Source organism: Abyssibacter sp. (assembly GCF_964229365.1).
Classification (GTDB): domain Bacteria; phylum Pseudomonadota; class Gammaproteobacteria; order Nevskiales; family OUC007; genus Abyssibacter.
This window is the reverse complement of the sequence record NZ_CAXRDQ010000050.1, coordinates 56,824-112,752: the sequence shown is the minus strand read 5'-3', so window position 1 is coordinate 112,752 and position 55,929 is coordinate 56,824. Positions and strand designations below refer to the sequence as shown.

Below are 55,929 nucleotides of genomic sequence, written 5' to 3'. Positions count from 1 at the left end.
AATCGTCGATATGGTCGCTGGTGTGTTTGAGGATTTCGACCACCTCGGTGGGCGTGAGCGAGGGGTTGGCCTCCAGCATCAGCGCGATGATGCCGGCCACACCGGGCGTGGCCATGGATGTGCCGCCCAGGGACTTGTATTGCAGGCCGTCCGTGGTGAGGCTGCCATCGGCTGACAGAATGCCCGACCCCGGGGCCGCCACCAGCGGCTTCATCTGGCCGACCGGGTCACCCGTGCCGTCATCGGCACGCGGGCCTTCGTTGGAGAAGTCCGAGATCAGGTCATCGGCGCGCGCGATGGTGTTCTGGTCGTTGTAGGAACCGATGGCCAATGCCTTGGTCGCGGCGGCGGGCGAGGAGACGTAATTCGTTTCGCCATCATTGCCCATTGCGATCACCGGCAGCAGGCCGGCATCGAAGGCCGCATTCATCATCTGCGAACCGGCATCGGTACCGTCGGAGGCATCCAACCCGCCCAGGCTGAGGTTCAGCACGCGGATGTTGTACTGCTCCTTGTTGATGACCGCCCATTCCACGCCGTCGGCCGAACCGAAGCCGAGGCCGGCGTCGGACAACACTTTCTGATCGATCAGCGTCGCGCCTGGCGCCATGCCCTGAAACAGGCCATCGGGTCGGCCGATGCCGATGGCGGTACCTGCGACATGGGTGCCGTGGTTGCTCGAAGCGGCCTCGCCACGATCAATTGGATTCGTGCTGGCATCGCTGGCGGTGTTCAGCGCGGGTTGGCCTGCGAAGAACTCGCCGCCGGCGATGAACTTCCCGATGACCGATTCGTGGCCGGGGAAACCGGTTGCGACATCGGCGTCGTCATTGACCCCGGTGTCCAGCACGCTGACGACCACGCCTTGGCCGGTCAGGCCGAGGTGTTCGTGCACGCTCGGGAAGATGGTGTTGCTTCGATCGAATACCCCGCCCGTGGCGGCGGCGATGTCATTCACCGCATAGACCATCGGAATCGCTTCGACACGTGACACATTCGGCAGCGTGGCGACCGTCTGGATTTCCCCTAGCGTCAGCTCCATCCGTACATAGTCGATGTACAGGTATGGGTGCATGATCGCGGTGCTGACACCAGAGTCGCGCAGGGCTTGCAGGTCGGCCTCTGTCGGCCGCTGTTCGTAGCCCACGTACACGCCAAAGCGCAGCGGTGTGGCGCTTAGATCACGAATTGCGATGCGCTGGCGGGCGAGCAGGGAGTCGCCTGTCTCGAACGCGGCCGAAATGCCTTGCAGGCCCACCTGCTCGATCCGGTCGTCGATCTTGTCGCCGTCCTGATCCCAGAGCCAGCCGGTGGCCTGAGCGTTTCCGCAGAGTGCCGCGCCCAGCAGCATGCCGATGCCGGCAGCAGCCGTTCGCCAGCCGCGCTTAGGAAGATGTCTTGTTTGTGTCACGTCAGATTCCTGGATCAATGCCGACGCGCGCTCTCATCCAGGTTGGCGCGCATCCGTCTTGGGAGTCATTCCCGGCGTGAACCATCCGTTGGTTACGCGTTGCGACATCCGGGCTTGTGGCGGCGCACTGCACCGCGTTGCCCTGGCGTATCGCGTGGGAATTACAGGCCACGTTAGCATTAACCGTGCCGAATTTGGTCGTAAAATCCCATACTCTGGGCGAATCGAGGACCGCCCAGAGGTCGCCAGCGACCGCTGATCCGGCAGAGGCTGACCGCGTCGCAGCCGAGCCGGCCTCCTGGGCACGGCCTGCACCACAATGGCCCGCAGTCCGTTACCATCGCCGGCTGGGCGCGTCCGCCTGCACGGGAGCCAGCTTGAGCCTTTCCACCAAGATCGTTCTTACCTTGTCGGTGCTGGTGGTCCTGACAGCGGCCACGTCTGCCGGGTTGATCTTCAACCGGCTGAATGAACAGCTCATCGACGCCAAGATGGATGAGCTGGAACGGGAAACCCAGCTTCAGGCGGCCTTGTTCAGCAACCGTATCGACGAGTTGCTCCGCGATGTGCTGTTGCTGGCCGGCACGCCACCAATCCAGGGAATTGCCCGTGCGACGGCGGCAGGCGGTGTCGATCCGGTCGATGGATCTTCCACGGAAGCCTGGCGTGGCCGACTCAATGTCATCTTCCGACAAACACTGCACAGCAAGTCTGCGTATCTACAGGTCCGCTATATCGGCGCCGCTGACCGTGGCCGCGAGCTGGTGCGTGTGCACCGGGACCGACCCGGCAGCTCGATCCAGATTGTCGAGCCGGCCAACTTGCAGCCCAAGGCGGATCGCGACTACTTCAGGGAGACGGCTGCCCGCGCACCGGGGCAGGTCTATTTGTCCGATATCAATCTCAATCGGGAATTGGGCGTGGTCGAGAAACCGAAGCTGCCGGTCATTCGTGCCAGCGTACCCGTGCACTTTGAGGGTGCGTTCTACGGCATGGTGGTCATCAATCTCGCGATCGCACCGACCTTTGAATATCTCGCGACAATCGGCAACCGGGCGCATGTGCTGTACCTGACCAATGCCAAGGGCGAGTACCTGCGGCATCCGGATTCGAGCCTGTCGTTTGCCTTCGAGACCGGCGGCACGCATACCGTCTTCAGCGATTTTCCGACGGTTGCCCATGTGCTGGACGGGTCGGTGGAGTCGGTGTCTCTGTTGTCCGACACCGGCGAAACGCTGCTCAGCAGCCGGGTGATACCTTTCGGACCGGACGATCTTGGCCATCAGCTGGGCCTGTTTGTCAGCGATGGCATCGCCGATGCCACGGACGTTGCTGCCCAAGTGGCACGGCAAGTTGGCCTGTTGCTGCTGATTCTCGTTGCGCTGGCGATCGTGCTCGGTATCTGGCTATCGCGTCTGGCGGTCGGGCCGATTGTCCGGCTTTCCGACGCCGTCGAGAACCTGGACCAGAACAACCCGGAACTGGTCCTGCCCAGCAGCTTGTCTGGTGAGGCCAAGCAGCTCGGGCAGGCGCTCGCCGACACGTTGGAGATGCTGCGGCAGCGGAATCAGGAACTGGAGGCCAGCAACCGCGAGCTCAAGCAGTTCTCATACATCGCCTCGCACGACCTGCAGGAGCCGATTCGGACGGTGACCAGCTTCGCGACGAACATCGAGCGTGACTACGCGCAACTCATGGATGACACGGGGCGCAGGAGCCTGCAGTTCATCCTCGAGTCCTGCTATCGCATGCAGGCCTTGATTCATGGCTTGCTCGAGTTCAGCCGCCTGGGTGTCGAGGCCAGGCCAGAGCGCGTCGAACTCGAGAGCCTGGTCCGCGGAGCCGAGGCTGATCTCGCCGATGCGATCAGCAGCGCCGCCGGCAAGGTGCATGTGGGGTCGTTGCCGACGCTGACCGTGTATGCGGTTGAGCTAAGAATGTTGTTCCAGAACCTCATCGCCAACGCCATCAAGTTCCGGCGCGATGAGGTGCCGCCGATCGTCTGGGTTGCCGCGCGCCGAGAGGGCGATGGGTGGCTGATCACGGTCGCGGACAATGGTATCGGCGTACCAGAAAAACATCGTGAGAAAGTGTTTCTGATCTTCCAGCGGCTGCACAATCGCTCAGAGTACGAGGGCACAGGCATTGGTCTGGCACATTGTCGTAAGGTCGTTGACATGCATCATGGGCGTATCTGGGTGGAGACCAGTGATGCCGGTGGTGCACGGTTTTGCGTTTTTCTGAAAGAGGTACGGGCGTGATCGATAAGCTGAACGAGATACTGCTCGTTGACGACAACGAAGCGGACAATTTTCTCCATCGGGTCGTCCTGGAGCGGGCAGGCGTGGCCAAGGCCGTTACCGAAAAGTTGAACGGGCAGGAGGCGCTGGATTACCTGACCACGGCTGACGTCGACGGGCGCTATCCGCAGCCGGAGCTGATCTGCCTGGATATCAACATGCCGATCATGAACGGTTGGGAGTTTATTGAGGCCTATGAACAACTCGACCCCAAGTTCCAGAGCGGTGTGGTCATCATGATGCTGACAACCTCGCTCAATCCCGAGGACGCGGCCTGTGCGGAGCGCCATGAGACGGTGAGGGCGTTTTCGAATAAGCCGCTAACATCCGAATCGTTTGCCGCAATGCTGGAGGAGAATTTCCCGGGTCGATTCAGCGACTGAACCGGCCACGACGCATAGAAAAACGCCGCTCCCGAGAGCGGCGTTTTTGATGAGACAGGGCGCTTCTACGCGGCCGCCTTCTTTTTCAGCCGGTAGCTGTGCAGCAACGGTTCGGTGTATCCGCTGGGTTGCGTCGTGCCTTCGAAGATCAGCGCGGAGGCGGCGCGGAACGCGATGTCATCGAAACCCGGCGCCATGGGTGCGTAGGTCGGGTCACCGCTGTTCTGGCGGTCGACGACCTGCGCCATGCGTTCCAGCGTTTCGATGACCTGTTCCTTGGTGCACAAGCCATGGTGCAACCAGTTGGCGACGTGCTGGCTCGAGATACGCAAGGTGGCACGGTCTTCCATCAGGCCGATGTCGTGGATATCTGGCACTTTGGAGCAACCCACACCCGCGTCGATCCAGCGGACGACGTAACCCAGAATACCCTGGCAGTTGTTATCCAGCTCGTGCTGGATGGCCTGGGCGTCGGGCCGCTCATCGCCCAGCAGCGGGATGGTGAGGATGTCATCCAGGCTGGCATGTTCGCGGGCCTTCAGCTCCTCGATGCGCGCGAACACGTCGACGTGGTGGTAGTGGGTGCTGTGCAGTGTCGCGCCCGTGGGCGAGGGCACCCAGGCTGTGGTGGCACCGGCCTTGGGATGGCCGATCTTCTGCTCGAGCATGGCCGCCATCTCGTCAGGCATGGGCCACATGCCCTTGCCGATCTGCGCCTTGCCGGACAGTCCGCAACGGATGCCGACATCCACGTTCCAGTCTTCGTAGGCCTTGATCCACGGCTGGGCCTTCATCTTGGTCTTGGCGATGAACGGACCGGCCTCCATGGAGGTGTGGATCTCGTCGCCGGTGCGGTCGAGAAAGCCGGTATTGATGAACACGCAGCGTGCCTTCGCCTCGGCGATGCAGGCCGCGAGGTTCACCGTGGTCCGGCGCTCTTCGTCCATGATGCCGATTTTCAGCGTGTTGCGATCCAGTCCGAGCACGTCTTCGATGGCCGCGAACAGTTCGTTGGCGTAGGCCACTTCCTCCGGGCCGTGCATTTTCGGCTTGACGATATAGACCGAACCCGTGCGCGTGTTGCCCTTGTGTTCGGGGTCCGATTTGTCGCCTTTAAGGTCATGCATCGCGGCCAATGACGTGACCATGCCGTCCATGATGCCTTCGAAGATCTCATGGCCTTCGGCATCAAGAATCGCCGGATTGGTCATCAGGTGGCCGACATTGCGCACGAACAGCAGGCTGCGACCGTGCAGGCGTAGTTCACCACCGTCCGGTTTGGTGTAGAACCGGTCGGTGTTCAACGCACGGGTGATGGTCTTGCCGCCCTTTTCCAGGGAGGTGGACAGGTCGCCCTTCATCAGGCCCAACCAGTTGCCATACACCTCGATCTTGTCTTCGGCGTCGACAGCAGCGACCGAGTCCTCGCAATCCATGATGGTTGTCACGGCGGATTCGACCAGCAGATCCTTGACCCCGGCGGCGTCGGTCTTGCCGATTGGGCTGTCGGCGTCGATCTGGATTTCCACGTGCAGACCGTTGTTCTTCAGAAGGACCGCTTTGGGCGCAGCCGCATCGCCCTGATAGCCGACGAAGGCGGCCGGTGTGGCGAGCCCGGTGCTGGCGCCATCGGCCAGCGTGACCTGTAGGGCGCCATCAACCACCGCGTAGCCGGCGGAGCCGACATGGCTCCCGGTTTGCAGCGGGGCGACCACATCCAGGTGCTTGCGGCAGTAATCGATGACCTTGTCGCCGCGCACCGGGTTATAGGCACCGCCGCGTTCGGCTCCGCCTTCTTCGGAGATGGCATCCGAGCCATAGAGGGCGTCGTATAGGCTGCCCCAGCGCGCATTGGCGGCGTTGAGTGCGTAGCGGGCGTTCTTGACCGGAACCACCAGCTGCGGCCCGGCTTGAGCGGCGATTTCGGTGTCCACGTTTTGTGTCGTGACCGAGAACGCCTCCGGCTCGGGAAGCAGATAGCCGATCTCCTGCAGAAACGCCTTGTAGGCGGCTGCGTCGTGCGGCTGGCCCTTGTGCTGCAGGTGCCAGTCATTGATTTTTGCCTGCAATTCCTCACGCTTGGCCAGCAGTGCGCGATTGCGCGGCGCGAAGGTCTTGATGATGGATTCGAGCCCGCTCCAGAAGGCATCGGCATCGACGCCCGTGCCGGGGCAGATCTGTTCGTCAATCAGTGTTTTGAGGCCGGAATCGACCTGCAAGCCGCCAATCTGCGTGTAGTTGCTCATCAGTCCTTGTCCTTATGGATTAATCGTGTCCGGGCGCGGGCGACCATCTGGTGCTCGCGGGGTTCAAGCATCGAGTTCAAAGGCCTTCGCCGGCTGCGGCAGCATGAATGACCTGCGCGCCAGGGCGGTGTGCGGCCCGTGATTCGGGGCGGGGAGTGTCCCACCGCCGCCGTGGCGGGATCAAGCTGGGGCAATGCGCACGACGGGCGTTTGATGCGAGCGTGCCCGAGCAGTGGTCAGTCGATGCGCGAAGCGTTTATGCATCCCTGCTGGACGTGCGCGCATTGGCAACGCGGGTTGTCAGGGGTGAATCGTCGGGCCGATTCATGCTCGCGACCACCAGGAGTTGCGGGGGGCTCATCATGAGTTGCGACCAGTATTGCGAGCAACGGCGGCGGCATCGTTCCATTGTCGGTGACGCCGGCAGGCGGCTCGATCGGTAGGGTGCGCACGACCAGCACCAGGTGATATGGCTCGATTTGGTCGTTCCGGTCCCGGAATCTGCGGCTGGCGGGCGGTTGGCGCTTAGTCGCCGGTGATCGGCGCCGATGCGCTGAGCTAGCCGGTGACGACGCACCCGGTGCCTGCGGGCGTTTTTTGACCGACTCCCGCGCCCGCAGAACCACTCATGCTTCCGGCGCCATCTGGGGACGTGACGCGCCCCGAATCAACCCCGCTCACTGTTTGGCGAACTCGACCGTCGCCGTGATATCGGCGTCCAAAGTCAGGCTGCAGGTGCTGCTAGCGTTGCCGGCGCAGGTCGCAGGGCTGGTCCAGCCGACGAACACGTCGTCGGTGCTCAGCGGCGTGGCGCTAAGCGAGATCCGAGTGCCCGGACCGTACTGCGCTGAGCAGGGATTGCTGTCCTCGGAGCTACAGGTCAAGCGGAACTGATCGTCGCTGACCATGCCGCCACCCGCGCCGGCGAACGTCACGTTCAGGGTCGGGTCACCGTCAGGCGCCGGTGCGAAGAACTCAACGGACACGTTCAACGGGCTGGTGATGTTCTCGATGACGCAATTGCTGTTGTCCGGCGTGCCGCCACAGGATTCGCCCCAGCGATACCGATGCGAGCTGTCATCCGCCATGGCCCACAGCTCGATGCGGCTGCCCTGGGCGTAGTTGCGAGAGCAAGGCTGCGTACCGGTGTCGCAGAACAGCAGTTCTTCAGAGTCTCCCGCGGCTCCCGGGGCCCCGGACAAGTTCAGCGTCAAACGATGGTTGACGACCAAGGCGCGAAACTCGGCTGTGACACGCGCATCAGCCGCCACATCGACCCGGCATGTACTGGCGCCGCCGGCTGCTGCACAGGCTCCGCCCCAAGCAATGAACTCGTTGCCTTGCGCTGCATTTGCGAAGAACTCGACACTGCGACCATCTACGTAGCGTTCGGTACAGACCTCGCTACCGACGGTCTCACTCGTACATCCGGCGATGCGGCCGGTGCCGTCCACCGAACCATTGCCCGTGACCTCCACCTGCCAGTCAAACAGTTCGCCAAAGCGTGCGGCGATCCGCTGATCCTGCTGCACATCGAATCCGCACTCGGGGTTGCTCAGGAATTCGGAGCAGATCCCACCCCAGCCCTTGAACTGGAAATCCGCAGCGGCCAATGAGTTCAGAACTACCCTTGTGCCGAGGGGAAAGCGCTGCGCACAGGCCCCGGTATTCGCGTCGCAGTCGATGCCCTGAGGAGTGCTTTCGACCCGGCCCTGGCCCTCGATCGCCAGTTCCAGCAAGGCGCTATCAGTGAAGTTGACGGCGACTTCGGTGTCGTCGTTCAGGGTGAATGTGCAGATGCTGCCCTGCGTGCCCAGGCAGGGGCCCGTCCATGTGGATGCGCTCTGCTCGCTGTTGCCAATCGCTTCAAGTGTGATGGAGGTGCCCGGTGCAAACGCGGCGATACACCCCTGTGAACGATCCCCGTCGCCGTCACAGCCGATACCGGCTGGTGTGCTGACGAGTCGTCCGCCCGCACCCGGTATGACACTGAGCAACGGGAAGGGCGCAAAGCGCGCGTGCTGCCGTAGCCGCTGATCGGCGGCCACGACGAAGGAGCAAGCCGTGCCACTCTGCGTGCCCTCCAGACAAGCCTGGGGAGACCAGCCAATGAACCGGTGCTGCGCGGCGGGGGTAGCCTGCAGGGTGACCGTACTGCCGGGCCGGAATTTTGCTCTGCAGTCCTCTGCGACAGGGGGGGCGGCGGCGTCCCGTGCATCGCAGTTCAGGTTGTCCGCCTGGTCTTGCACCTGGCCTAGGCCGGTGATTGACACACTCACACGCGGGTTAAGTGCGAAGCTGGCGCTCACGACCACCTGGGGGCCTTGTCGGCCGAGGCTCACGACCGAGGTCTTACGCTGGTAGCTGCAGCTCGGTCCTCTGGCGCAGGCCTGCGCGTTGGAGCCGCGCTCGCTGATGCTCCAATCCACATCGGTGGGTGCACCATCGCGGGTGGCATTAAGCGTGACGGTCTCGTTCTCCAGCACGGCAATCTGGCAGTCATCACCATCGACGCAGGTCTGCGACTTTGCGCTGACCTGATCGCCGGCTTCGCCACTGACCGAGACGCCCAGTTCGAACAAGCAGCTATTCAGGTAGTCCTCGGTTTCTCCCAGTTCGAAGACCGTATCGAATCGCGGGTTATCTTCGCTGATCGGGGCCTGCGTCAATTGCAGACGCAGATAGCCATTGCGGTGGTTGAGCGCACCGCCGTTGGTGCCCAGTCCGACGTCATTGCCGCCGCCGATTCGCACGAACGCGCTCTGGATGATGCCCTGGCCGTCCCATCCATCGACACGCAGGTTACGGCCTACCCAATGGCTCTCCGTATACCTGACATCCGTTCCCACGTCGTTGCCGTCGGCGTCCGCGAGACTGCCACTGAGTTGAAACACCTGCAGATACGCCGGGCGTGCGCTGCCGCGATTCGGGTCCACCTTGTAGGAGGCCTGCACCCAGGTTTCGCTGCCGCAGGTCAACAGCCCATCGTCGGCCGGATCACCGGACAGCGGGGTCTCGCTGCTGCCCACGGCGCGACCCAACCAGAAATCCTCATAGGTATTGCCCACGTTGAACGGCACGACCGGGCGCAAGGTCTTGATCTCAGGCGCGGCGTTGGCATCGTTCCAGTCCGGTTCTCCGTTGCGGAAAAACAAGGCAGCGGCATAGGCGGAGAAATGCGATGCCGCGAACTGCAGCCGAACCTCACCAGCGAAATGCCCGCTATTGATGGATTCGATCTCCGCCTCGGTGATGACGGCGCCGTCTGCATCGACCAGCTCACCGCTGCTCTCGGCCTGCCAGCGACCCATTGCGTCGTTATACGACACGATCGCCACGTCGATCTGATCGTTGCCCGGATTGATGTCATCGACCAGCGCCAGCGCGTCCTCGCTCAATGGCACCACGACCTGGAGCGCGGGATTGAACAGCGTCACCGGCGCCGCCGCGGCATCGGTGGCCGCGAACCAGAAGTGCCCCAGAGGCACGAATCCGTCATCGGCCGTTTCCGGTTCACCCGGTAGCGTGGCCTCATCGCCGAATTCGTGGCTGCTCGCCCACAGGCCGGTCACCTGGGGCGGCAGACCGGAGATCGATATGCCACCGCCACTGGCTGCAGCGTCTATCAGCAGTAGATCCTGATCTCGCAGATCCGGCAGCACGATCTCGCGCACCGAAGCGGGCAGCGGCCCGCGCAAGTTGGCCACTACGCTGGCGCTAACGTGGGCTCCGCCGGAAAATCCATAGTCTGCCCGTATGCGGAAGCGTTCGCCGTCCACGTCGAAGCGGTAGCGACCATCTGTGTCGCTCGTGGCGGTCGCCACACTGCGACCAGTGCTGTCCAGCAGCGTGAGCGCCGCACCAGACAGCGCCATACCGCTATTCAGGCGCACGGTGCCGGACAGGGTCGTGGGCAGCATTTCGGCGCCAGCGTCCGCGGTGCGGTTAGCGTGATCGCCACACGCCGTCAGGACGGCTGCGAGCCCGATCGCAGCTAGCAGGAACGGCGTTCGCATCCGGTTATTTCTATTGCAAAAAGCGCTCATGGCAGCTCCTCCAGATCGATCTCGAATTCGATATCGACAGCACCGCTATGGGTCCCGACGGTGGGCTCAGGCGGCGGCTGCGGCGGAAACGTGGGCATGCTGAAGTCCGGCGGCCCGAACCCTTCCTTGGCGATGGCATCGGTGCCCGCCTGCACCAAACCCAAAATCGAGATCACGACCAGATCGGTGTCGCCGGCCTGCGGTGCGTCCAAGATGAATTCCTGATCGATGAACGTCAGTTCGTTGGGGTCGCTGCAGCTCACACTGAACAGTTGCGGCGAGCGGTAATCACCCTGCGCATCACGGACACCCGTCACCGGCGGCTCGGGCTGGTAGGGATCTTGCCCGTCGACGAAGCGCTGCACGGTGCCCACAAATGGAAACAGCGTGATGTTGCCCGCAAGCGCGGTACAACTCAGGCTGCCTTGCAGGCGGTAGCGTTGTTCCTTGTCGAGGCTGAGGTAGTAGTAACCGTTGGCACTGCCGATGCTCTGCACGTCGGCACAGACCACACTGTCATCATCGTGACGCTCGCAGCGTTGAGTCATCTGTGCGGCTATCGCCATGCTCAGCGCGCCGTCCGCGTCGGATGCATACAGCACGCTGCCGTCGACGCTGGAATCCAGCGTGACCGACGAACAACTCACGGTGTCGGTACTGCCCTGATGATGGCTGCTGTTATTCACCAGGGTTTGCGCGAAGCGATCACTGCGGCCAAACCAAAGATCAGCCGTATCCGGCACATCCGGTGGCTGGGTGTCCAGCAGGTATTGCGGGGTCTGGAGTTCCTCAACCTGCGGATCATCGTGACTGTCCAACGGGCACGGCGAGCTGCCGCTGGGATCACGATTCGTGGAGTACACGCCGTTGCCCGACACGCTGATCGATGCACTCGGGTACCAGGCCTTGCGCAAGCACGTCTCTGACACCGTGTAGGTCACGCTGTCAGCGACTTCGCTGTCCGCAAGCGAGGTCACGGTGAGCACGACCTCACCGAGCGCATCCGGTGCGGTGAAAACGGTTTCCAACGCCTCGGGGTCGGTAAAGCTGCCGCCGGTGGTGGTCCACTTCACATCCTGATTGTCGGGTAGGAAGCCCTTGATCTCTGCGCGCACATCCAGCGGCTGACTCGGCAGCAAGCAGGCGGTGTCCGGACTGATATCCAGGCTGCCATCCACATCGAGCTTGACCCGTAAGCGTCGTTTCTCGGCACCCAGCGGCAGCGTGAGGTTCTGCGCCTCGAACTCCACAAAGGTGGGGTAGCTCTCTCGATCGCTGGCACTACGAACGCGGATTTCATACAGGCCGCCACTGCGCTGCTCGGCGATGATCTCACCAACATCACCGCTGCTGCCGATTAGTCGGGAGGTGAAATCATCCTGCTCGGTGAACGCGTTTGTCACCAACGCCGACAACTCCACAATCTCGCCCGGTTCTGACACAAACACCTGGCTGCGCGACACCGACAGGTTCAGCGGCTCGACGACGACCGTGAACTGCTTCTCAAAGAAGCCATCGGCCGCAAATTTCTCGGTATTCAGAGTGACTTTCAGTACGCCGCTGCCCTGGTCTACGCCGCGATACTGGCGATGACTCACCCGTTCGACGGCCGCACCCTCGATGATCGCGGTCACCCAGGCTTCGTCGTTGGCGATGATCGGCCCGTACCGGGGGGGCGCGATCTGAAAGCAGGAATTCCCCGTCACTTCGTCCAGCGCGGCGCTGACGCCCTGCGAATCGACCAGACCGGCGACTGTGGCCGCCGTGCCGAACGCAGCGGCACCTCCACCCACCAGGCCTAAGCCGCCAAGCAGACCTTCCAGGGTCGCCTTGGACACGTTGAAGCGCTGGCCTTCGGCATGAATGGTGGCCCCCTCCCAGCGCAGCGGCTGCGCTTGCGGGCGATCTTCTACCCACAAGGTCTCGGCGCGTACATCAAAGTCGGTGATGGTCTGCGGCTGTAACGCCTGCTCGGCCTCTTGCAAGGACTTGAGTACGAACAGACCGGTGCTCGCGAAGGTGGCGTTGTTTTGGTAGTTCCCCAGCTCCGTCATCGAGTAACCACCCAGCAGCGCCAGGCCGTCATTTGGGCGCCCGGAAAGGGCGGACTGTCCGCCCGCCACAGCCAGCATTCGCTGGGACAATGCTTCGGGGGAGCTGATGTCGAGCTTCTGCGGGTCGATCTCGAAGTTGGTACAAGCGCCGCGCTTGGCTCGCCCCAGCGGTCGGCGCTGCCGATGTTTTTTCGTCGCTGGTTCGCGCTGCGCCGGCGGAATCATCTGATACGCATCCGCCAGGTTCTGCAAATGAGCCTCCAGGTCGGCGCCCATCAGCATGCGCTCCAGCAGCAGATCAGGATCTGCACCGGCGCCGGCCGCGACTCGTAGCAGTGAATCCTCGCGGTCCGCGCTGGTGAACTGCTTGGCCAGCCAGAACGCGCTGTTTCCCGGCAGGACGTCCTGCGGCTCGGCGCCTAGCAGTTCATCGGGGTCCAGCCCCGTTGAACGAATCACGTCGTCCACCAGGGCCTCGAGCTGCAGGCGGACGGATTCGGCGTAATCCGCCGGCGCGTCGGGCAAGGGCAGCACCTCGAAATCCAGGGGAGGGCAATGTTGAGCGCCGTCACCCAGCTCCAGCGCTACGAATCCACCATCGGCATCTTGACTGGGGTGGATTGGGGTCACGAATTGCAGGCTGTCGGGCGCGGCGCCAACAGCGACAAAAAGTGGGTCGACCAACGAGCCATCCGGCGTCTGGGCAATCACGCGGATCGCGGCGGGGCCGAAGGTGTCTGGTACGCCGAGAATCTGCACCGGCGCGCCCGGCATCGCCCGGTTTGTCGACAGGCTCAGATTGCACTGCACCGGCTCGCCCAGTGGCTGGGCCAATGCCTCGGCGAATACGCTGCTACGCACCGTCACCGGGGCATCGGGCCCGTCGACCTCCAGCGACACGACGCTGTCGGAACACGCCACCAAAAATAAGGCGCTGCTCGCCCAGCCCGCCACTACCCACCGTGCCCAATTTGTATCCACGCCCAAACTCCCGATGTTCGCTCATTGCGCTGAGCTCATCGGGTCTATGCGTAAGGCTGACGAAAGCCCGGACATTTTTCGGCGCAAGCCGCGATGTGACCGGTCGCCCGGTTTAGTTAATCGGCAACCGCCACTCTGTAGAATCTGCTGCGTCTGCAATGCCGTTTGGGATGCCTGTGACCGTCTCCGTCGATCAACTCATCGAGTTGTGCTACAGCCGCCTCAAGGTCTCCGCTCGCCGGGAACGCCGCCGCTGGCCGGGTCTGGATGACCCGCAAACCACGGCGCTGGTTAACAGCTCGTATCTGCGTCTGGCGCGATCACAGGACTGGCCATCGGAGGCTGCCTTCATGGCCGCAGCAGCCAACACCGTGCGCGAAGTACTGGTGGATGAAGCTCGTCGACGCCACGCACAGAAACGCGGGGGCAAGTCCAAGCCGCTTCCATTGGAGGCCGTCACCGAGCCGAGCTACAACGATTCCGATTCCGATGCCGAGTTGCTGGCGCTGGACGGCGCGCTGGCGAGCTTGCGCGAACTGGATCAACGCCTGGCGGCGGTGGTCGAGTGCCGATACTTTGCCGGCTATAGCAACGACGAGACGGCCGCGCTGCTGGGCGTGACCGAGAAAACCGTGCGCCGCGATTGGGTCAAAGCTCGGGCATGGTTGCGGCGACATTTGGGAGGCGGCGCGATTAGCTGATTCGCCGCCAATAAGCAGCCAGACGGACCGTGCCGGCGCGGGGAGCGCCCGAACGGTACACCGGTGACGACTTGCGGACGGGATGTCCGAATCCGCCGCTGTTTTGCGGGCTTATCATCTTTAGGGAAACACAGAACAGTCGCGGAGCAGACGGCGTGAACCGACAAGACGACAATATGGCGTGGCGCTGGCAACGCGTTTCTGATCTCTTTGACGGCGCATATGCCATGCCGACCGCCGACCGAGCGGCGTGGGTTCACGGTCGTGCCGCCGGGGATGCGGCACTCGCCGATGAAGTGCTGGCACTTCTGAAAGAAGCTGAGAATGTCGAACTCGCCGACAGCCGTTTTGCCACGGGCGGGGCTGACACCAGCGTTCCGGCCGAACCGTTGGCGAACGGCAGCCGTACCGGACCCTGGCAGATCAAGGCACTGATCGGCCGTGGCGGTATGGGCGAGGTCTACCTCGCTGAGCGAGCCGATGGGGCATACGAACAGCGCGTCGCGCTCAAGGTTGTCACGCTAGCCTCAGCGGCTGCGCGGGTGCGGTTTCATGCCGAGCGGCGCCTGCTCGCCGCACTGGAGCATCCCGGTATCGCCCGCATTCTGGACGGTGGTGAAACCGCCGATGGTCGACCTTACATGGTGATGGAGTACGTGGACGGCGAGCCGATCACCGGCTACTGCGCCAGCCACCGCTTGACCACGGACGCCCGCTTACGCTTGTTCCAGCAGGTGTGTGCGGCGGTGGCGCATGCGCACAGTCGGCTGGTTATTCATCGCGACATCAAACCCGGCAATGTGTTCGTCTCACATCAGGGCGAGGTCAAGCTGCTGGATTTCGGCATCGCCAAGCTGGTTGACCCGTCGCTTGACCACTCGACGATGACACAAAGCGCCTTGACCCCGGCCTATGCCTCGCCCGAGCAGCTTTCCAGTGCAGCCGTCACCACCGCTACGGATGTGTACTCGCTTGGAGTGGTGCTGTTTCAGATGCTGACCGGCAGGACTCCGGTCGACCCGACTGGCTCGATGGCCGAAATCATCGACCAAGTACGTACCGGCGAAGCGCCACTGGCATCCGCCATCGCTCTTCGCGCCGAATCAACGCCCGCCACTGCAGCCGAGCTGACCGGTGATCTGGACGCTATTCTGCAACGTACGATGCGACGCGATGCGCAGGCTCGCTACGCCACTCCGCAGGCGTTGTCGGACGACATCGACGCCTACCTCATGCGGCGACCAGTCAAGGCGAGGGAAGGCGGCCGCAGTTATCTCGCCAGCCGCTTCTTGCGGCGCCACGCGGTGCCAGTGGCATCTGTCGTCGCGCTAGTCGTGGCGCTGGCGACCGGCCTGGGGGCCAGCGTTTACTTTGCCGGGCAAACCAAAGCCGCACTGCGTGATCTGAGGGTCGCCAGCCAACTCCAGCAGGAACAGGCCGACCTGCAAAATGCACTGCGGACAGCAATGATCCGCATTCTGGGGCGCGCGCTGGAAGACGACGACAGCGCAGCCGTGTTGCGCGCGCATCTGGACTCGGAGATCGAACGCGCAGTCGGGGCGTTGGCCGACGACGCGTCCAGTTCTATCGCAAGCTTGAGCGCGCTGGGCGAGATGCTGTTGTTCCAGACCGACCCCAGCCGGGTCGTTGCCGCGCTGGCGCCCGTCGTGGAGTTCACCGAGGCACAAGGCCGGGTTGATGCCTACGCGCTTGAACTGCTGGGTCAGGGATACTGGTACATGGACGACAGCGAGCGCGCGGAAACGCTGTTGCGCCGTGCCGCAGCAGCCTACCGGCGGGATGACCGCGCTGACAGCCTTGGGCTGGTCCGTGTGATGAGTGCGTTAGGTCACGTCGTCGCTGATGAGGCCGCTCACCGGAGCGCGATTGACGCCATTGAGACGTTCATCCCGGTCGAACAGGCAAGCCGCCCACAAGGCGGGATCAACCTGGCGTTTCTCTACGGCGAGTTGGCCACCCATCGGCAGCGCTTGGACGATGTCGATGGCGCGATCGAGGCCAACCTTCACGCCGTCGACATATACCGGCGTGCCGAACCAGGCGATCCGCAATCGATGTCCGCCACCATCAACAATCTGGGCAGCCTGTACTACCGCCAGAAACAGTTCGACAAGGCGGCGGCAGCTTTTCGCGAGTCGATAGAGATCGAGAAAGTCACCAGTGGCCGGACACACGATCTGGCCGTTAGCCAACGGTTTCTGGCCGACGTGCTGATCAAGGCTGGCCGCGCTGCGGAGGCGTTGCCGCTGCTAGATGAGGTGGACGAGATCCTGATCGACCGCGACCTGTATCAGGTCGTCGTGGGCTACGTCGCTGCATTTACCCGCGCCGAGGCTTTGCTCGCGCTAGAGCGTACAGGTGAGGCCCTGGTAGCGGCGCAGGCGGCGATGGACCGGGTCACGACCCATTCGCCGGACGACGCCATCATGCTCGGCTGGTCGTACTACCTGCGCGCCAAGGTGCGCGGCGTGACAGGGCAGTTGGATGTCGCTCTGGCTGATCTGGACCGGGCGGAGGCGCTGCACGCGAGCGTCGAAGCGCCCATCACTTCGCTACGGCGGCGTAACGCCGCGTTGCGCGAGGCGCTCATGGGGCCGGGCGAACGCTCGGTTATGAGTGGTGGTAGAGGAGGGAGTTGATGGCCGGACCCGGTGCACTCACGAACCTGCCGGACGAGATGCCCGTGCCCACAGACCCGCCAAATGGTTCGGGACTGCGGTCACACAAAATAAAACCCCGGAGGCGTATCGTCTCCGGGGTTTTTTGATGTCCGCTTTTTGATGCGGAATCCGTTTATCTAGGAACGTGCAACTATTTTGGTCGTTCAGACGTCTTACCCAGTGTCTGAGCACCGAATGTCAGATCCAGCTTCCATGGAGTCCGTCTGACGGGCGCGAGCCCAACAGGCGACTTGTTGCCCCTGTAGCCATGTGGCGCGGGGGTTTTTTTTGCGCCGGATCCAAGCAAACCATGCTTACGATTCAATAGAGACATCATTTCCAACCCCTGAAGAATGCCACACTTTTCCCCAGGTGTGCCTACCCGCGATGAAGGGGCGGGCGTTGCCGCCCAACGCTTCGAGGACCCGGCTCTAAGCGGTGGGGTATAGCGGCGGCAGGGTCGAACTGGACGAGCGTGAGGGGCGCGAGCCGGGCAAGCGGCCGATGCAGGCGATGAGCGGATCAGGGTTCCATAACTTTGGCTTGTCGGCCGTGCCAAAGAGCAGAGCATCCAGCGCATCAAGCTGCAGTGAGAGTTCCGGGTCGCCTTCCAGGCGAGCGATGTCATCAAGCGAGACGATGGAGTGCGGCGCATGGCGTTGCCGGCCCCAGTTCAGCAACACTTGACGTGCCAATGCGGGGTCGCGTTGACCAAGCGCCCGCTGGACGTCGCGTCGCGATATGCGTGGCCGGGGTTTTTCGGCGGCGGGCGGACGCGGTTGCCGCCCTCGCGTCGACCAGGCCCACGCGCAAGCCGTCGCCGCCCAGCCGAATGCCAGCAATCCGCTGAGCCAGAACCAGCGTCGTGACCCTGTCGCTTCGGCGTCGGGTTCGCCAGCTGGGGCGGTGCCAGGCGTCTGCATCTCGGGTTCGGTGGTCTGCGGAGGCGGCATCTCCAGGCCAGCTCCGGGCTCGACCCGTATTGTGCGCGCCGGGATGACAGTCTCACGCGGGCTGTCGTCGTCGGTATCCCACCACCGAAACCGCAGTTCGGGCACCGTGAGCGACCCCGGCCGGTTGGCAATCAAGGCCCACTGCTGAGCGATACGGGCCTGGACGTTGAACGCGGATTCCCGGGTGGTTGCATCCGCGGGATCACCGTAGGCCTGTACGCCATCTGGCTGCTCCGGACGCAGCGGTTCGATTTGCGTGTGCAGCTGTCCGTCGATGAGCAACTCGATGACCCGGCTAAACGGTTCCCCGGTGACGAAAGGGCCCGTATCGGGCACGAGCGTCTGCACCAACTCCACGTTGGAGGCCGGTATCCAAGGCCCGCGCCAATCCGCTGGAGGTGCTTGCACGGTCAGTGTGATCGGGTCGGCTTCCGCGTAGATCTTCCGAGTCTGTCCGGCAAACTGGCCGAGGTTGAACATTGAGGATCGTCGCCGTCCTGTGGACAGTTCCCCAGTGAACTGCGGTGGCTCGATGGTCAACGTGCCCGCCTGTTCCGGAAACAGCGCGTAGCGACGCTCGAAGAGGTGATAGCGTTCGCCGTCGCGAACGGCTCGGGACTCGGTCTGCTCGCCGATCTGTTCGACGACGGCGCCATCGGCGACGGGTTCGCCGAGCTGCCCGGATACGAGGTCGCCGCTGACATACAGGCGGGTCGTCAGCAGCACCTTCTCCCGCAGGTAGGGGTCGCGCTGGTCCGCCTCGAACTCCACGAAGGCATCGCGCGGACCGTCACCGCTCGCCGACGCTAGGACCTGGATGTTGATCGGGTCACTGCTTTCGGCCCCCACAGCAATGGCCGGAATCCGGTATTCGCCCGGCTGTGTTGCGACCAGGGTGGTGGTCCAGTGTCGACTCCGCGAAGCCCGGCCGTTGACGAGGCGGTACTCCGAACCGCTTACCGTGTTCAGCAAGCGGAACTGCCGCTCCAATACCGAGAAATCTGGCGATACATCCGCGTCATGTGTCGTGCGCAGCGTGAGATTGAACGTCTCGCCGACCATGACCGGATTGCGGTCCACCGTGGCACTGGTGATCGCCCACGCCGGCGTCGCCAGCAACAACCCCAGTCCGAACAGGATTGCGTAAGCCCTAGCCATCACCGTCACCTTGTCGTTGCGCCTGGCGGCGCTGTTGCTCCAGCAGGAATTTGTTGCGCAGCAGGCCGCCCGGATCATCCGGCACGCGTCGCAGCCACTGCTGAACGGCAGCCTGTTTGGCCGGATCGGTTTCGTCTCCGCCTGGATCGCCAGCGGCGCTCCGGGCGGTCTGGTCCTGCGATGGTTCGGCGTCTTCGCTGGCCTGCTCGGGCGTCCGCTCTGCCTGTTCGCCGGCCTCTTCGCGCTGCGATTCTTCGCTTGCGTCCTCGGCGTCGGACGGCTCACCCGAGTCCTGGCGGTTCGGCTCGCCGCGGGATCGCGACTGAGCATCGTTCGCCGACTGCGATGAATCGGACGCCTGACTGCCGTCCTCCGAGTTGTTCTTTGGGTTTTGGTCGTCTTGCTCGCCGCGGTCGTCCCCGTCTTCCTGTTCACCGCCCTGATCGGCTTGCTGGTCCTGCTGCCGCTTCAACTGGTCGATTAGAGATTGATTGAACGCGGCGTCGTCATGTCGCGGATCCAGCTCCAGCGCTTTGGCGTAGGCGTCAGAGGCCCCGTCCAGATCACCGGCGCGGGCCAGGGCATTGCCCAGGTTGTATGCGTCGTCTGCGGTTTTCGGGTCAGTAAACGCTGCGATCGCGGCTTCGTAGTCACCCGCGCGATAGGCAGCGATACCGCGCCAGCGTGGATCGCTGAACGTCTCTTCGGCCTGTGCGGGTTCACCGGATTGCAGCAGATCGTGTCCGCGTTGATCCGCATTCTTCCACAGCGTGTGAATATCGAAGGCCTCGGCGCGCGGGAGCGGGGCGGCCAGCAGGACAACGATGGTCAGCCAGGGCGCCCCCCGTCGGAATGCCAGCAGCATCAGCGGAACCAGCGGAAACAGAAGCCAGGGACCGGCATCTTCCCATTGCTGCGTCTCCCGGTGATCCTCGCCACCGTCGGCAGTCTGGCGCGAGACCTCCGAAAGGCCCAGTTGCTGCGGCGTGATGGCCTGGGCCGGCATGCGCAGATAACGTCCTCCGCCATTTGCGGCAAGGCGGCGCAATCCGTCTTCGTCCAGTTTGGCGAGGCTCATGCGGCCATCGCGCCCGTGTATCCAGCCGCCCCGGGCACTGGGTATCGGTGCGCCGTCGGCGGTCCCAAAGCCAACCACCGCGAGTCGGAATCCCTGGCCCGACAGCTGTTGAGCAATCGTTCGCGCAGCCGCATCGGGTTCGGAGTCGGTCAGCAGCACGATGTCTCCGTTCCAGGCATCGCCCTGGGTTAACAGCGATTCCGCTTGTCGAAGTCCGGCCGCCACGTTGCTGCCGGGCACCGGCATGAGGTCGGGCGACAAAGTGCTGACCAGATGGCGTGCGGTGCGATGGTCAGCGGTCAGCGGGACAACCGAATGGGCTGTGCCGGCGAAGGCGACGACGCCGATGCGCCCGTCGGGTAGAGCGTCAATGAGGTCCAGCGCGGCAAACCGCGCCCGGGTCAGTCGATCGGGTGCAAGGTCCTGTGCGTTCATGGATTCCGACAAATCCATCACGATTACTCGCGATTGACTGGTCTGAAATACCGGGGTCGGCTGGTAGCGCCACGACGGGCCGGCCAGGGCGATAACGCCGATCAGGCCGCCCAGCAGCGCAGCCCAGACCGTCAGACGATCCAGCGGGGCGGGACGAACATCACTGCCGGATGGCGTGAGGGCTCGGAGCAAGGCCGGGTCGATCACACGCGTCCAGCGAGTGTCATCGCCGCCGTTGCGTCCGGCACGAACCACCAATGCCAGCCATGGCAGCAGCGCCAGCAGCCACAGCGGACGGATGAAGTGGAAACTGTCCAGCCAGGTCATGAGGCGGCCTCCGTTCGCGTCCGGCGCGGCGGGGGCAGGGCGACCAGCCCGGCGAATAGCCCGGCGAGTGCCAGCGGCCAGATAAACAGCTCGTCCTGCGGGCGCAGGCTGAGGGCATCGACCTCGACCGGTTCGATGTCATCCAGCAGTTGATAGATCGCCTCCAGCTCCTCGGTGTTGCGAGCCCGGAAGTAGCGGCCACCGGTTTGCTGCGCAATGCGCTGGAGCTGCGGCTCATCGATTTGCGATTGCTGAATCTGGAAAAAGCCGCCGAAGGCTTGCGCCCCGCTGCCGAATCCGATGGTGTGAATGCGAATGCCGAGCGTGCTCGCCAACTCCGCTGCCTTGTCCGGGTTCAACTCGCCGGCGGTATTGACGCCGTCGGTTAACAGCACCAGCACGCGATGATCTGAAGGGCTGTCTTGCAGACGCTTGGCCGCGAGCCCGATGGCATCGCCGATGGCGGTCTTCTGTCCAGCCAACCCGACCAGGGCGTCGGCGAGCAGTGTCGCCACTGTGTCGCGATCCAGGCTCAGCGGCGAATAGACGTAGGCGCGATCACCGAACAGAATCAGTCCCACGCGATCTCCGACCCGCCGTTCGATGAAGTCGGCAGCGACGGACTGCACCGCCTGGAGCCGGTTGACCCGGCGCCCCTCGACCACCATGTCGGATTCCTCCATGGATCCGGAGACATCGACGGCCAGCATCAGGTCGCGACCGCTGGCGGGGAGCCGGATCGGGTCGCCCAGCCACACCGGTCTGCTGGCGGCGACCACTAACAAGACCCAGGCCGCGATGCAGGCAGCAGCCCGCCATCCCGGCATGAACCGCTGAGACCGCGAGGCCGCAGCGGCGGCTTGCAACTCGACATAAATCGGCAGCCGCACCGCGCGGCCGGCGCGCACCGCTGGCGCGCGGCGATACGCCAGCCAGGGAAGGAGCAATGCGAACAGCATCCAGGGCCACAGCAGCTCGATCATCGCAGGGCCTCCCGACACCATTGGTGGCAGGTCGCCAGCAGGGTCTCGCGGTCCGTCAGCGGCCCATGCGCCGGCTGGTAACGTTGCACGAACAGCTGTTCCCACACGGGCTGGATCGGCGTGTCCGGGGCTGATCGTTCCAACTGGTTGAGCCAGGCGGCGCCGGTCAGTCCGGCCGTTTGCGGGCCGTCGCGGACGACCATGCATCGCCGGAACCAGGCGGCCAGCGCCGGCTCGAACCCGGCGTCGTCCACCTGGCTGGCGATCCGGTCCAGCTCGCGCCGAGCGTCGCGAAACAGTGTCGGGCGCCGAAGCCAACGGATGAGCAGTACTGCGCCAGCAATCACCATCAGGCAGGCCAGCGCTGCCAACCACCAGCCGATCGCGGGCGGCCACCAGCCGGGGTCAGGCGGCAGGTGCACGTCACGCAGCTGCGCAAGCGGATCATTGCCTGCAGGGTTCATGCGATCTGGCGCCGCCGACCCAGGGCCGCGGTGAGCGATTCGACCGGATCACGTTCGGTGCCCAGTTCCACCCAATGGGCCCGGCTGGCGCGTGCGGCGGACTCCGCCGCGCCGCGCCGGAGCCGATAGTGTTCGACCCAGCGGTCTCGGTGCGCGCGCTGACTGGTGTCGATCCACTGGATCTGCCCGGAATCATCTATTAATGGGTAGCGACCGGCGGGTGGAAGCTCGCGCTCGATCGGGTCGACCGCAAAGCCGAGTATCAGCTCCACTCGCTGGCCCAGCTTGCGCAATAGCGCCGATTCCATCGCGCCGAGCTGGCGGAAATCACTGAAGAGTCCAACCAGTGCGCCGGGGCGTGCCGTACGCAGCAGCCGGCGCAGAAGTTGGGCGAGGGCGTCGGAACGGGGCGAGGCTGTTCGGTCGCCGTGTTCGCTCAGGGCGTGCAGCCAGTGCAGCAGTTGTCGCCGGCCACCCGGGCGGATCTCGACATGGCGGCTGTCGTCAAAACTCAGGCCGCCAACGCGATCGCGGTTCTCCAGGGCTGCCCAGGCGCATAGCGCGGCGGCTTCGGCGGCACAAACCGCCTTGAACCGCCCTCGCGTGGCAAACCACATGGCGGGCCGTAAATCGACACAGAGAATGACCGGCCGTTCGCGCTCTTCATGGTAGAGGCGAATGTGAGGCGTGCCCGTCCGAGCGGTGACGCGCCAATCCATGGCGCGCAAATCATCACCAGGCTGATAGACGCGATAGTCGTCGAACTCCATGCCGCGCCCGCGGAAACCCGAGGCATGTGCGCCGGCCAGGTCGGTCATGACCCGGGGGCGGGAGCTGAGATCCAGCACATGCGCCTGCTGGCGCAACGCGATCAATGCGTCCAGATCGATCCGGGTCGGGTCGGCAGCGGGCATCAGGCGACGGGCACGCGTTCCAGCAGGTGTTGGACGACCGCATCGCTGTCAACGCCGTCGGCCTCGGCCTCAAAGCTGAGCAGCACGCGGTGGCGCAGCACATCGGCAGCGATGGCCTGTACGTCATCCGGCGAGACGTAATCGCGCTCGCGCAGCCAGGCATGGGCGCGGGCGCAGCGTTCCAGGCCCAGTGTGCCGCGTGGGCTTACGCCAAATTCGATCCACCGCGCCAGATCATCGCCGTAGGCGGCTGGCGTGCGCGTTGCCTGGACTAGCTGGACGATGTATTCCTCGACCGCCTCATCCAAATGCAATTCCAAGCAGGCCGCGCGCATTGCCATCACATCGGCCTGCGTGACTTTTAGCCCCGTAGCCGGTGGAGCAATGCTGCGTTCGTCGTTCCGGGTCAGGCGCAGGATGGCGCGCTCGGTTGCCGCATCCGGGTACCCCACTTTGACGTACATCAGGAACCGGTCGAGCTGCGCCTCGGGTAATCGGTAGGTGCCTTCCTGCTCGATCGGATTCTGCGTCGCCATCACGAGAAAGAGGTCGGGCAACCGGTAGGTGGTCTGACCCACGGTCACCTGGCGTTCCGCCATGGCTTCCAGCAGCGCAGATTGCACCTTCGCCGGAGCCCGGTTGATCTCGTCGGCCAGCAGCAGGTTGTGGAACATCGGTCCCTGCCGGAACTCGAATGCACCAGCTTCCGGCCGGTAGATCTCGGTGCCCACCAGGTCGGACGGCAGCAGGTCCGGTGTGAACTGCAGACGATGGAAGTCCGCGTCGAGATGATCCGACAGGGTTTTGATCGCCGTGGTCTTCGCCAGTCCTGGCGCGCCCTCGACGAGCAGGTGGCCATCAGCGAGCAGCGCGATGAGCAGCCGCTCCACAAGATGGGTTTGCCCAAGAATTCGGGATTCGACGGCATCCCGCAGTGCCGCGAGCACGCTGTGTTTCGACATGGCGCCTTGAGTCAAGTGTGTCGGGTCTCAGAACGACACCCGTAAATGATGACGCCAGCTGATCGAATCAAGATCCGCTGAGCGTCTTGTGGGCAGCCGGAATCGGTCAGCGTACGAGGCCTCCCCATCCGCGATGCGCGAAAAGGATGTCTTGGGTCAGCGCCGGGTTGCAAGCCCGGGCTGTTGGTGAGCGCGGTGTTTGCCTATGCTGCCGAGCGATGAGCGAACTCAGTCCTTTTCATCTGGCCATCCCGGTGGCCGAACTGGCCAGCGCGCGACATTTCTACGGTGAGACCCTGGGTTGCACGGAAGGGCGTAGCGCCGCGACCTGGGTTGACTTCGACTTTTTCGGTCATCAACTCGTGGTCCACCTCGCTCATGGTGCGGGCGAGGGCGGGAGTCGTTCGGCGAAGCCAGTGGATGGTGATCACGTGCCAGTGCCTCATTTTGGTGTGGTTTTGCCGCTGGATGACTGGCAGCGTCTGGTGGATCGCCTGGCCGCGCGAGCGGTGGTTTTTGAGTTGGCGCCGCGGCGGCGCTTCGTCGGCCAACCGGGCGAGCAGGCGACCGTGTTTCTGCGAGATCCAAGCGGGAACGCGCTGGAATTCAAAGGCTTCAGAGACGTTGGCCGTGCTCTTTTCGCCCGCTGACCCGGCGCATATGTTGTCGGTCGGAGCGCGTAAACGCGCATCGCCCCTGAGTCGACAGCGCCGAAAGCCTCGATGCGGCGAAGAGAAACCGCAACGGTGCAGATGCCTTTGACGAAGTGTTGTTATCGGCAATATCGATTAAAAACAGATAGATAAGAAACTTGCATAAAGTAATTTATAGGCATGGTGGTCCCGCGAAGGGCTCAGGCTCCGGCGTGCGCCAACAAAATTCGCGAACTGATGTTGAGGACCTGGCGGCGGTCGCATACAATCCGCGGCCCTCATGCGTCGGGTGACGACGGCGAGGGCTTGCCGTTTTCCGGTCCCATCGGTGCCGGATAGAGGTACTGAACACTGGTTTTGATTGGAGGACGAAGGTATCGCCCGGGAAAGACAGGACAGGCGCAACGACCAAATTACGGTGCCGAAGGTTCGGCTGGTCGATGCAGAAGGTGAGCAGGTCGGAATCGTCGGTATTGAAGAGGCGCTAGCGAAGGCCACGGAAGCCGGACTCGATCTAGTAGAGGTTGCACCGCAGGCTGAGCCGCCTGTGTGCCGGATCATGGATTACGGCAAGCACATCTTCGAGAAGCAGAAGTCGCAGCAGAGTTCCCGGAAAAAGCAGAAGCAGATTCAGGTCAAGGAAGTTAAGTTCCGGCCTGGCACTGACGAAGGCGATTACCAGACGAAACTCCGGAACCTGCGTCGGTTTCTGGAAGACGGTGACAAGATTAAGGTGACCTTGCGGTTCCGGGGGCGCGAAATGGCGCACCAGGAAATCGGAATGCGCCTGCTCGATCGCGTTCGCGAAGAGCTGGACGAATTGGCCAGCGTCGAACAGCGACCGAAAATGGAAGGACGGCAGCTGATCATGGTGATGGCGCCGCGTAAGAACTAAGAATCGACAGAGAGTTGTCATGCCGAAGATGAAGACCAACCGGGGCGCCGCGAAGCGTTTCAAGCGCACCGGAAGTGGTGGTTTCAAGCGGATGCAGTCCCATCACCGCCACATCCTGACCAAGAAAAACGCCAAGCGCTGCCGCCAGCTGCGCAAGGTGACGCAGGTCGCTAGCTGCGACACCAAAGCCGTAGAGCGGATGCTGCCCTACGTTTAATGTTTGTTTCGACCCGCCTGACGGGTCGATGATCAAGAGGAAATCGTCATGCCACGAGTCAAGCGCGGCGTTACCGCCAAGGCACGACACAAGAAGGTTCTGAAGGCCGCCAAGGGTTATTACGGCGCTCGCAGTCGTAGCTTCCGTGTTGCCAATCAGGCGGTCACCAAGGCCGGTCAGTACGCCTATCGCGATCGCAAGGTCCGCAAGCGCGAGTTCCGCGCCCTGTGGATCCAGCGGATCGGCGCAGCCGCCAAGATCAACGGATTGTCATACAGCCGCTTCGTTCACGGATTGAAGGAAGCTGGCGTGGAACTGGATCGCAAGGTGTTGGCAGATATTGCCGTACACGATTCAGTGGCTTTTGGTCAGCTCGCCGAGCAAGCCAAGGCCAGCCTCTGACCCGCATTGTTTGTCCGGCATGCCGGACGATGACAATGTGACAGTTGAATCAGAAAGGGGAAGGCTTATTGGCCTTCCCCTTTTTTGTTGCCCGTGATGGCCATCCGAACGGCTGTCTCGGATGTTGTACAACTGATAAATAATTAATCGGATCAACGGGATGTCAGAAGATCTGAATGCATTGCACGAGGATGCGGCTGCGCGGATCGCCTCGGCGTCGGACGCCACCGCATTGGATGCGGTGCGTGTCGAGATGCTGGGCAAAAAGGGCCGGATCACCGCGTTGTTGAAAACACTGGGTGGCATGGACCCTGACACGCGCCGGAGCTTCGGCGCGCAGGTCAATGAGACCAAGCAGGCGTTGATCGAGCAGATCAATAGTCGCCGTGAAACCCTGGAGCGAGAGGCCATCGATGCACGCCTGCAGGGCGAGGCGATCGACGTCACCTTGCCGGGGCGTGGGCTTGAGTACGGTGGGGCTCATCCGATTCGCCGCGTGATTGATCGCATCAGCGCGTTGTTCGGCACCATTGGCTTCGAGACCGTCGAGGGGCCGGAGGTCGAGGACGACTACCATAACTTCGAGGCGTTGAATTTCCCGCCGAACCATCCGGCGCGCGCAATGCACGATACGTTCTACGTGGGCGAGGGTAGCCGGGTGCTGCGCACGCATACGTCGTCGGTGCAGATTCGCATGATGGAGCAACGAGAGCCGCCCCTGCGCATCATCGCGCCCGGCCGCGTCTATCGTTGCGACTCCGACCGCACCCACAGCCCGATGTTTCACCAGCTTGAAGGGCTATACGTGGCACGAGGGGTGAGCTTTGCGGATCTGCGAGCGGACCTCAAAGCGTTTCTCAGTGCCTTTTTCGAGCGCGAAGTGAAGACCCGTTTTCGACCGTCGTATTTTCCGTTCACGGAGCCGTCCTGCGAAGTCGATATCCACTACGAGGATCTGAACGGCCGCGCGGGCTGGATGGAGATCCTGGGCTGCGGGATGGTGCATCCGAACGTGTTGCGCGCCGCGGGTATCGACCCGGAGATCTACACCGGTTATGCCTTTGGCATGGGCATGGAGCGCATGGCCATGCTGCGGTACGGCGTGGATGACCTGCGTTTGTTCTTTGAGAACGACCTGCGTTTTCTTTCGCAGTTTCAGTAGGAACGGTATCGATGAAAGTCAGTAGCCAGTGGCTGTCCGAATGGGTTTCGGTCAGCGATACGCCGGAAGATCTGGCCGAGCGCCTCACCCTGGCGGGTTTGGAGGTCGACTCGGTTGCACCAGTGGCCCCGCCGTTCACCGGCGTCGTGGTGGCCCGGGTCGAGGCGGTGAACCCGCATCCGGATGCCGACAAGCTGCGGGTGTGTGAAGTCAACGATGGCGCTCAGCATATCCAGATCGTCTGCGGTGCGCCCAATGTCCGTGAGGGCGTGCTGGTGCCGCTGGCGGCGGTCGGTGCCGAACTGCCCGGTGGCATCAAGATCAGGAAGGCCAAGCTCCGCGGCGTGGAGTCGCAGGGCATGCTCTGTTCTGCGCGCGAGCTGGGGTTGGGCGACGCCGCCGATGGTTTGATGGAGTTGTTCGACGTTGGCGAGCCGGGGGCCGACTTCCGTGCGGCAATCGGCGCAGACGACAACGTTATCGAGATCGAGTTGACGCCCAACCGGGGCGATTGCACCAGCATTCGCGGTGTGGCGCGTGATGTGGCCGTCCTTTACGAAGCCGATTGGTCACCGGTGGCTATACCGACGATTGTTGCCGCACACGCCGGGCAGCGAGAGGTGGTATCGGACGACGTGTCCGACTGCCCCTCACTTTACGGTCGGCTTATCACGGGCGTTGATGCTTCGCGGCCCACGCCGACCTGGATGCGCGAACGCCTCCGCCGGGCCGGGCTGCGACCCAAGAGCGCGCTGGTTGATATCACCAATTATGTGCTGCTCGAGCTGGGTCAGCCGATGCACGCCTATGACGATGCCAAGCTCTCGGGCGGCCTGACGGCGCGTCGCGCCCGGCATGGGGAGGCGCTGACCTTGCTGAATGACCAGGCTATCGATCTAGACGAAGCCTGTTTGGTGATCGCGGATGCATCCGGGCCGGTGGGGCTTGCCGGCGCCATGGGCGGTGCCGAATCGGCGGTGTCGGACGCCACGACCGCGGTTTTTCTGGAGGCCGGGTGCTTCACGCCTGAGGCCGTTGCCGGAATCGGCCGGCGTTTCAAGCTGGTTTCCGACGCGCTTTATCGATTCGAGCGCGGTGTCGATCCGCAATTGCAGGCCGTGGCAATGGAGCGGGCAACCGCGCTGGTGCTACAGGTCTGTGGCGGCGACGCGGGCCCGGTCACGTCCTGGGCCAACGTGCCCGCGCAGCCGGCGGTTTCGCTCCGACTCACTCGCTTGGCGGCACTGCTCGGCGGCGCGATCGAAGAGGATACCGTTCGCGGCATTCTGCAGCGGCTGGGCTGTGTAGTGGAGCAAGACGGTGGCGATCGCATGCAAGTTACGCCGCCGTCGCACCGCTACGATCTGACCATTGAGGAAGACCTGGTCGAGGAGATTGCCCGCATCGTCGGTTACGACCACCTCCCCGGTGGCCCGCGCTCGGTCGAGCTGGGCTTTGGTCAGTTGCTGGAAGGGCAGGTCAGCAGGCATCGCATTCATGATTTGCTGTGTTCCCGTGGTTACAGCGAAGTCATCACTTACAGTTTTGTCGACGCCCAGATCAACGCGCTGCTCTCGGGCGGGCAACCAGTCGTTCCGGTCGACAATCCCATCGCCGAGCAGATGTCAGTGATGCGCACGACCCTCTGGAGTGGATTGGTGGGCGTGCTAAAGCACAACCGTGCGCGCGGGCAGGATCGGCTCAGCGTGTATGAGATCGGATTGCAGTTTCATCCCGCCGACAATGACGATGTGAACCAGCCGCGGGTATTGGCGGGGTTGGTCGCGGGCCCTCGCTGGGCGCAGCATTGGGACAGCGACGCGCGCCCGGTCGACTTCTACGACGTGAAGGCCGATGTCGAGGCGCTGGCGCAGCAGACGCGGTGCGAACTGGAATGCCGGGCCGAAACGCATCCGGCGCTGCATCCCGGCCAGTCGGCACGATTGCTGGTTGATGGAGCCGCAGTGGGCTGGCTGGGCCGCCTGCACCCGGCAGCCGCCAAGCGGCTGGACGTTGGTCAGGACACCATGCTCTTCGAGATCGAACTCGCTGCCGTGCTCAACGGCCAAGCGCCTGCCTACACGCCCGTGACCGATCAGCCTGCGGTGCGCCGGCACCTCGCCGTGGTGTGCCCGGAACCGTTGCAGGTCGGTGATTTGCTGCGGGTGGCCCGCGATGCCGGCGGTGAACTTCTGCAAAAAACTGGCGTGTTTGATGTCTATCGTGGTGCGGGCTTACCCGATTCCTGCAAAAGCGTCGCTTTGAGCTTGATTTTCCAAGATAAAACGCGCACGCTAACCGATCGGGAGGTGGACGAGGCTGTTGCTGGTATTCGGGCGGCCCTCGGCACCGAATTGGGGGTTAGCTTCAGGGAATAAGTGTGGCGTTGACCAAGGCAGACCTTGCGGAAACGCTGTTCGAGGAACTCGGACTCAACAAGCGGGAAGCGAAGGAATTCGTCGAATTGTTCTTCGAGGAAGTCCGTCGCTCGCTGGAAGCAGGCGATCCGGTCAAGCTTTCGGGATTCGGGAACTTCGAACTGCGAGACAAGCGAGAGCGACCGGGCCGCAACCCGAAGACCGGCGAGGAGATTCCGATCTCCGCGCGCCGCGTTGTGACGTTCCGCCCTGGTCAGAAACTCCGCAGCCGAGTCGACGAAAGTGCCCGCAGCAGCACCTGAGCGCGTCCAGGTTCCCACGCTGGAACTGCCGGAAATTCCGGCAAAGCGTTATTTCTCCATTGGTGAAGTGAGCGAACTCTGCGCGGTCAAACCGCATGTTCTGCGGTATTGGGAGCAGGAGTTCACGCAGCTACGGCCGGTTAAGCGTCGGGGCAATCGCCGCTATTACCAGCGCCGCGATGTCGAACTCGTCCGGCAGATACGTCACCTGCTCTACGACAAGGGCTTCACCATCGGCGGAGCGCGTCAGCAGCTGCAGGAAAGCATTGCCGGAGATGCGCCCAAGTCACCGGCGCGCAAGGCTCTGGAAGAAATCCGAATCGAACTCGAAGCCATCATTCGCCAGCTTTGATACCCATGAAAGATTTTGGGCGCCGGCGGTGGAGTCAACCGTTCAATCCCGGTATCATCCCGCCTCTCTCGGGGTGTAGCGCAGCCTGGTAGCGCACCTGCATGGGGTGCTGGTGGTCGCATGTTCAAATCCGGCCTCCCCGACCAGATTCAGATCGAGTAGATAGAAAAAAGGCGGCCATGGGCCGCCTTTTTTTGTCCGGGGTCGTGACGACCTGGCGGCCTTAGTGGTGGCTACCGTCATCGTCCGCGGAATCCTCGATGTCTTCCTTGGTCTGCTCGAATTCCTCTCCGGCTTCCTCGGTGGTTTCATCCACCTTTTCACCGAACTCCTCGGCGGCGCCGTCGTTGCTGTCACAGGCAGAGAATCCGCCGATCATCAGTGCGGCGAAGATGGCCAGCAAACCGTTGCGAATGGCTGTGTTCATGTTGAGCTCCTTTCAAGTGTTGGGTGATCGAATCGATGTGGTGCGTCGGTCAAACCGGTGGGCGTCCTCGAACCGCGCCTGCGATCAGCGCCAGGACGAACAGGACCACAAAGATGAAGAACAGGATCTTTGCGATGTCGGTCGCTGCGGCTGCGATGCCACCGAAGCCAAAGACGGCGGCGATTATGGCGACGATGAAAAATCCGATAGCGAGTCTGAGCATGGTTAGCCTCCTTGTCGTATGAATCGTGCGGTCGCGATGGGCGGATCTAGAAGCTCCACTGCGCCTGGAAAAAGACTTCCTGTCTGATGCGGTCCAACTCTTCGCGATCGACGGAATCACGCTGGGTTGGGTGTGCCGAGATCACCGAGATGGCGAGTCGCTCGTCCAACAATGCGGTGGTTAGCTGCACACCTGCATCGGCGATGGTCTGCCGTTCGGTGTCGAACCGTTCCTCAAATTCCGCGGTGCCGATTTCGTAGAACACGGCAGCTTCCAGCTTGGCGATGCCGAGCGGAATGTTGCCTTGGGCCAGCTCTACGCGGCCATAGCTCCCTTCGTCGCCTTCCAGCGCGCCGGGTAGATACGCGGCGATTCGGGTCGGTCCGCCGAGTACCCATTCTTCGTTCTGCGGCAGGGGGTCGAAGGCCCACTGGTGTTCGGCCAGCAAGGTGATTGAGGTGTTCTCTGTGAAGTCGACGCCGAAGGTGCCTTGCACCGTGGAGATGGTGAAGTCGTCGTCGGCATCCGCGCGGCCGGCGCCTGTCTCGGCGGTATCCGCGGAGATCGCGTGCTGGCCCTCGATGGTCAGGCCCAGCGAATGTGGCAGTCCAAAGGCCGTGAATTCGTGGCCGATCGTGCCCTGCAGGCCGGCGAGGGTGTATTGCTCGTCGAGAATGAGGGCCCCGGCAGTCTCGTCGGTGACCTCGTCATCAACATAGGCGATGGACTCGCCAACGATGAGCCGCGTCCGCTCGCCCGCAAACAGCAGGTGCGAGGCCTGCGCCACCACTTCGAGCGTTTCGCCCGAATAGTTGCGTCGGTTGACTTCCAGGTCCGGAAAGACCGGGCCAAACTCACGATCAGCACGTATCACGTAGTCGTAGTCGACATAGGATGCGTCCAGGCTGAACTGTCCCAGCGTGCCGATTCGGTCGTAGCCAAGGCCGGCCTTGATCAAGTCGCCGTCGTCTTCTGACGGTCCTTCGCCTTCGAAGGCGCCATCCACAGAAGCGCGGTACTGGTTGCCGTCGACATCGGCGTAGGCGGCGTCGATCGTCGCGAAATACTCGCCGACGAAGCGATTGCCGAAATTGGATAAGCCGAGATCCAACTGGTAGTTTTTGTGAATCGACTTGTCCACTTTCACGTCGAAGGTGACAGCCGTGGGGTCGGTTTCATCGGCCGGATAGACCGCGAAGGGTTCGTAGCCTGCTTGGCGCGCATGCGCTTGAGCGAGCAGCGCCATTCGACGAAAGCGGTTTGCTGTGAGGTCCGGTTTGTTCTGGAACCCATCGAAATAACGTTCCAGCGGGGCAGGGACATCGAGTTCGGTAAACCGACCTTCCGTCACGTACAAGTTGGTTCCGCGCCGGGTTTCCAGCGCCTTGACCTGCACCAGGAAGTAGCCCCTGTCGCGGTAAGCACTGGTCAGTGCTTCCAAGGCACCTTCGCTGCCGGTCACATCTTCCAAAGCCCGAATGACTTGGTCCTGAGACAGCAGGCTATTGCCATAAATTTGGAAAAAGCGATCACCGTCCGACAAAGCCAGCGCCTGTCCGTAATCGGCGGCGGGCGTCGAAGTGATGATTTGCGCGGCGTCCGCCGGTGGCAGATCAATCGCCATGTGTTACATCCTTGTGTCGTGCTGGTGTGACATCGTGCCGAATCACAGCGCGGGTCTTCTCCCGAGCACCGTCATTCGGCACGTGTGTTTGCGGCTGATTGCCATCAGCGCGCCGACGAGCGTGGATTACTCCGCCATCTCGTCTTCGAACGAGGCCACCAGGGCGTCGAACTCATTCGATGACAGCATGCGGTCGCCGTCTTCGTCGACGCGATCAAACTGCGTCAAGACCGGGCGGCTGGATGTCGATTCGCCCGCGGAGATCATGCCGTCGCCGTCGCGATCAAGTTTTGCGAAGGAGGCGTCAGGTGACTCGACGATCTCGTCCATGCTGATCGACATCTTCCCGCTCATTGATCCCTTGACCTCGCCTTTGGTGCCTTCATAGCTGTAGCTGCTGGAGTAGTCGCTGGACGCTCTGTCCTTGGAGCCTTCAGCGCCAAGGTTCATGTCCGCATCGGCAGCGCGGCGATCGGTACTTATTTCGCCCTGTGCATCTGCATTGCCCGACGCAGCCAAAGCAGCGCCGCTAGCCATGAGCGCGCTCATCAATAATGTGATCTGTGCCTTCATACCGTGTCTCAATGGTTCAAATTGGGTAACAGCCGGTTCCGCTGCTGGATATAACAGCGCACAGGGCGTGCCAATAAAAAAACACGTTAAAACAATGAGTTAGTTGGCATCTGGTGTCTCATCCGAGTCACAGGGCGGAAAGGGGAAGCGTGGTGAAATTCATTCATAGATTAATAAAATCAATGAGATAGACGCTGTCTCCAAATCCCGACAGGTTTTCGTCGTTACGGCATGGGTCGCATGCGGACGCACCGGTCGTCGTTGCAGGGGCCGGGCGGCCACGATGTGCGTGTGCCGGGAGCATGCGGGATACTGCGCGCCCAATTCACGGAAGGCGTTCTCCCTGATGAGTACACAGTTCGATGTGGTGGTGTTCGGAGCTACCAGCTTTGTCGGCCAGATTCTTTGTCGCCACCTGTTCACCCGTCATGGAGCCTCCGGTGGCGAACTGAGTTGGGCCATGGCTGGCCGTTCGCGGAGCAAGCTGGAGCGTGTGCGGGGCGATCTTGGTGCCGGTGCAGCGAATATTCCGCTGATTCTGGCCAATGCCGACGATGAAACGGCGCTATCCACACTGTGCGCACAGACTCGCGTGGTGATCTCCACTGTCGGGCCGTATGCACTGTTCGGCTCCGAGTTGGTGCGCATTTGTGCAGAAACCGGCACCGATTATTGCGACCTGACTGGCGAGGTGCAGTGGATTCGTCGAATGATCGATGCTCACGAGGACACGGCCCAAAAATCGGGTGCGCGCATCGTTCATTGTTGTGGGTTTGATTCTGTGCCGTCTGATCTGGGCCTGCATTTTTTTCAGACCGAGGCCCGCAAGCGGTTCGGCGCGCCAAGCTCGCGCGTCAAGATGCGCGTGAAGGCCGCGAAAGGCGGTTTTTCTGGCGGGACCGTCGCCAGCCTTTTAAACGTGGTGCAAGAGGCCCGGAAGGACCCTGTGCTACGCAAACAGCTTGCGAACCCGCATCTGCTGTGCCCACCAGACGCCCGGAAGGGGGTGCGCCAGCCGAACGTGACGTTTGCCGAATACGACCCCGATGCGCGTAGCTGGCTGGCGCCATTCGTGATGGCCGCCATCAACACCCGGGTCGTGCACCGCTCGAATGCAATAGCCGGGTTTCCCTACGGTCAGGACTTTGTCTACGACGAGGCGATGATGACCGGCATCAGTTCCAAGGGGCGGCTTACCGCGATGTCCGTCGCACTCGGCATGGCAGGGTTCATGACGGCATCGATAATCCCGCCCACGCGCTGGTTGTTGCAGCGCTTTGTGGTTCCGAAACCGGGTGAAGGGCCAAGCCCCGCGGAGCAGGCATCCGGCTTTTTCGATGTTCGATTCTTCGGCCGGGGCGGCGCGGGCGACGAGTTGCTGATGACCAAGGTCACCGGTGATCGCGACCCCGGCTACGGCTCGACGGGCAAGATGCTGGGTGAAGCGGGCGCCTGCCTGGCCCTGGATATTCCCAAGGATGCGAAGGGCGGATTCTGGACGCCCTCGACCTTGCTGGGTGATGCCTTTTTGCAACGTTTACAGGCCCACGCCGGACTCCGTTTTGAAGTTGTTGGTCAATGACGGTACGAAGCATGGCCGGCAACGTGCCGACGTAGGCAACGCGTCGCCATGGCTGCGCTGATGCAATGAAACTGGCCGAGACGGATCTCGCCATTGTTGGAGCCGGTATTACCGGCCTTGCGATTGCGCAGCAAATGGCTGCCCGCGGCCGGCAGGTGACGCTGCTCGACAAGGGCTGGCATCCCGGCGGGCGATTCTCGTCGCGCCGGCTCGGTGATGGCGAGGCGGTCGTCGAGCAGGGCGTGTCACGTTTCGAGTTGCCCAGCGCGCATCGCTGGTGGTCGGGCGACGGGCTGCGCCGGTTGCGTCCTGTGGCGGGCGGGGCCGAAGCTGCGCTACTCGAATCAGCCCGAGCCTTTATCGCCGTTCAGGCGGGTGGATTGAGCATCATCAACCCGGTCCATGTTGCAACGCTGCGGCATCTGCCGAGCGGGGCTTGGGAGCTGCTGGCCGACGATGATGCATCGATCTGCCGGGCTACGCAGGTGGTGGTGACCTGTCCGGCACCTCAGACGGCGGAACTGATCGCGCCGGCGTTCCCGGATCGCGCGACTGAGCTGGCGTCGCTGAGCTATTCGTCACGCTGGACGATCACCGGCTCGATTGATCGACGCGCGCGGGTGGACGTGACCCGGCTCGTGCCGCAGTTCGAGCAGATCGAGCGCGGGGCCGTGTTCGCAGGGGCTTCACGTCAGGTGTTGAGGCTACAGGCAGGCGATGGATGGTCAGTTGCACGCCAGAGTCATTCGCCAGAGGAGGTCGCGGACGAAATGCGCAAGACATTGGAATCGGCCGGCGCCGCAGGCCTGGACGAGTTGCGCGCCAAGCATTGGCGGTATGCGTTGGCCGAGGCGCAGGAGCGGCGGTACACCGGAGCGATTGGCGCCGGGCTGCTAATCGGTGGTGATTGGAGCGAGCCGGGTGGACTGACGCAAGGCGTGGAACGCGCGCTGCGTGCGGCCGATCGGCTCGGGGGTGAGCTAAACGCCGGGGCGGCCTGAGTCGGGCGGCTGGCGTGACCGAATCGGACCAGGCCAAGTCGAAGACCGTCGTCCATCGCGATGAGGTCAAAGAGCGGCACACATCGCACTGGGATCTGGATGTGTTGCGGGATCATGAACTCGAAGCTCTTTACGCCAAGCCTCGAAACGCGGCCCTCCAACGCCGGCTATGGAAGGCGGCGATGCTGGCCGCCAGTGGCTTGCTGGCCGTTACTGTGGCGGCGGGTCTGGCCTGGTGGTTGATCTGAAGTCACTGCCAGGTATCGGCTGGCTGGCTACAATCTCGCGCCCATCTTCGCCAGTCGCACCGAATGAACCTGATCAACCGGGTGATCGACCGTGGCCTGCAGGCCAATCGCCTCGCTGCCACGGTGGCCAATAACGCATTCGACCGGATGTTTCGGCCGGGTGCCTTGATCCAGTCCAATCAAACGCCGTTCGAAACGATTGCGCGCCGGGCGCCGATGACGGTGCGGTATTACCCACCGCTGGATCAGGGCAGCATCCCGCTCACCGACGGCAGCAGCTTGCCGGTGCAGACGACCGAGCATCCGGTCCCGTTGGTGATCGTGCCACCGCTGGCCGCCACATCGGTGATCTTCGATCTCATTCCCCAGCGCAGCCTGGTGCGTTATCTGCGTGCCCGGGGCTTTCGCGTGTACCTGGTGGACTGGGGCTCCCCGGGGGAGCGCTATGCGCACTACAGCATTCGGCACTATGCCGAGGAAATGCTCGGCGAGGCGCTTGCGGCCGTGCGCGAACATTCCGGCGTGCAGCCGATCAGCTTGCTGGGCTGGTGCATGGGCGGTTTGTTCAGCCTGATCTATGCGGGTCTGTCGCATGACCCGCATATCCGCAATCTGATCACCATCGCCAGCCCCATTGACTACCGCCAGGGCGGGATCGCCGCGCGGGTGACGCGGGCAATGGAGTTGCCGGCTTATCTGATTCGCAAGTACACCAGCTTTCGGGTTCACAACATCGATCCCACCTACCTGCAGGTTCCGGGCTGGATGAACTCGTTGGCCTTCAAGCTCACCAACCCGGTTGGGAGCCTGACGGCCTATTGGGACCTGTTCGCCAAGCTGGCGGATCGCGAGTATCTGGTTCACCACACGACGACGTCGCATTTCCTCGACAACATGGAGGATTACCCCGGCGGAATCGTGCAGGACTTCATCGTCAAGGTGGGGGTCGACAATGACCTGTCCCGAGGCCGCATCGAGGTTGGCGACCGGGTGTCGCAGTTCGACAGCATCGAGTGTTCGTTGCTGGTCTTTGCCGGTGAGGCTGACGCCATCGTGACACCCAAGTCGGCGCAGACCATCCTGAATCTGGTGCGTTCGCCGGATAAGGAGTTCGTCATTGCACCCGGCGGGCATGCCGGTGTCGTCATGGGCAACAAGGCCCAGTCAGCCGTCTGGGCCGTGCTGGCCGAGTGGCTGGACACGCGGTCCGCGCTGTCTGACTGACCGACGCTGCGTTTAAGCGCAGTGGGCGAGGGCGTGGGCGTTGCGTTGACGGGTGTGCGCGGCGGTGGCGTCGTAGTTCGCGAGCAGGGCTTCCGCGTTGCGCGGGGGCAGGGCGCAGGCCCGGCAAGCGATCATGTCCTTGGCCTGGATCTCGAAGCTGTCGACCACCTGGAAGTCGTCCGTCGGGTTTTGACGGACATCATCGCCAAGCCCGGTCGGCGCCGTGCCGATGTACTGGCCTCGCATCGTCCGGCCTTCCACATCAAAAATGGCATAGCCCGTACCGATGAATTCCTTGGCCGACCAACTCTGGATCGTCGGTTCGAACAGGCGGACCGACTGGCCTCCCGTGCCGACCATCATCTGCACGTAACCCAGTGGATTGGGAATGCCGAACGCCATGGGTACGGAGCGCTGGTAGACATGGTCATGACCGCAGAGGACCACGTCGACGCCATAGCGCACCAGAATGTTTTCTTCGAGCAGCACCAGTGACGGATTGGCCGGGGCGCGGCCTTCCTGGTCCGTCCAGATCGTGAAGTGCTGCAGCACGCAGATGAAATCGATTTCGCCGGCGGCACGGCGTGCGGCGGCCAGCGCGAGGTCGGTTTCGATGGTCAGCAGTTCTTCCGGCAGCGTGCCATCGTTGATCAATGCACCTGCCGTGCTGACCATGAAGTGCACCCGGTTGTAATCGAACGAGTAGAACGTGTTGCGGCCCGGATGCGTAAAGCGGTTCTTGAACGTGTTGCCGCCGTCGTCCTCCTCCTCATGATTGCCCGGTGCGGTCATCGTGACGCGCTCGGAGAGAAGGGGTTCCACGCTGCCGAACCACTGATCCCAGACTGGCTGATTGCCGTTGGCGTAGGACAGGTCGCCGGCGATGAGCAGCAGATCGGTCGGTGTGTTCAACACCTGACGATTGACCAGGGCGGCGCGTTCGGTAATGCCGTGGTCGCCGAACAGGGTGAAGCGCCAGTTGCCACTCGGAGTGGGCTGGACGACGCGGACGTCAGACCAACTCTCTCCATCGCCCACGCGATAGCGGAACGGCAGTGAGGGGTCGAGTACCTCAACCGAGGCCCTGTGTGTGTATGCCTCGACACCTGGCGTCGCATCGGCGCTGCCCTCCGCCTGCACCGCCATCGGCATGGTTTGAATGTCCGATGCCGACATGGCGGGTGTGACGGTATCGAACTCCAGTAGGCTGGGACCGGCTTCGGTGCCGTCGGTGAACCAGGTCACCGCACGTGATGAGGCGGCATCACCGGTGAGGCTGACATGCAGGCCTCGCGGGCCATTGAGCGGCATTGCGGGCGGTGGCGTGGGATTGCCCACGGGCGGGGCCGTCGGCAGATCGGATTGGGTGCCCCCGCAACCGGCGAGCCACAGCGTGGGGAGGGTCGCGGTGCCGGCCAGAAAGGCTCGGCGCCCAGGATTAAGGACGACAGGTTTGCGGGTCATGGCATGGTCAGGCGGGATCGAAGCGGCGGGATGTTGGTCCATCTTCATGTCGCGCCGATGACAGCTACAACGCTCGAGCGCCCGATGGTTACAGCAACAGCGTCCAGAGCGGTACGGTCAGGAACGACAAGGCGATGCCGGCGGCGAGCATGGCGGTCGCCAGCGGCGGGTCCAGCTTGGCGTCCGCGGCCATGATGCCCGCGGTGATCATCGGCGCCATCGCCGACTGGGTGACCGTGATGTCTCGCAGGTCGCCGGTGATGCCCAGGGCGGCCCCCGCGCCCAGCACCAGTGCCGGCGCGGCCAGCAGTTTCCAGGTCAGACCGGCTCCGATGGGTGTGCGTAACCGCCAGACATCGCCGAATCGCATCTGAAAGCCCACCGTGAACAAGGCGACCGGGGTGAGCGTTTCGGCCAGGCGGCTCAGGACCGGCTCGATCCAGACGGGCCAGCCGCCGATCGCGCCGACGAGGAAGGCGACGATCAAGGCGATAAAGGGTGGGAACAGCACCACGCGCAAGGCAATGGAGCGCGCCTGGATTTGCTGCCCGCTAAACACGGCCGCAATCAGCACGCCGAGCGTGGACAGCATCATGAACGAGCCGAGCTGGTCGGCGATCACCGCTGTTCCGATCGCCTCGTGTCCGAACAGCGCCTGCACCATCGGCAGGCCCATGAACGCGGTGTTGCCCAGGCCGCAAGTCAGCAATACGGCTCCGGTTCGACCGCGATCCCACCGCAGCATTCGGCCCATGAGTGGAACGATCAGGCAGGCACCGAGCGCGACCATCCACGGTCCCGCGGCCGCAAACAACAGCTCGGGTCGAAATGGAATCTTCGGGATTTGCACCAGCACCAGCGCCGGCAGTGCGATGCGGATCACCCAGGCGTTGAGCACGGTCGGCGCACTGGACGGCATCCATTGCCGATTTGCGAAGAGATAGCCCAGCGCCAAGGCGCCCAGCAATAACGCAAAGCTGCTCACGTTCCTCGGTTTCCGTACTGCATTGGGGCGCGGAGACTGACCGATTCCGCCGGAGAAGACCAGTCGACTTTAGGCGCGGCTGATGGCGAATGTCTCCACAGGCCTGTCGATACCCTTTAGCTGGCGCGGGCCGGATTCGATCGTGATGGCCGAATTGTGGTCGGCCGCCGTGTGGGTGGCGGCATCCAGCAAGACCTCCCCCGATCGCGCGGCATCGCAGAGCCTGGCGGCGCGGTTGACCACCGAGCCGACGGCCGCGTATTCGAGGCGCGATGATCCGCCGACAATGCCCACCGTGGCCTGGCCCGTGGCGACGCCGATGCCCATGCCGAGCTGGTGGTCGTCCAGTGACCATTGTTCGAGCATCGGCGCGACTTCGCGCTGCAGATCACGCGCCAACGCCATGGCGATCTCGGCATGCCCCTCGCAGGGCAGCGGCGCGCCGACCAGCATGAGCACACCGTCTCCGGCGTAGTCCTTGATGGTGGCGCCGTGGCGGGCAGCGATGGCGCCCACCCGGTCGTAGTAGCTGCGCAGGCCCATGATCACCCGTTCGGAGCCGACAAATTCCGCGTAGCCGGTGAACCCGCGGACATCGCAAGCCACCACCGACAACTCCATGCTGTCGCTGGCCATCGTGCGTTTCAGGCCTTCGCGCCGGACTAGATCCGCAACCTGCGGGGCGAGAAAGCGCCGCATGAACGCGCCTTTCTGTCCTTCCAGGACGTGATATTGCACCGCGCCCACCAGCAGCAGCATGAGTCCGACCGATGTTGAGTACGCCGCGATGTTTTCGCCGGTGACCAAGCCGAGTGCGATCAGCGGTGCGCCCAGCAGAAAACCGGCCAGCCGCATGGACTCGGAGTACTCCGGGCGGCGGAACATGATGAGCCGTATCACCAGGGCCATGGCGATCATCGCGAGGATGAGCGGGCCTGCGAAGAACAGGAACTCCGGCGATGGAAAGACCCAGCCTCCGGCCAGGCCGCCGAGGAAGTGTTCCGCGCGGGACTGATAGGCCACGAGGCCGATCGCCAGATAGAGCAACGACAGCAGCTGGGCGATACGCACCAACCAGTCGCCGACTCGCGTGTCCAGATCGCCGGCGGGGATGGTGCGGCGAACCTGCAACAGCCATTGCGCGCTGAAGATCATCGCTGCGGCATCGGTGACAGCCCCGAGTGCGGCCCATCGGCCCAGTTCCGCAGGCGGTACGGGTGCGATCCAGTTGGTGTTGATGAAGATCGAGGCAGCGATGCTCGCCAGCGCGCCGGCGAGCATGCGGCTAGTGACGGAGCGCCGGTCCGACAGCACGAAGGCCAACGCCATCCCCAGCGATACGATGGACAGGACATTCGGTGCTGTATTCAAAGGGTCCATGGCGCTCTCCGTGGCCCGGACGCTGGTCAGGTCGTCAGTCTACGCCTGACCATGTTCGCGGCGTGGGTTGAAGGAGAACGCCGCGGCCATCTTTTCGTAGAACGCCTTCTCTTCCTTGGTCTTCGCCGGAGGCGTCTGGATTTGCAGGCTCACCAGCTGATCGCCTGGCGGGTTGCCGGGCAGGCCACGGCCACGCAGCCGAAGGGTTTGTCCCGTGCGCGCCGCGGCCGGCACCTTGAGCGTGACGGTACCCGCCAGCGTGGGGACCTCCAGTTTCGAGCCCAAGCCGGCCTCCCAAGGAGTGATCGGCACCGTCACACGGACATCACGACCGTCGAGTTCGAACACTGGATGCGACTGCACGTCGATCTCCAGCAGCAGGTCGCCACGCAGCCCGCCCATGCCAGCGCGTCCCTGGCCGGACAGCCGGATCTTCTGGCCGGGGCGTACGCCCTTGGGAATCTGCACGTCGACCTGACGCGGGCCGCCACTGTCATTGAGTGTGAGGCGGCGCTTGGCTCCGTTGAAGACATCCTCCAGTGTGACCGTGATGCGCGCCGATTGCGGTGACGGCCGGCTAGGGCGTCCGCCAAACGGATTCTGCCCGCCGAAGTCCCCGGCCTGAAAACCCTGCCCGAACAGGGTTTCAAAGAAGTCGGAAAAACCGGAAGCGCCGCCAAAGTCACCGCCAGCGCCACCGTCCCAGCCGGGCGGCGGCCGAAACTGTTGGCCGTTTTGCCAGTTGGCCCCGAGCGCGTCGTACTGCTGCCGCTTTTCGGGGTCTTTCAGTACCTCGTAGGCCTCTGAGACGGCTTTGAAGCGGTCTTCGGCACCAGCGTCCGTATTTCGGTCGGGATGAAATTGGCGCGCGAGCTTGCGATAGGCCGCCTTGATCTCGGCATCGGTGGCCTTGCGCGAAACACCCAGCGTGTCGTAGTAGTCCTGAAATTCCATACGGGTATTGCGTGCACCGGACAAGAGACTGGCGCAGGTATGGTGCCAGATGGAGTGAAATTCAATGCTCGGGGCTGTCGGCCTGGGCAACCACCGGCCTGCCTGACCCGGTCGGCGGCATCTCGCCATCGGCCGTTTTTGTTTTGCTGGGCTATGGGGGTGGCTTAAAACGAAATCCGGCCCGCCAGCGCGCTTGCAGGCGCTCAGGCTGCTATACTACTCGGATAAATCGCGTGCCAAGACGCGTGGCAGACACCAAATTCCTCTAAATTAGCGAAGGGAGCGAATGAGCGAGTTCGCGAAAGAAGTGCTGCACATCAATCTCGAAGATGAGATGAAGCAGTCCTACCTCGATTACGCCATGAGTGTGATCGTAGGTCGAGCCCTCCCCGATGTCCGGGATGGTCTAAAGCCGGTCCACCGACGCGTGCTGCACGCGATGCGCGAACTGGGTAACGACCACAACAAACCCTACAAGAAGTCGGCACGTGTTGTGGGTGATGTGATCGGTAAGTATCACCCCCATGGCGACACCGCCGTGTACGACACCATTGTACGGTTGGCGCAGCCGTTTTCGATGCGCTACATGCTGGTGGACGGCCAGGGCAACTTCGGGTCGGTCGATGGCGACTCAGCGGCTGCGATGCGTTACACCGAGGTGCGCATGGCGCGCATCGCGCACGAGCTGCTGGCGGACATCGACAAGGACACGGTTGATTTCGTCCCGAACTATGACGAATCGGAATCCGAGCCGGCCGTTCTTCCGACCAAGCTCCCGAATCTGCTCATCAATGGCTCGGCCGGCATCGCTGTCGGCATGGCGACGAATATTCCGCCGCACAATCTCACCGAGATCGTCAATGCTTGCGTGGCACTGATCGATGACCCCGAGATCACTATTGACGGCCTGATGGAGCATGTGCCGGCTCCGGATTTTCCGACGGCGGCCCTGATTAACGGCACGGCCGGCGTGCGTGAGGCCTACGAGACCGGTCGGGGGCGCGTGTACATGCGCGCCCGCGCGGCGATCGAAGACGTGCCCAGTGGAACCCGGCAGGCCATCATCGTCACCGAACTGCCTTATCAGGTGAACAAGGCGCGTCTGCTCGAGAAGATCGCCGAGCTGGTCAAGGAAAAGAAGATCGAGGGCATCACCGAACTGCGTGACGAGTCCGACAAGGACGGCATGCGCATGGTGATCGAACTGCGGCGCGGCGAGGCCGGCGAGGTGGTTCTTAATAACCTTTACCGCCAGACCCAGCTGCAGACCGTGTTCGGCATCAATATGGTCGCGTTGGACGGTGGCCAGCCGAAGACGCTGAACCTCAAGCAGGTGCTGGAAGCCTTCGTGCGTCATCGCCGCGAGGTCGTCACCCGTCGCACGATGTATCTGCTGCGCAAGGCGCGCGACCGAGCGCATGCGCTGGAAGGGCTCACCGTCGCGTTGGCCAACATTGACGAGGTCATCGAGCTGATCAAGGCCGCTGCCTCCCCAGCCGAGGCTCGCGCGGCGCTGGTTGCCCGTCCCTGGGCGCCGGGGCAGGTGCGCGACATGCTCGGCCGCGCCGGCGCTGCGGCGTCGCGTCCGCTAGAGCTGGCCGAAGACATGGGCCTGACCGACAACGGCTACATGCTGTCGGAATCCCAGGCCCAGGCGATCCTGGATCTGCGCCTGCACCGCCTGACCGGCCTGGAGCAGGAAAAACTGGTCGGCGAGTACCGCGAGATTCTCGAACAGATTGCTGGCTATCTGGACATTCTGGGTAGCACGGCACGCCTGCTGGAGGTCATTCGTGAGGAATTGACCCTCATCCGCGAGACTTACGGTGATGCCCGCCGGACGGAGATTCTCGAAGACTTCATTGGCCTGGACCTGGAAGATCTGATCACGCCCCAGGATGTGGTCGTCACGTTGTCGCACGAGGGCTACGTCAAGAGCCAGCCCCTGGACGTGTTCCAGGCGCAGAAGCGTGGCGGGCGCGGCAAGCTGGCCTCCAGCTTCAAGACCGACGATTTCATTGATGCCCTGTGGGTGACGCACACGCACGACACGCTGCTGTGCTTCTCGTCCACCGGCAAGGTTTACTGGCTCAAGGTCTATCAGATTCCGCAGGGCAGCCGCGGCTCGCGTGGCAAGCCCATCGTGAACCTGCTGCCGCTGGAGGGGGATGAGCGGATCTCCGCCGTGCTGCCGATCAAGGACTTCATGACCGGCGAGTCGGTGTTCTTTGTTACCTGCCAGGGTGTGGTCAAGAAGACCGAACTCGAAGCATTTTCGCGCCCGCGCGCCAACGGCATCATTGCACTGGCTCTGCGGGACGACGATGCGCTGGTCGGTGCGGCACTCACCGACGGCACGCGGGACATCCTGCTCGTGGCCGACAACGGCAAGGGCATTCGCTTCCCCGAAGAGAACGTCCGCACGATGGGTCGTACCGCCGCCGGGGTGCGTGGCATGAAACTGGGCAAGGGACAGGCGGTGATTTCGCTGCTGATCTGTCAGGACGGCGACGTGCTGACCATGTCCGAGGCCGGTTTCGGCAAGCGCACGCTGGTGGACGAGTATCCACTGCGTGGTCGCGGTGGTCAGGGCGTCTTCGCGCAGAGGCTAACCGACAAGACCGGAAAACTGGTGGCTGCGATTCAGGTGGGCGAGGGTGACGAGATCATGCTGATCACCGAATCCGGCAACCTCAATCGCCAGACGGTCGCCGGCATTTCGCGGCTGAGCCGCAACACCCAGGGCGTGAAGCTTATCCGCCTCGCTGATGGCGATCGTCTGGTCGGTGTCGACCGCGTGGCGACCGAAGCCGAAGGCGACGATGAGGGCGAGATCGACGACGCCGAGGCTTGATCGGCCTGTCCGTCGCAGCCGTATCAGGCTGCGGCGGACGGCGCTTCCTGTCGCTGGCGAACAGGGCGACAGTTCCGCCCGTTCGGTGTACTCTCCCGCGCCCCAACTTCGGATGGATACCGCTCCGGGAGCATCATGACGCGCGTCTTCAATTTCTCAGCCGGACCGGCCACGCTGCCGGTTGACGTTCTCCAACAGGTTCAGGAGGAGCTCCTGGATTGGCAGGGAACGGGCATGTCCGTGATGGAAATGAGCCATCGCGGCAAGGCATTTGTCTCCATCGCCGAACAGGCAACCGAGACGCTGAAGGCGCTGCTCAACGTTCCGGACAACTACAAGATTCTGTGGATGCAGGGCGGGGCAACGGGGCAGTTCTCGGCGATCCCCATGAACCTGCTGCGCGGCCGCGACGCCGCTGACTACCTGGTAACCGGCAGCTGGGGCAAAAAGGCGATTAAGGAGGCCGGAAAGTTCTGCACGGCCAACACCGTTGCCCGTCCGGCCGATGATCGGTTCACCCAGGTGCCGGATCGCGCCGAGTGGTCGCTGAGCCCGGATGCCGCTTACGTTCACTACACGCCCAATGAAACCATCGAGGGCGTCGAATTTCCCGATGTGCCCGATGTTGGGGACGTGCCGCTGGTCGCGGACTTTTCGTCGACCTTCCTGTCGCGTCCGATCGATGTGTCCCGTTTCGGTCTGATCTACGCGGGTGCTCAGAAGAACCTAGGCCCGGCGGGGGTGACGATCGTGATCGTGCGGGACGACCTGATCGGCGACGTGTTACCGCAAACGCCGACGGTGCTCGACTACGCCAAGGTGGCCGATGGCGAGTCGATGCTGAATACGCCTCCCTGCTTCACCTGGTACGTCTGCGGTCTGGTGCTGCAATGGATCAAGCAGCAGGGCGGCCTGGATGCCATGGCAGCCCGCAACGCCGCCAAGGCCGGCAAGCTTTACGGGTACGTCGACGCGTCTGGCTTCTACCAGAACCCGGTCAAACCGGAGCACCGCTCCTGGATGAATGTGCCCTTCACCCTGGCGGACGCCAATCTCGACGCAAGCTTTCTGGAGGGCGCCGCCGCTGCGGGTCTGACGACGCTCAAGGGCCATCGCAGTGTCGGCGGCATGCGCGCCAGCCTTTACAACGCGATGCCTGAAGCTGGTGTGGATGCGCTGATCAAGTACATGGACGACTTTGCGAAGAACAACGGCTAGCCTCTTGAAAAAATACAAGATTCAGACGTTAAACAATATTTCTGCCAAGGGCCTGGGCCGGTTTCCGCTGGACCGGTACGACGTGGCGTCCAGCCTGGATGATCCCGATGGTTTGATTCTGCGGTCGGCCAATCTGCACGAGCGGCCGATTCCCGATTCGCTGCGCGCAGTGGGCCGGGCGGGTGCCGGTACGAACAACATCCCCGTGCCGGCCATGAGCGCCAAAGGCGTGGTGGTGTTCAACGCGCCCGGCGCCAACGCCAACGCCGTCAAGGAGTTGGTGCTGACCGGCATGCTCCTGGCGTCCCGCAACATCATTGCCGCCTGGGATTTCGTCAACAGCCTGGACGGCGATCCGGCGTCGATGAACGAGCGCGTCGAGGCGGGCAAGAAACAGTTCAAGGGTTTCGAGTTGCCCGGCCGGACGTTGGGGGTGGTGGGTCTGGGCGCGATCGGCGTGCGGGTGGCCAACGTGGCCAAGGACCTCGGCATGAAGGTGATCGGCTACGATCCGGCGATCACGGTTGGTAACGCCTGGCAATTGGACGCCAATGTCGATCAGGCCTTGACCGTCGAGGAGTTGCTCGCCAAATCCGATTTCGTGTCGCTGCATGTGCCGTTGATCGACGCCACGCGGGGACTGATCAATGCCGATCGCATCAAGCTGATGCGTGACGGTGCGACCCTGCTGAACTTCTCGCGCGCTCCCATCGTCGAGGAAGCGCCGGTGTTGGAGGCGTTGGAGCAAGGCAAGCTACATCGCTACGTCTGCGATTTTCCGACCCCCGCTGGCAAGGGCCATCGGGGTGTGATCGCGCTGCCGCATCTCGGAGCGTCCACGCAGGAAGCCGAGGACAACTGCGCGGTGATGGTCGCTGATCAGCTGCGTGACTATCTAGAAACCGGCAACGTCCGGAACTCGGTGAACTTTCCTGAAGCGATCCTGCCGCTCACCGATGGTGCGGCCCGGCTGGCGGTGGTCAATCGCAATGTGCCGAACATGGTGGGGCAGATATCGACGGCGCTGGCCAAGCGCGATCTGAACATCGCCGACCTGTTGAACAAGTCGCGTGGCGATCTTGCTTACACCCTCGTTGACGTGGACGGGGATTTGCCGGTGGATCTGCTCGATGAGTTGAGCGGAATCAACGGCGTGCTGTCTGTGCGTGCCATCGAGCACTAAGTCACGGTATCGGTCATGACAGACTCCAAAGGCCGGTTGTCGGCGGCGCGATTGGCGATTGACGATCTGGATCAATCCATCCAGAAGATGATTTCGGACCGCGCACGCCTGGCGCAGGAAATCGCGATTATCAAGCAGCAGGCGGGTGATGTCGGCGACATGTATCGCCCGTCACGCGAGGCCGAAGTGCTGCGCCATGTCATGGCTCGTAACGAAGGGCCGCTCACCGATGAGACCGTCGCGCGCTTGATGCGCGAAATCATGTCGGCCTGTCTGTCCCTGGAATCGCCGCTGACGGTGGCTTATCTCGGCCCGGAAGGCACCTACACCCAAGGTGCGGTGCACAAGCATTTCGGGCATGCCGTGCGCTCGCGGCCGATGGTCGCGATCGACGAGATCTTTCGGGATGTCGAGGCCGGCAATTCGCATTACGGCGTTGTGCCAATCGAGAACTCCTCAGAGGGCGTGGTGAGCCACACCCTGGATTTGTTCGTGTCCAGCCCGCTGCGAATCTGTGGCGAGGTGACGTTGCCGATCCACCACCACCTGCTCAGCGATCGGGATCTGCCGGACGGCATCACCAAGGTGATCGCGCACCCGCAGTCTCTGGCGCAGTGCCGGACGTGGTTGCAGACTCGCTTGCCAGCGGCGGAACTCGAGACCGCCTCAAGCAATGGCAAGGCGGCCCGGCTGGTCTCGGAGAACCCGGGGCAGGGCTGGGCAGCCATCGCTGGCCGACCGGCCGCCGAGCTCTACGACCTGCGGATAGCCGCCGCGAACATCGAGGACGAGTCGGACAACACCACGCGTTTTCTGGTGATCGGTCGCCAGCAGACTGCGCCGACCGGTGACGACATGACGTCGTTCGTCTGCTCGGCGCGCGGCGGAGACCAGCGGCCGGGGGCCCTGTTCGAATTGCTCAAGCCCTTCTCCGACGCCGGGGTCAATATGACCCGGATCGAGTCGCGCCCGTCGCGCCGCGGTAACTGGAACTACAATTTCTACATTGATGTGGCCGGGCATGCCGATGAGCCTCCATTGACCGAGGTGCTAAAGGCGGTGGATTCGCGCTCCGACCTGTTCAAGATTCTCGGCTCGTATCCGCGGGCTCCGCTGACCTGATTTCGCCGAAAACTACGCAGACGATCATGATTGATTTCAAGCAACTGGCGATGCCGGGACCGGTCGCACTCAAGCCCTACACCCCGGGCAAGCCGGTCGAGGTGCTGGAGCGCGAACTGGGTATCACCGGCTCGATCAAGCTGGCGAGCAACGAAAACCCGTTGGGTTGCAGCCCGGCCGTGACGGCCGCGGTGCAAGCGTCATTGAGTGGCGATTTCTTTGCGCGCTACCCGGATGCGGCCGGGCACGAACTCAAGGCTGATCTGGCTGCGCACCACGGCATTGAAGCGGAGCGGATCACGCTGGGCAATGGCTCCAACGATATTCTCGTGCTGCTCGCCCAGGCGTTGCTGGGGCCGGGGCGGGCGTCGGTATTTTCGGATTATGCCTTCGCCGTCTACCCGATCGCCACGGCAGCGGCCAGCGGGGAGGCGAGGGTCGCCCAGGCGCTGGATGCAGACTCCGACATGCCGTACGGCCATGATCTGGAGGCGATGCGCGCGCTGATTGACGACAAGGTGCGCTTGGTTTTTGTGGCGAATCCCAACAACCCCACCGGCACCTGGCTGGAGCCGGACGGCTTCGAGGCCTTCCTGCGCGACGTGCCGGACGATGTCGTGGTGGTGCTCGACGAGGCCTATCACCACTACCAGCCGGAGGACTGGCGGATTGATGCGCGACGCCTGCTGGATGAGTATCCGAACCTGGTGGTGACGCGCACCTTTTCCAAGATCTATGGGATCGCGGCGATGCGCATTGGTTACGGCCTGTCCCACGCCGGGCTCGCCGATATCCTCAATCGCGTGCGTCAACCGTTCAATAACAATGCCGTGGCCCATGTCGCGGCACGGGCGGCCCTGGCAGATGGCGAATTTGTAGATGAGTCGGTGGCCACCAACCTCACCGGGTTGGCGCGGGTTCGCCAGGGGCTGGACGCCCTGGGTGTGGGTTACCTGCCAACGCATACCAATTTTCTGACCTTTGACCTGGCCCGCGATGCCGCGCCTGTTTACGAGGCGATGCTTCGCGAAGGCGTGATCGTCCGTCCGTTGGCGGGGTATGGCATGCCGAACCACCTGCGCACAACGATCGGCACGGTGCACGAGAACGAGCGCTTTCTCGATGCTCTGGGCCGGGTGCTGAGCGCCGGGTGAGGGCGCGATGATTCAGTCCCAACGGATTGCGATCTACGGGGTCGGCCTGATTGGCGGGTCCGTCGCGCTGGCGCTGCGTGCCGCCGGCTATGAAGGCACGATCCTGGGTTTTGGCCGTCGCGAGTCCGAGTTGACTCGTGCGGTGGCACTAGGCGTGATCGACGAGTTTTCGACCGAGGCCGACAAGATTGCCGCCAATGCTGACCTGCATCTGCTTTGCGTGCCGGTGTTGGCGATGGAATCGGTGCTGGCCGCCATTGCGCGGGTTTGTCGGGACGACGCCGTGATCACCGATGTCGGATCGACCAAGCAGTCGGTGATTGCCGCGGCGCGGCGCGCCTTCGGTGCGCTGCCGTCGGGTTTTGTTCCCGCCCATCCGATCGCCGGCACTGAACGCACTGGCGTTGCGGCGGCATTTCCGGAGTTGTATCGCGAGCGGCTGGCGATTCTGACCCCGACGGCGCAGAGCGCCGAATCCGCCCTGCGTGAGGTCGAACAGCTGTGGCGGGCCTGCGGCGCCCGGACCATTCGCATGGCGGCGGATCATCACGACGATGTGCTCGCCGCGACCAGTCACCTGCCACACATGCTCGCGTTTGCCCTGGTTGAAATGCTGGCGACACGACCGGATCACGACGAGATCTTCATGTACGCCGCCGGCGGTTTTCGCGACTTCACCCGCATTGCATCCAGCTCGCCGGAGATGTGGCGGGACATCGCGCTGGCGAATCAGCAGGCCGTCAGCGACAACCTCGCGGCGCTAATCGGCGGCCTGCAGACGCTCAAACAGGCGATTGATGACGGCGACGCAGCGCAGATCGAGTCCCGGTTTCGCTGCGCCAAGCAGGCCCGGGACGCTTATGTCGCGCTCACGGGCGACCGGGGCGCGTCATGAGCGGCTCGAGTGTGTCCTTTCGGGTTCAGCCGTCCGGTCCGCTGCGCGGCGAGCTGCGCGTGCCCGGCGACAAGTCGATCTCGCACCGGTCGGTGATGCTGGGGGCGCTCGCCGATGGGGTGACGGAGGTCGAGGGGTTCCTGCAGGGCGAGGATTGTCTCGCAACGCGAAAAGCCTTCGAGGCCATGGGTGTCGTCTGCGAGGACACATCGCCCACCGGCATGCGGATTCATGGCGTGGGTTTGCATGGCCTGCGCGCGCCCGCTGCACCGCTGGACCTGGGCAACAGCGGCACGTCGATGCGGCTGATGTCCGGACTGCTGGCGGGGCAGGCCTTTGACGCCACACTGACCGGCGATGCGTCGCTGTCGCGTCGTCCGATGCGCCGAATCACCGAACCGCTGGGCCGCATGGGCGCGCGCATTGAGTCGACGGGAGCCGGCACGGCTCCGCTGACGGTTCACGGTGGTCTCGGGTTACACGGCGCCAGCTTTGATTTGACTGTGGCCTCGGCGCAGGTCAAGAGCGCGCTGTTACTGGCCGGTCTCTACGCGGAGGGTGTGACTGTCGTCAACGAACCGGGCATTAGCCGGGACCATACCGAACGCATGCTGGCGAGCTTTGGAGTGGAGGTGCCGGTGTCCGGTCTGCGCTGCCAGGTGGCCGGCGGCCAGCGGTTGACAGCTACCGCCATCGACGTGCCGGCAGACCTGTCCTCTGCGGCCTTTCCCATTGTGGCGGCCCTGATCGCGCAGGGTTCCGATGTCTTGCTGCCCGGGGTGGGGGTGAATCCATCGCGGGCGGGTGTGCTGAAGATTCTCGAGATGATGGGCGCGCAGCTGTCTCTGCTCAATGTCCGTGCCGCGGGCGCCGAGCCGATCGCTGATCTCCATATCGTGGCTGGTCCGTTGCAGGGGGTGGATGTGCCGCCGGCGCTGGTGCCCCTGGCCATTGACGAGTTTCCCGCGCTGCTGGTGGCGGCGGCGGTGGCCAAGGGCACCACACGGATCACCGGCGCGGCGGAGCTGCGGGTCAAGGAATCCGACCGCATCGCCGCAATGGCGCGAGGTCTGGAGGCCGTCGGGGTGCAGGTCGAGGAGGCGGAGGACGGCATCACCGTCCACGGCGGCGGGGTTCGCGGCGGTGTCGTCGACTCGCTGGGGGACCATCGCATCGCCATGTCCTTCGCCGCGCTAGGTGCCGTCGCGGCCGACGGGATCGAGATTCGGGATGTCGCCAATGTCCAGACCTCGTTCCCGGGTTTCATCGATGCCATGTCTGGCCTCGGCCTGAACATCGAGCAGCTGCCATGAGCGTGGAGACTCCAGTCGTGGCTGTAGACGGACCCAGTGGTGTCGGTAAAGGCACGCTGGCGTTGTCGCTCAGCGCACATTTGCGCTGGCATCTGCTGGACTCTGGGGCGCTCTATCGGCTGGTGGCGCTGAGCGCGATGCGCCAACGGACTGCATTGGATGATGAGACGACGCTGGCAGGCATCGCCCGGACACTGCCGGTGGCGTTTTCCGTGCAGCCGGGGCAGGGCGTCCGGATTGATCTCGCGGGAGACGACGTCACCCGCGCCATTCGTGAGGAGCGCGTAGGCGATGCCGCGTCCCGGGTCGCGGCCCTGCCGGCCGTGCGCGCAAATCTGCTGGAGCGGCAGCGGGATTTTCGCACTGCGCCGGGCCTGGTGGCCGACGGCCGCGACATGGGCACGGTCGTCTTTCCCCGCGCGCCTCTGAAGCTGTTCCTGACCGCCTCCGCCGAGGTGCGTGCCAGACGCCGCGCCGCGCAATTGAGCGTGCCCGAAAACAGTGCTACATTCGAAAAGATTTACTCTGATATAATCTCGCGCGATCAGCGGGATGCGTCGCGTACGACCGCGCCGCTCAAGCCGGCAGACGATGCCGTGATCCTGGACACCTCCGAGCTTGGCATCGACCAGGTGTTACGACAGGCCATCACCCTCATCGTCGACCGTGGGCTCCAGTAGCCTCGCCGATCAAGCACGAATTTAGCCCGGGGCGCCAAGGATCGGCGCCCCGACTGTTTTTGTCAGCCCCGGCATTTACGGATGAACCGCCGGTACAAACCTAGTGTGTCTTAATTCTTATGTCTGAAAGTTTTGCAGAACTCTTCGAGCAATCGATTGCTCAACAAACCATGCAGCCGGGTTCGATCGTTACGGCCCGTGTACTGCAGGTCAAGTCGGATGTGGTCATCGTTGATGCTGGCCTGAAATCCGAGGGCGTCATCCCCATCGAGGAGTTCTACAACGACTCCGGCGAGCTGACCATCGGCGAAGGTGACGACGTCGAGGTCGCCCTGGAGACCGTTGAAGACGGCTTTGGCGAGACCAAGCTGTCGAAGGAAAAAGCCGAGCGCATCAAGACCTGGGATCGTCTGCAGACTGCATTCGACGATCAGGAAATCGTGGTCGGTCAGATCAGTGGCAAGGTCAAGGGCGGCTACACGGTCGACGTGGGCAATGTCCGCGCGTTCCTGCCAGGCTCGCTGGTCGACATTCGCCCGGTTCGCGACACCGCGTACCTGGAAGGCAAGCCGCTGGAATTCAAGGTCATCAAGCTCGACCGCGTGCGCAACAACGTCGTGGTCAGCCGTCGCGAAGTGCTGGAAGCCGAATACTCGGTGGAACGCGAAGCACTGATCGAGAAGCTGCAGGAAGGCATCGTGCTGCAGGGCGTGGTCAAGAACCTCGTCGACTACGGCGCGTTCGTGGACCTCGGCGGCATTGACGGCCTGCTGCACATCACCGACATGTCCTGGAAGCGAGTGAAGGATCCGTCGGAAGTCGTGGAAGCCGGCCAGGAAGTCGAAGTCAAGGTGCTGAAGTTCGACCGCGAGCGCATGCGTGTCTCGCTGGGCCTGAAGCAGCTGGGCGAAGACCCTTGGGTCGACATTGCCCGCCGTTACCCGGAAGGTACCCGCCTGTTCGGCAAGGTCACCAACATCACCGATTACGGCTCGTTCGTCGAAATCGAAGAAGGTGTGGAAGGCCTGGTCCACGTGTCCGAAATGGACTGGACCAACAAGAACGTCTCCCCTGGCAAGGTTGTGCAGATCGGCGACGAGGTTGAGGTCATGGTGCTGGATATCGACGAAGAGCGTCGCCGCATCTCCCTCGGCATCAAGCAGTGCATCCCCAACCCGTGGGAAGAGTTCGCGCAGAACTTCCAGAAGGGCGACAAGGTTCGTGGCTCGATCAAGTCGATCACCGACTTCGGCATCTTCATCGGTTTGGACGGCGGCATCGACGGTCTGGTGCATCTTTCCGACCTGTCCTGGCATGAAGAGGGTGAGGACCTGGTCCGCAACTTCTCCAAGGGCGAGGAAATGGAAGCCGTGGTGCTGTCCATCGACGCCGAGCGCGAGCGTATTTCGCTGGGCGTGAAGCAGATGGAACAGGATCCGTTCGCGTCGTACATGGGTCGTCATCCCAAGGGTTCGATCGTGGTCGGCACGATCCGCGAGGTTGATCCTCGTGGTGCGGTCATCGATCTCGAAGAAGGCATTGACGGCTACCTGCGTGTTGCCGACATCGCCCGCGAGCGTATTGAAGATGCCCGCACGGCATTGAACGCTGGCGACAGCATCGAAGCCCGTATTGTCGGTATGGACCGCAAGACCCGGTCGATCTCCCTGTCCATCAAGGCCAAGGAGATGAAGGAAGAGGCCGACGCCGTGGCGGAGTACAGCCGCAGCGCCCAGACGGGTACGACCAGCTTGGGTGATCTCCTCAAGGAGCAGATGGGCGACGGCAACAAGGACGCGTAAGCGAACCTGCAAGCGCTCTAAGCTCAGGAAAATAAAGAGGAAAAAAGCCCGTGGCGTGTTGCGCGCCACGGGCTTTTGTTCTACTGTGACTCGGAAGTGAATGAGAGGAGCTTGGATTCGTTCATGACCAAGTCGGAACTAATCGATCAGTTGGCGGATAACCAGCCACATCTGTCTCACAAGGATGTGGAGCTTGCTGTCAAACTGGTGCTGGACAAGATCACCGATGCGCTTGCGGAAGAAGACCGCATCGAGATCCGTGGATTCGGCAGTTTCTCCCTGCATCTCCGCCCGCAGCGGATCGGGCGTAACCCGAAAACCGGCGATGCCGTGGTGATTCCGTCCAAGGCGGTCCCGCATTTCAAACCCGGCAAGGAGTTGCGTGAGCGTGTCAACGGAAACTGAGACGCGAGGCACGATCGGCCGTGCGCTGATGATCATCGCCGTCCTGGTGGTGTTCTGCCTCGGTGTCGCGCTTGCCTTTACCAATACCGAACACGTGACGGTCGACCTCTTGGTCGCCGAGTTTTCCGGGCCGCTGATCTTCTGGATGGTCTTGGAGCTACTCGTGATCGTGGTGGTGATGGTGTTGATCAGCGCCCTACGCGTGACGCGGCTGAAACGCCAGATTCGTCGCCAATCCCGGCAGATCAAGGATCAGGAGGCCGAGCTGAAGAACCTTCGGAATCTCCCGATCCACGATGTTTGATGCCTTTGGCCTAGCGCTGCTGCTGATGCCCATGGCTGCGGCCCTGGGTTGGTATCTGCGTAGCCGGGTCAGGCCCCCCGAGGCCCAGCCAGCCCCCAATACGGACTATCTGCAGGGCGTTCAGTACCTGGTCAATGACGAGACGGACAAGGCGATGGACGTCTTCATCCGCCTGCTCGAAGTCGACAACGACACTGTGGAAACCCATCTGGCGCTTGGCGCGTTATTCCGTCGCCGTGGTGAGGTGGATCGTGCCCTGCGTGTGCATCAAAACCTCGTCGCCAGACCCAACCTCGACCACCGCTATCGCAATCGCGCGCGGTTGGAACTCGCTCAGGATTACATGAAGGCCGGCGTGCTCGATCGCGCCGAGGGTCTTTATCTGGAGCTACTGGAGCAGGGCATGTTCCAGGATGCTGCATTGTCATCGCTGGTCTCGATCTACGAAAAGGAGCGGGACTGGGAGCGCGCGATTGATGCGACGCGTCGGCAGGAGAAGGTTCAAGGCGCCCCCGAGCCTCGTCGTCTGGCGCAGTACGCCTGCGAAATGGCGGAAGAGGCGCTGTGGACGAAAGACACCAAGACAGCCTTGCAATGGGTAAAACGGGCGTTGTCCGACGACCGTGACTGCGTCCGCGCGAGCCTGCTTGAGGGCAGGGCCCGGGAAGCAAGCGAGGACATCAGAGGCGCGGTCAAGGCCTATCGCCGCGTCGCGCGTCAGGATGCGCGGTTTGTGGTCGAAACGCTGGAGCCGTTGAAGCGATGTTACGAATCGCTAAGCCAGCAGTCGGAGTGGCTGGCCTACCTCAGGGAACAGTCTGATCAGCAGACTTTGCCTGCCGTGCAGGTGGCGCTTGCCCGTGAAAGTGAGCCAGC

The 55,929-nt window shown here is 63.1% G+C and carries 46 protein-coding genes (1 of these 46 only partly in view); 28 read left to right on the top strand and 18 right to left on the bottom strand.

All coding sequences use genetic code 11. The features are described from left to right. A partial coding sequence (locus tag ACE1EY_RS08695) for a S8 family serine peptidase (protein WP_370299961.1) occupies positions 1 to 1,411 on the bottom strand: 1,411 nt, incomplete at its 3' end. Between the two features lie 377 nt (positions 1,412 to 1,788). Here ACE1EY_RS08695 and ACE1EY_RS08690 point away from each other — a divergent pair. Continuing rightward, positions 1,789 to 3,672: an ATP-binding protein gene (locus ACE1EY_RS08690; RefSeq protein WP_291515244.1), complete on the top strand. Its 1,884-nt coding sequence runs from the start codon at positions 1,789 to 1,791 to the stop codon at positions 3,670 to 3,672. Next, complete coding sequence (locus ACE1EY_RS08685) at positions 3,669 to 4,094, top strand: response regulator (protein ID WP_370299960.1); 426 nt, start codon at positions 3,669 to 3,671, stop codon at positions 4,092 to 4,094. Before ACE1EY_RS08690 ends, ACE1EY_RS08685 begins: the two co-directional genes overlap by 4 nt. A gap of 65 nt (positions 4,095 to 4,159) precedes the next feature. Here the strand turns inward: ACE1EY_RS08685 and ACE1EY_RS08680 are convergent, their stop codons facing one another. The 3 genes from ACE1EY_RS08680 to ACE1EY_RS08670 all read right to left on the bottom strand — a co-directional run bounded on the left by ACE1EY_RS08680 (position 4,160) and on the right by ACE1EY_RS08670 (position 13,421). Beyond that, positions 4,160 to 6,340, bottom strand: coding sequence for a malate synthase G (locus tag ACE1EY_RS08680; protein WP_370299959.1), 2,181 nt, complete (start codon positions 6,338 to 6,340; stop codon positions 4,160 to 4,162). Between the two features lie 677 nt (positions 6,341 to 7,017). Next, positions 7,018 to 10,386 carry a carboxypeptidase regulatory-like domain-containing protein gene (locus tag ACE1EY_RS08675; RefSeq protein WP_370299958.1) on the bottom strand — a complete coding sequence of 1,123 codons (3,369 nt, stop codon included), beginning with the start codon at positions 10,384 to 10,386 and terminating at the stop codon, positions 7,018 to 7,020. Then, the gene (locus ACE1EY_RS08670; RefSeq protein WP_291514149.1) at positions 10,383 to 13,421 is read right to left on the bottom strand and encodes a hypothetical protein; all 3,039 of its coding nucleotides are present in this window, start codon (positions 13,419 to 13,421) and stop codon (positions 10,383 to 10,385) included. The genes ACE1EY_RS08675 and ACE1EY_RS08670 overlap by 4 nt, the downstream gene beginning before the upstream one ends. 170 nt (positions 13,422 to 13,591) lie before the next feature. On the opposite strand from ACE1EY_RS08670, the gene ACE1EY_RS08665 reads away from it, so the two are divergent. Continuing rightward, a complete protein-coding gene (locus tag ACE1EY_RS08665) occupies positions 13,592 to 14,122 on the top strand; it encodes an ECF-type sigma factor (RefSeq protein ID WP_291514150.1) in 531 nt (176 codons plus the stop codon). Positions 14,123 to 14,277: 155 nt separating this feature from the next. Beyond that, a complete protein-coding gene (locus tag ACE1EY_RS08660; RefSeq protein WP_291514151.1) occupies positions 14,278 to 16,782 on the top strand; it encodes a serine/threonine-protein kinase in 2,505 nt (834 codons plus the stop codon). A gap of 452 nt (positions 16,783 to 17,234) precedes the next feature. Here the strand turns inward: ACE1EY_RS08660 and ACE1EY_RS08655 are convergent, their stop codons facing one another. From ACE1EY_RS08655 to ACE1EY_RS08630, 6 genes are read right to left on the bottom strand one after another with little or no spacing between them, the layout of a single operon-like run. Further along, on the bottom strand, positions 17,235 to 18,914 hold the full coding sequence (locus ACE1EY_RS08655) for a BatD family protein (RefSeq protein ID WP_291514152.1): 1,680 nt from the start codon (positions 18,912 to 18,914) through the stop codon (positions 17,235 to 17,237). Continuing rightward, on the bottom strand, positions 18,907 to 20,754 hold the full coding sequence (locus tag ACE1EY_RS08650) for a VWA domain-containing protein (RefSeq protein WP_291514153.1): 1,848 nt from the start codon (positions 20,752 to 20,754) through the stop codon (positions 18,907 to 18,909). The genes ACE1EY_RS08655 and ACE1EY_RS08650 overlap by 8 nt, the downstream gene beginning before the upstream one ends. Next, on the bottom strand, positions 20,751 to 21,737 hold the full coding sequence (locus ACE1EY_RS08645; RefSeq protein ID WP_291514154.1) for a VWA domain-containing protein: 987 nt from the start codon (positions 21,735 to 21,737) through the stop codon (positions 20,751 to 20,753). Before ACE1EY_RS08645 ends, ACE1EY_RS08650 begins: the two co-directional genes overlap by 4 nt. Next, positions 21,734 to 22,201 (bottom strand): DUF4381 domain-containing protein, encoded by a 468-nt coding sequence (locus ACE1EY_RS08640; RefSeq protein WP_291514155.1) that lies wholly within the window; start codon positions 22,199 to 22,201, stop codon positions 21,734 to 21,736. The genes ACE1EY_RS08645 and ACE1EY_RS08640 overlap by 4 nt, the downstream gene beginning before the upstream one ends. Beyond that, the gene (locus ACE1EY_RS08635; protein WP_291514156.1) at positions 22,198 to 23,115 is read right to left on the bottom strand and encodes a DUF58 domain-containing protein; all 918 of its coding nucleotides are present in this window, start codon (positions 23,113 to 23,115) and stop codon (positions 22,198 to 22,200) included. The genes ACE1EY_RS08640 and ACE1EY_RS08635 overlap by 4 nt, the downstream gene beginning before the upstream one ends. Then, positions 23,115 to 24,077 carry a MoxR family ATPase gene (locus ACE1EY_RS08630; RefSeq protein ID WP_291514157.1) on the bottom strand — a complete coding sequence of 321 codons (963 nt, stop codon included), beginning with the start codon at positions 24,075 to 24,077 and terminating at the stop codon, positions 23,115 to 23,117. Before ACE1EY_RS08630 ends, ACE1EY_RS08635 begins: the two co-directional genes overlap by 1 nt. Before the next feature lie 218 nt (positions 24,078 to 24,295). On the opposite strand from ACE1EY_RS08630, the gene ACE1EY_RS08625 reads away from it, so the two are divergent. From ACE1EY_RS08625 to ACE1EY_RS08590, 8 genes are all read left to right on the top strand, one after another. Further along, the gene (locus ACE1EY_RS08625; protein WP_291514158.1) at positions 24,296 to 24,727 is read left to right on the top strand and encodes a VOC family protein; all 432 of its coding nucleotides are present in this window, start codon (positions 24,296 to 24,298) and stop codon (positions 24,725 to 24,727) included. A 379-nt stretch (positions 24,728 to 25,106) separates the two neighbouring features. Further along, positions 25,107 to 25,625: a translation initiation factor IF-3 gene (gene infC / locus ACE1EY_RS08620; protein ID WP_370299965.1), complete on the top strand. Its 519-nt coding sequence runs from the start codon at positions 25,107 to 25,109 to the stop codon at positions 25,623 to 25,625. A gap of 19 nt (positions 25,626 to 25,644) precedes the next feature. After that, entirely contained in the window at positions 25,645 to 25,842 is a 198-nt protein-coding gene (gene rpmI, locus ACE1EY_RS08615; protein ID WP_109719335.1) for a 50S ribosomal protein L35, read from the top strand. 48 nt (positions 25,843 to 25,890) lie between these two features. Further along, positions 25,891 to 26,244 carry a 50S ribosomal protein L20 gene (rplT, locus tag ACE1EY_RS08610; protein WP_291514160.1) on the top strand — a complete coding sequence of 118 codons (354 nt, stop codon included), beginning with the start codon at positions 25,891 to 25,893 and terminating at the stop codon, positions 26,242 to 26,244. Positions 26,245 to 26,404: 160 nt separating this feature from the next. Beyond that, a complete protein-coding gene (gene pheS / locus ACE1EY_RS08605) occupies positions 26,405 to 27,406 on the top strand; it encodes a phenylalanine--tRNA ligase subunit alpha (protein ID WP_370299957.1) in 1,002 nt (333 codons plus the stop codon). Positions 27,407 to 27,417: 11 nt separating this feature from the next. Beyond that, positions 27,418 to 29,784 carry a phenylalanine--tRNA ligase subunit beta gene (pheT, locus tag ACE1EY_RS08600; RefSeq protein ID WP_370299956.1) on the top strand — a complete coding sequence of 789 codons (2,367 nt, stop codon included), beginning with the start codon at positions 27,418 to 27,420 and terminating at the stop codon, positions 29,782 to 29,784. Positions 29,785 to 29,786: 2 nt separating this feature from the next. Further along, on the top strand, positions 29,787 to 30,086 hold the full coding sequence (locus ACE1EY_RS08595) for an integration host factor subunit alpha (protein WP_291514163.1): 300 nt from the start codon (positions 29,787 to 29,789) through the stop codon (positions 30,084 to 30,086). Then, complete coding sequence (locus tag ACE1EY_RS08590; protein ID WP_370299955.1) at positions 30,067 to 30,438, top strand: MerR family transcriptional regulator; 372 nt, start codon at positions 30,067 to 30,069, stop codon at positions 30,436 to 30,438. Before ACE1EY_RS08595 ends, ACE1EY_RS08590 begins: the two co-directional genes overlap by 20 nt. Positions 30,439 to 30,661: 223 nt before the next feature. On the opposite strand, the gene ACE1EY_RS08585 is transcribed toward ACE1EY_RS08590, so the two are convergent. The 4 genes from ACE1EY_RS08585 to ACE1EY_RS08570 all read right to left on the bottom strand — a co-directional run bounded on the left by ACE1EY_RS08585 (position 30,662) and on the right by ACE1EY_RS08570 (position 33,285). Continuing rightward, positions 30,662 to 30,865, bottom strand: coding sequence for a hypothetical protein (locus ACE1EY_RS08585; RefSeq protein WP_291514164.1), 204 nt, complete (start codon positions 30,863 to 30,865; stop codon positions 30,662 to 30,664). Between the two features lie 49 nt (positions 30,866 to 30,914). Further along, entirely contained in the window at positions 30,915 to 31,088 is a 174-nt protein-coding gene (locus ACE1EY_RS08580; RefSeq protein WP_291514165.1) for a DUF1328 domain-containing protein, read from the bottom strand. 46 nt (positions 31,089 to 31,134) lie between these two features. After that, complete coding sequence (locus tag ACE1EY_RS08575; RefSeq protein WP_370299954.1) at positions 31,135 to 32,712, bottom strand: ShlB/FhaC/HecB family hemolysin secretion/activation protein; 1,578 nt, start codon at positions 32,710 to 32,712, stop codon at positions 31,135 to 31,137. Positions 32,713 to 32,838: 126 nt separating this feature from the next. Then, positions 32,839 to 33,285, bottom strand: coding sequence for a hypothetical protein (locus ACE1EY_RS08570; protein ID WP_291514167.1), 447 nt, complete (start codon positions 33,283 to 33,285; stop codon positions 32,839 to 32,841). 346 nt (positions 33,286 to 33,631) lie between these two features. On the opposite strand from ACE1EY_RS08570, the gene ACE1EY_RS08565 reads away from it, so the two are divergent. From ACE1EY_RS08565 to ACE1EY_RS08550, 4 genes are all read left to right on the top strand, one after another. Beyond that, positions 33,632 to 34,867 carry a trans-acting enoyl reductase family protein gene (locus ACE1EY_RS08565; RefSeq protein WP_370299953.1) on the top strand — a complete coding sequence of 412 codons (1,236 nt, stop codon included), beginning with the start codon at positions 33,632 to 33,634 and terminating at the stop codon, positions 34,865 to 34,867. A gap of 65 nt (positions 34,868 to 34,932) precedes the next feature. After that, entirely contained in the window at positions 34,933 to 35,868 is a 936-nt protein-coding gene (locus tag ACE1EY_RS08560) for an FAD-dependent oxidoreductase (RefSeq protein WP_370299952.1), read from the top strand. A 14-nt stretch (positions 35,869 to 35,882) separates the two neighbouring features. Further along, a complete protein-coding gene (locus ACE1EY_RS08555; protein WP_370299951.1) occupies positions 35,883 to 36,116 on the top strand; it encodes a hypothetical protein in 234 nt (77 codons plus the stop codon). 63 nt (positions 36,117 to 36,179) lie between these two features. Further along, entirely contained in the window at positions 36,180 to 37,340 is a 1,161-nt protein-coding gene (locus ACE1EY_RS08550; RefSeq protein WP_370299950.1) for an alpha/beta fold hydrolase, read from the top strand. 12 nt (positions 37,341 to 37,352) lie between these two features. Here the strand turns inward: ACE1EY_RS08550 and ACE1EY_RS08545 are convergent, their stop codons facing one another. The 4 genes from ACE1EY_RS08545 to ACE1EY_RS08530 all read right to left on the bottom strand — a co-directional run bounded on the left by ACE1EY_RS08545 (position 37,353) and on the right by ACE1EY_RS08530 (position 42,123). Continuing rightward, positions 37,353 to 38,804 (bottom strand): metallophosphoesterase, encoded by a 1,452-nt coding sequence (locus tag ACE1EY_RS08545; protein ID WP_370299949.1) that lies wholly within the window; start codon positions 38,802 to 38,804, stop codon positions 37,353 to 37,355. Positions 38,805 to 38,892: 88 nt separating this feature from the next. Beyond that, positions 38,893 to 39,789, bottom strand: coding sequence for an AEC family transporter (locus ACE1EY_RS08540; RefSeq protein ID WP_370299948.1), 897 nt, complete (start codon positions 39,787 to 39,789; stop codon positions 38,893 to 38,895). A 69-nt stretch (positions 39,790 to 39,858) separates the two neighbouring features. Further along, complete coding sequence (locus ACE1EY_RS08535) at positions 39,859 to 41,169, bottom strand: adenylate/guanylate cyclase domain-containing protein (RefSeq protein WP_291514174.1); 1,311 nt, start codon at positions 41,167 to 41,169, stop codon at positions 39,859 to 39,861. Positions 41,170 to 41,208: 39 nt separating this feature from the next. Beyond that, the gene (locus ACE1EY_RS08530) at positions 41,209 to 42,123 is read right to left on the bottom strand and encodes a DnaJ C-terminal domain-containing protein (RefSeq protein WP_291514175.1); all 915 of its coding nucleotides are present in this window, start codon (positions 42,121 to 42,123) and stop codon (positions 41,209 to 41,211) included. 286 nt (positions 42,124 to 42,409) lie between these two features. On the opposite strand from ACE1EY_RS08530, the gene gyrA reads away from it, so the two are divergent. The 12 genes from gyrA to lapB form a co-directional block, all read left to right on the top strand. Beyond that, positions 42,410 to 44,977 carry a DNA gyrase subunit A gene (gyrA, locus tag ACE1EY_RS08525; RefSeq protein WP_370299947.1) on the top strand — a complete coding sequence of 856 codons (2,568 nt, stop codon included), beginning with the start codon at positions 42,410 to 42,412 and terminating at the stop codon, positions 44,975 to 44,977. Between the two features lie 135 nt (positions 44,978 to 45,112). Beyond that, on the top strand, positions 45,113 to 46,195 hold the full coding sequence (serC, locus tag ACE1EY_RS08520) for a 3-phosphoserine/phosphohydroxythreonine transaminase (protein WP_291514177.1): 1,083 nt from the start codon (positions 45,113 to 45,115) through the stop codon (positions 46,193 to 46,195). 4 nt (positions 46,196 to 46,199) lie between these two features. Beyond that, positions 46,200 to 47,378: a phosphoglycerate dehydrogenase gene (locus ACE1EY_RS08515; RefSeq protein ID WP_370299946.1), complete on the top strand. Its 1,179-nt coding sequence runs from the start codon at positions 46,200 to 46,202 to the stop codon at positions 47,376 to 47,378. A 15-nt stretch (positions 47,379 to 47,393) separates the two neighbouring features. Further along, entirely contained in the window at positions 47,394 to 48,500 is a 1,107-nt protein-coding gene (gene pheA / locus ACE1EY_RS08510; protein WP_291514179.1) for a prephenate dehydratase, read from the top strand. A 26-nt stretch (positions 48,501 to 48,526) separates the two neighbouring features. Next, positions 48,527 to 49,654, top strand: a complete 1,128-nt coding sequence (gene hisC, locus ACE1EY_RS08505; RefSeq protein ID WP_370299945.1) for a histidinol-phosphate transaminase — start codon at positions 48,527 to 48,529, stop codon at positions 49,652 to 49,654. A gap of 7 nt (positions 49,655 to 49,661) precedes the next feature. Next, a complete protein-coding gene (locus tag ACE1EY_RS08500) occupies positions 49,662 to 50,549 on the top strand; it encodes a prephenate dehydrogenase (RefSeq protein ID WP_370299944.1) in 888 nt (295 codons plus the stop codon). Further along, complete coding sequence (gene aroA, locus ACE1EY_RS08495) at positions 50,546 to 51,862, top strand: 3-phosphoshikimate 1-carboxyvinyltransferase (RefSeq protein WP_370299943.1); 1,317 nt, start codon at positions 50,546 to 50,548, stop codon at positions 51,860 to 51,862. The genes ACE1EY_RS08500 and aroA overlap by 4 nt, the downstream gene beginning before the upstream one ends. Next, positions 51,859 to 52,542, top strand: a complete 684-nt coding sequence (gene cmk, locus ACE1EY_RS08490) for a (d)CMP kinase (RefSeq protein WP_370299942.1) — start codon at positions 51,859 to 51,861, stop codon at positions 52,540 to 52,542. Before aroA ends, cmk begins: the two co-directional genes overlap by 4 nt. Positions 52,543 to 52,661: 119 nt before the next feature. Beyond that, positions 52,662 to 54,344: a 30S ribosomal protein S1 gene (rpsA, locus tag ACE1EY_RS08485; protein ID WP_370299941.1), complete on the top strand. Its 1,683-nt coding sequence runs from the start codon at positions 52,662 to 52,664 to the stop codon at positions 54,342 to 54,344. Between the two features lie 123 nt (positions 54,345 to 54,467). Further along, positions 54,468 to 54,749 carry an integration host factor subunit beta gene (locus tag ACE1EY_RS08480; RefSeq protein WP_291512506.1) on the top strand — a complete coding sequence of 94 codons (282 nt, stop codon included), beginning with the start codon at positions 54,468 to 54,470 and terminating at the stop codon, positions 54,747 to 54,749. Then, positions 54,733 to 55,053, top strand: a complete 321-nt coding sequence (locus tag ACE1EY_RS08475) for a LapA family protein (RefSeq protein ID WP_291512505.1) — start codon at positions 54,733 to 54,735, stop codon at positions 55,051 to 55,053. The genes ACE1EY_RS08480 and ACE1EY_RS08475 overlap by 17 nt, the downstream gene beginning before the upstream one ends. After that, positions 55,046 to 55,929: the 5' portion of a lipopolysaccharide assembly protein LapB gene (gene lapB, locus ACE1EY_RS08470; RefSeq protein WP_370299940.1), read on the top strand. 274 nt of this gene lie beyond the right edge of the window; the window shows 884 of its 1,158 coding nt (coding positions 1–884); the start codon lies at positions 55,046 to 55,048; its stop codon lies beyond the right edge, outside the window. Before ACE1EY_RS08475 ends, lapB begins: the two co-directional genes overlap by 8 nt.

Bases quoted from the DNA above. Each gene is read 5' to 3' on its own strand.
- ACE1EY_RS08680 (WP_370299959.1), bottom strand. From the start codon at position 6,340: ATGAGCAACTACACGCAGATTGGCGGCTTGCAGGTCGATTCCGGCCTC.
- ACE1EY_RS08675 (WP_370299958.1), bottom strand. From the start codon at position 10,386: ATGAGCGCTTTTTGCAATAGAAATAACCGGATGCGAACGCCGTTCCTG.
- ACE1EY_RS08665 (WP_291514150.1), top strand. From the start codon at position 13,592: ATGCCTGTGACCGTCTCCGTCGATCAACTCATCGAGTTGTGCTACAGC.
- ACE1EY_RS08655 (WP_291514152.1), bottom strand. From the start codon at position 18,914: ATGGCTAGGGCTTACGCAATCCTGTTCGGACTGGGGTTGTTGCTGGCG.
- ACE1EY_RS08650 (WP_291514153.1), bottom strand. From the start codon at position 20,754: ATGACCTGGCTGGACAGTTTCCACTTCATCCGTCCGCTGTGGCTGCTG.
- ACE1EY_RS08645 (WP_291514154.1), bottom strand. From the start codon at position 21,737: ATGATCGAGCTGCTGTGGCCCTGGATGCTGTTCGCATTGCTCCTTCCC.
- ACE1EY_RS08640 (WP_291514155.1), bottom strand. From the start codon at position 22,201: ATGAACCCTGCAGGCAATGATCCGCTTGCGCAGCTGCGTGACGTGCAC.
- ACE1EY_RS08635 (WP_291514156.1), bottom strand. From the start codon at position 23,115: ATGCCCGCTGCCGACCCGACCCGGATCGATCTGGACGCATTGATCGCG.
- ACE1EY_RS08630 (WP_291514157.1), bottom strand. From the start codon at position 24,077: ATGTCGAAACACAGCGTGCTCGCGGCACTGCGGGATGCCGTCGAATCC.
- ACE1EY_RS08625 (WP_291514158.1), top strand. From the start codon at position 24,296: ATGAGCGAACTCAGTCCTTTTCATCTGGCCATCCCGGTGGCCGAACTG.
- rpmI (WP_109719335.1), top strand. From the start codon at position 25,645: ATGCCGAAGATGAAGACCAACCGGGGCGCCGCGAAGCGTTTCAAGCGC.
- rplT (WP_291514160.1), top strand. From the start codon at position 25,891: ATGCCACGAGTCAAGCGCGGCGTTACCGCCAAGGCACGACACAAGAAG.
- pheS (WP_370299957.1), top strand. From the start codon at position 26,405: ATGTCAGAAGATCTGAATGCATTGCACGAGGATGCGGCTGCGCGGATC.
- pheT (WP_370299956.1), top strand. From the start codon at position 27,418: ATGAAAGTCAGTAGCCAGTGGCTGTCCGAATGGGTTTCGGTCAGCGAT.
- ACE1EY_RS08585 (WP_291514164.1), bottom strand. From the start codon at position 30,865: ATGAACACAGCCATTCGCAACGGTTTGCTGGCCATCTTCGCCGCACTG.
- ACE1EY_RS08580 (WP_291514165.1), bottom strand. From the start codon at position 31,088: ATGCTCAGACTCGCTATCGGATTTTTCATCGTCGCCATAATCGCCGCC.
- ACE1EY_RS08575 (WP_370299954.1), bottom strand. From the start codon at position 32,712: ATGGCGATTGATCTGCCACCGGCGGACGCCGCGCAAATCATCACTTCG.
- ACE1EY_RS08570 (WP_291514167.1), bottom strand. From the start codon at position 33,285: ATGAAGGCACAGATCACATTATTGATGAGCGCGCTCATGGCTAGCGGC.
- ACE1EY_RS08565 (WP_370299953.1), top strand. From the start codon at position 33,632: ATGAGTACACAGTTCGATGTGGTGGTGTTCGGAGCTACCAGCTTTGTC.
- ACE1EY_RS08560 (WP_370299952.1), top strand. From the start codon at position 34,933: ATGAAACTGGCCGAGACGGATCTCGCCATTGTTGGAGCCGGTATTACC.
- ACE1EY_RS08550 (WP_370299950.1), top strand. From the start codon at position 36,180: ATGAACCTGATCAACCGGGTGATCGACCGTGGCCTGCAGGCCAATCGC.
- ACE1EY_RS08545 (WP_370299949.1), bottom strand. From the start codon at position 38,804: ATGACCCGCAAACCTGTCGTCCTTAATCCTGGGCGCCGAGCCTTTCTG.
- ACE1EY_RS08535 (WP_291514174.1), bottom strand. From the start codon at position 41,169: ATGGACCCTTTGAATACAGCACCGAATGTCCTGTCCATCGTATCGCTG.
- ACE1EY_RS08530 (WP_291514175.1), bottom strand. From the start codon at position 42,123: ATGGAATTTCAGGACTACTACGACACGCTGGGTGTTTCGCGCAAGGCC.
- gyrA (WP_370299947.1), top strand. From the start codon at position 42,410: ATGAGCGAGTTCGCGAAAGAAGTGCTGCACATCAATCTCGAAGATGAG.
- serC (WP_291514177.1), top strand. From the start codon at position 45,113: ATGACGCGCGTCTTCAATTTCTCAGCCGGACCGGCCACGCTGCCGGTT.
- pheA (WP_291514179.1), top strand. From the start codon at position 47,394: ATGACAGACTCCAAAGGCCGGTTGTCGGCGGCGCGATTGGCGATTGAC.
- hisC (WP_370299945.1), top strand. From the start codon at position 48,527: ATGATTGATTTCAAGCAACTGGCGATGCCGGGACCGGTCGCACTCAAG.
- ACE1EY_RS08500 (WP_370299944.1), top strand. From the start codon at position 49,662: ATGATTCAGTCCCAACGGATTGCGATCTACGGGGTCGGCCTGATTGGC.
- aroA (WP_370299943.1), top strand. From the start codon at position 50,546: ATGAGCGGCTCGAGTGTGTCCTTTCGGGTTCAGCCGTCCGGTCCGCTG.
- cmk (WP_370299942.1), top strand. From the start codon at position 51,859: ATGAGCGTGGAGACTCCAGTCGTGGCTGTAGACGGACCCAGTGGTGTC.
- rpsA (WP_370299941.1), top strand. From the start codon at position 52,662: ATGTCTGAAAGTTTTGCAGAACTCTTCGAGCAATCGATTGCTCAACAA.
- ACE1EY_RS08480 (WP_291512506.1), top strand. From the start codon at position 54,468: ATGACCAAGTCGGAACTAATCGATCAGTTGGCGGATAACCAGCCACAT.